At 68.7% G+C, this 57,671-nt stretch carries 54 protein-coding genes (1 of these 54 running past the window's edge); 10 read left to right on the plus strand and 44 right to left on the minus strand.

What is annotated here, in order from left to right; all coding sequences use genetic code 11:
• The 20 genes from VKV57_14385 to topA all read right to left on the minus strand — a co-directional run.
• The coding region (locus VKV57_14385; GenBank protein ID HLW61090.1) for an AAA family ATPase at window positions 1-527 on the minus strand (527 nt) is incomplete at its 3' end.
• The gene (locus tag VKV57_14390) at window positions 524-2,089 is read right to left on the minus strand and encodes a hypothetical protein (protein HLW61091.1); all 1,566 of its coding nucleotides are present in this window, start codon (window positions 2,087-2,089) and stop codon (window positions 524-526) included. The genes VKV57_14390 and VKV57_14385, both read right to left, overlap by 4 nt.
• On the minus strand, window positions 2,086-2,778 hold the full coding sequence (locus VKV57_14395; GenBank protein HLW61092.1) for a hypothetical protein: 693 nt from the start codon (window positions 2,776-2,778) through the stop codon (window positions 2,086-2,088). Before VKV57_14395 ends, VKV57_14390 begins: the two co-directional genes overlap by 4 nt.
• A 25-nt stretch (window positions 2,779-2,803) precedes the next feature.
• Window positions 2,804-4,621: a hypothetical protein gene (locus tag VKV57_14400; GenBank protein HLW61093.1), complete on the minus strand. Its 1,818-nt coding sequence runs from the start codon at window positions 4,619-4,621 to the stop codon at window positions 2,804-2,806.
• Window positions 4,622-5,030: 409 nt separating this feature from the next.
• The gene (locus VKV57_14405; GenBank protein ID HLW61094.1) at window positions 5,031-5,573 is read right to left on the minus strand and encodes a GNAT family N-acetyltransferase; all 543 of its coding nucleotides are present in this window, start codon (window positions 5,571-5,573) and stop codon (window positions 5,031-5,033) included.
• 107 nt (window positions 5,574-5,680) lie between these two features.
• A complete protein-coding gene (locus VKV57_14410; GenBank protein HLW61095.1) occupies window positions 5,681-6,901 on the minus strand; it encodes a methionine adenosyltransferase in 1,221 nt (406 codons plus the stop codon).
• A 121-nt stretch (window positions 6,902-7,022) separates the two neighbouring features.
• Window positions 7,023-7,700 carry a rhomboid family intramembrane serine protease gene (locus VKV57_14415; protein ID HLW61096.1) on the minus strand — a complete coding sequence of 226 codons (678 nt, stop codon included), beginning with the start codon at window positions 7,698-7,700 and terminating at the stop codon, window positions 7,023-7,025.
• 89 nt (window positions 7,701-7,789) lie between these two features.
• On the minus strand, window positions 7,790-8,896 hold the full coding sequence (gene ispG, locus VKV57_14420) for a flavodoxin-dependent (E)-4-hydroxy-3-methylbut-2-enyl-diphosphate synthase (GenBank protein HLW61097.1): 1,107 nt from the start codon (window positions 8,894-8,896) through the stop codon (window positions 7,790-7,792).
• 33 nt (window positions 8,897-8,929) lie between these two features.
• Window positions 8,930-9,979, minus strand: a complete 1,050-nt coding sequence (locus VKV57_14425) for a M50 family metallopeptidase (protein ID HLW61098.1) — start codon at window positions 9,977-9,979, stop codon at window positions 8,930-8,932.
• Window positions 9,980-10,114: 135 nt separating this feature from the next.
• Window positions 10,115-11,281 (minus strand): 1-deoxy-D-xylulose-5-phosphate reductoisomerase, encoded by a 1,167-nt coding sequence (locus VKV57_14430; protein ID HLW61099.1) that lies wholly within the window; start codon window positions 11,279-11,281, stop codon window positions 10,115-10,117.
• Window positions 11,278-12,180 carry a phosphatidate cytidylyltransferase gene (locus VKV57_14435; GenBank protein ID HLW61100.1) on the minus strand — a complete coding sequence of 301 codons (903 nt, stop codon included), beginning with the start codon at window positions 12,178-12,180 and terminating at the stop codon, window positions 11,278-11,280. The genes VKV57_14430 and VKV57_14435 overlap by 4 nt, the downstream gene beginning before the upstream one ends.
• Entirely contained in the window at window positions 12,173-12,901 is a 729-nt protein-coding gene (locus VKV57_14440; GenBank protein HLW61101.1) for an isoprenyl transferase, read from the minus strand. Before VKV57_14440 ends, VKV57_14435 begins: the two co-directional genes overlap by 8 nt.
• Before the next feature lie 178 nt (window positions 12,902-13,079).
• Window positions 13,080-13,301 carry a hypothetical protein gene (locus VKV57_14445; protein HLW61102.1) on the minus strand — a complete coding sequence of 74 codons (222 nt, stop codon included), beginning with the start codon at window positions 13,299-13,301 and terminating at the stop codon, window positions 13,080-13,082.
• A complete protein-coding gene (gene frr / locus VKV57_14450) occupies window positions 13,301-13,858 on the minus strand; it encodes a ribosome recycling factor (protein ID HLW61103.1) in 558 nt (185 codons plus the stop codon). The genes VKV57_14445 and frr overlap by 1 nt, the downstream gene beginning before the upstream one ends.
• Window positions 13,830-14,600 (minus strand): UMP kinase, encoded by a 771-nt coding sequence (pyrH, locus tag VKV57_14455; protein HLW61104.1) that lies wholly within the window; start codon window positions 14,598-14,600, stop codon window positions 13,830-13,832. Before pyrH ends, frr begins: the two co-directional genes overlap by 29 nt.
• Complete coding sequence (tsf, locus tag VKV57_14460) at window positions 14,597-15,190, minus strand: translation elongation factor Ts (GenBank protein HLW61105.1); 594 nt, start codon at window positions 15,188-15,190, stop codon at window positions 14,597-14,599. The genes pyrH and tsf overlap by 4 nt, the downstream gene beginning before the upstream one ends.
• Before the next feature lie 17 nt (window positions 15,191-15,207).
• Window positions 15,208-16,026 carry a 30S ribosomal protein S2 gene (gene rpsB / locus VKV57_14465; GenBank protein HLW61106.1) on the minus strand — a complete coding sequence of 273 codons (819 nt, stop codon included), beginning with the start codon at window positions 16,024-16,026 and terminating at the stop codon, window positions 15,208-15,210.
• Between the two features lie 189 nt (window positions 16,027-16,215).
• Window positions 16,216-17,646 carry an ATP-dependent protease ATPase subunit HslU gene (gene hslU / locus VKV57_14470; protein ID HLW61107.1) on the minus strand — a complete coding sequence of 477 codons (1,431 nt, stop codon included), beginning with the start codon at window positions 17,644-17,646 and terminating at the stop codon, window positions 16,216-16,218.
• 3 nt (window positions 17,647-17,649) lie between these two features.
• Window positions 17,650-18,186 (minus strand): ATP-dependent protease subunit HslV, encoded by a 537-nt coding sequence (gene hslV / locus VKV57_14475; GenBank protein HLW61108.1) that lies wholly within the window; start codon window positions 18,184-18,186, stop codon window positions 17,650-17,652.
• A gap of 44 nt (window positions 18,187-18,230) precedes the next feature.
• Window positions 18,231-20,348: a type I DNA topoisomerase gene (gene topA / locus VKV57_14480; protein HLW61109.1), complete on the minus strand. Its 2,118-nt coding sequence runs from the start codon at window positions 20,346-20,348 to the stop codon at window positions 18,231-18,233.
• A gap of 941 nt (window positions 20,349-21,289) precedes the next feature.
• Between topA and VKV57_14485 the strand changes: the two genes are divergently transcribed.
• From VKV57_14485 to VKV57_14515, 7 genes are all read left to right on the plus strand, one after another.
• Entirely contained in the window at window positions 21,290-22,603 is a 1,314-nt protein-coding gene (locus VKV57_14485; GenBank protein HLW61110.1) for an SAF domain-containing protein, read from the plus strand.
• The gene (locus VKV57_14490; protein ID HLW61111.1) at window positions 22,600-23,583 is read left to right on the plus strand and encodes a sugar-binding transcriptional regulator; all 984 of its coding nucleotides are present in this window, start codon (window positions 22,600-22,602) and stop codon (window positions 23,581-23,583) included. The genes VKV57_14485 and VKV57_14490 overlap by 4 nt, the downstream gene beginning before the upstream one ends.
• Window positions 23,584-23,649: 66 nt before the next feature.
• On the plus strand, window positions 23,650-24,876 hold the full coding sequence (locus VKV57_14495) for a sugar phosphate isomerase/epimerase family protein (protein HLW61112.1): 1,227 nt from the start codon (window positions 23,650-23,652) through the stop codon (window positions 24,874-24,876).
• Between the two features lie 168 nt (window positions 24,877-25,044).
• Window positions 25,045-25,824 (plus strand): metallophosphoesterase, encoded by a 780-nt coding sequence (locus VKV57_14500; GenBank protein ID HLW61113.1) that lies wholly within the window; start codon window positions 25,045-25,047, stop codon window positions 25,822-25,824.
• 20 nt (window positions 25,825-25,844) lie between these two features.
• Complete coding sequence (locus VKV57_14505; protein ID HLW61114.1) at window positions 25,845-26,843, plus strand: ABC transporter substrate-binding protein; 999 nt, start codon at window positions 25,845-25,847, stop codon at window positions 26,841-26,843.
• A 4-nt stretch (window positions 26,844-26,847) separates the two neighbouring features.
• Entirely contained in the window at window positions 26,848-28,566 is a 1,719-nt protein-coding gene (locus VKV57_14510; GenBank protein ID HLW61115.1) for an iron ABC transporter permease, read from the plus strand.
• A 1-nt stretch (window position 28,567) separates the two neighbouring features.
• Complete coding sequence (locus VKV57_14515) at window positions 28,568-29,656, plus strand: ABC transporter ATP-binding protein (protein HLW61116.1); 1,089 nt, start codon at window positions 28,568-28,570, stop codon at window positions 29,654-29,656.
• Here VKV57_14515 and VKV57_14520 read toward each other — a convergent pair.
• The 5 genes from VKV57_14520 to VKV57_14540 all read right to left on the minus strand — a co-directional run bounded on the left by VKV57_14520 (window position 29,605) and on the right by VKV57_14540 (window position 34,888).
• Window positions 29,605-30,264, minus strand: a complete 660-nt coding sequence (locus VKV57_14520) for an HAD-IA family hydrolase (GenBank protein HLW61117.1) — start codon at window positions 30,262-30,264, stop codon at window positions 29,605-29,607. The two genes, VKV57_14515 and VKV57_14520, sit on opposite strands and share 52 nt — an antisense overlap.
• On the minus strand, window positions 30,264-31,133 hold the full coding sequence (locus tag VKV57_14525) for an ABC transporter permease (protein ID HLW61118.1): 870 nt from the start codon (window positions 31,131-31,133) through the stop codon (window positions 30,264-30,266). Before VKV57_14525 ends, VKV57_14520 begins: the two co-directional genes overlap by 1 nt.
• Window positions 31,126-32,043: an ABC transporter permease gene (locus tag VKV57_14530; protein HLW61119.1), complete on the minus strand. Its 918-nt coding sequence runs from the start codon at window positions 32,041-32,043 to the stop codon at window positions 31,126-31,128. Before VKV57_14530 ends, VKV57_14525 begins: the two co-directional genes overlap by 8 nt.
• Window positions 32,044-32,129: 86 nt before the next feature.
• Window positions 32,130-33,647, minus strand: a complete 1,518-nt coding sequence (locus tag VKV57_14535) for an ABC transporter substrate-binding protein (protein HLW61120.1) — start codon at window positions 33,645-33,647, stop codon at window positions 32,130-32,132.
• On the minus strand, window positions 33,644-34,888 hold the full coding sequence (locus tag VKV57_14540; GenBank protein HLW61121.1) for a Xaa-Pro peptidase family protein: 1,245 nt from the start codon (window positions 34,886-34,888) through the stop codon (window positions 33,644-33,646). Before VKV57_14540 ends, VKV57_14535 begins: the two co-directional genes overlap by 4 nt.
• A 141-nt stretch (window positions 34,889-35,029) precedes the next feature.
• Between VKV57_14540 and VKV57_14545 the strand changes: the two genes are divergently transcribed.
• Together VKV57_14545 and VKV57_14550 are read left to right on the plus strand one after the other, a co-directional pair.
• Window positions 35,030-35,551, plus strand: a complete 522-nt coding sequence (locus VKV57_14545; protein ID HLW61122.1) for a DinB family protein — start codon at window positions 35,030-35,032, stop codon at window positions 35,549-35,551.
• 8 nt (window positions 35,552-35,559) lie between these two features.
• Window positions 35,560-36,975, plus strand: a complete 1,416-nt coding sequence (locus VKV57_14550) for an amidase (protein ID HLW61123.1) — start codon at window positions 35,560-35,562, stop codon at window positions 36,973-36,975.
• A gap of 69 nt (window positions 36,976-37,044) precedes the next feature.
• Here VKV57_14550 and VKV57_14555 read toward each other — a convergent pair whose 3' ends face one another.
• A complete protein-coding gene (locus tag VKV57_14555) occupies window positions 37,045-37,335 on the minus strand; it encodes a hypothetical protein (GenBank protein HLW61124.1) in 291 nt (96 codons plus the stop codon).
• Between the two features lie 410 nt (window positions 37,336-37,745).
• On the opposite strand from VKV57_14555, the gene VKV57_14560 reads away from it, so the two are divergent.
• Entirely contained in the window at window positions 37,746-38,519 is a 774-nt protein-coding gene (locus VKV57_14560) for an enoyl-CoA hydratase (GenBank protein ID HLW61125.1), read from the plus strand.
• Window positions 38,520-40,194: 1,675 nt separating this feature from the next.
• Here the strand turns inward: VKV57_14560 and VKV57_14565 are convergent.
• The 18 genes from VKV57_14565 to VKV57_14650 all read right to left on the minus strand — a co-directional run.
• Window positions 40,195-41,757, minus strand: a complete 1,563-nt coding sequence (locus VKV57_14565; protein HLW61126.1) for an AMP-binding protein — start codon at window positions 41,755-41,757, stop codon at window positions 40,195-40,197.
• Window positions 41,758-41,987: 230 nt separating this feature from the next.
• The gene (locus VKV57_14570) at window positions 41,988-42,776 is read right to left on the minus strand and encodes a ribonuclease HII (protein ID HLW61127.1); all 789 of its coding nucleotides are present in this window, start codon (window positions 42,774-42,776) and stop codon (window positions 41,988-41,990) included.
• 78 nt (window positions 42,777-42,854) lie between these two features.
• A complete protein-coding gene (lepB, locus tag VKV57_14575) occupies window positions 42,855-43,463 on the minus strand; it encodes a signal peptidase I (GenBank protein ID HLW61128.1) in 609 nt (202 codons plus the stop codon).
• Between the two features lie 8 nt (window positions 43,464-43,471).
• Complete coding sequence (rplS, locus tag VKV57_14580) at window positions 43,472-43,813, minus strand: 50S ribosomal protein L19 (protein ID HLW61129.1); 342 nt, start codon at window positions 43,811-43,813, stop codon at window positions 43,472-43,474.
• A gap of 100 nt (window positions 43,814-43,913) precedes the next feature.
• The gene (gene trmD / locus VKV57_14585) at window positions 43,914-44,666 is read right to left on the minus strand and encodes a tRNA (guanosine(37)-N1)-methyltransferase TrmD (protein ID HLW61130.1); all 753 of its coding nucleotides are present in this window, start codon (window positions 44,664-44,666) and stop codon (window positions 43,914-43,916) included.
• Window positions 44,663-45,199, minus strand: coding sequence for a ribosome maturation factor RimM (rimM, locus tag VKV57_14590; protein HLW61131.1), 537 nt, complete (start codon window positions 45,197-45,199; stop codon window positions 44,663-44,665). The genes trmD and rimM overlap by 4 nt, the downstream gene beginning before the upstream one ends.
• Window positions 45,200-45,205: 6 nt before the next feature.
• Window positions 45,206-45,646 carry a YlqD family protein gene (locus VKV57_14595; GenBank protein ID HLW61132.1) on the minus strand — a complete coding sequence of 147 codons (441 nt, stop codon included), beginning with the start codon at window positions 45,644-45,646 and terminating at the stop codon, window positions 45,206-45,208.
• A gap of 123 nt (window positions 45,647-45,769) precedes the next feature.
• Window positions 45,770-46,003: a KH domain-containing protein gene (locus VKV57_14600; GenBank protein ID HLW61133.1), complete on the minus strand. Its 234-nt coding sequence runs from the start codon at window positions 46,001-46,003 to the stop codon at window positions 45,770-45,772.
• Window positions 46,000-46,278: a 30S ribosomal protein S16 gene (gene rpsP, locus VKV57_14605; protein ID HLW61134.1), complete on the minus strand. Its 279-nt coding sequence runs from the start codon at window positions 46,276-46,278 to the stop codon at window positions 46,000-46,002. Before rpsP ends, VKV57_14600 begins: the two co-directional genes overlap by 4 nt.
• A 43-nt stretch (window positions 46,279-46,321) precedes the next feature.
• Window positions 46,322-47,650 (minus strand): signal recognition particle protein, encoded by a 1,329-nt coding sequence (ffh, locus tag VKV57_14610; protein HLW61135.1) that lies wholly within the window; start codon window positions 47,648-47,650, stop codon window positions 46,322-46,324.
• Window positions 47,643-48,251 carry a methyltransferase gene (locus tag VKV57_14615; protein HLW61136.1) on the minus strand — a complete coding sequence of 203 codons (609 nt, stop codon included), beginning with the start codon at window positions 48,249-48,251 and terminating at the stop codon, window positions 47,643-47,645. Before VKV57_14615 ends, ffh begins: the two co-directional genes overlap by 8 nt.
• The gene (locus tag VKV57_14620) at window positions 48,248-48,664 is read right to left on the minus strand and encodes a sigma factor-like helix-turn-helix DNA-binding protein (protein ID HLW61137.1); all 417 of its coding nucleotides are present in this window, start codon (window positions 48,662-48,664) and stop codon (window positions 48,248-48,250) included. The genes VKV57_14615 and VKV57_14620 overlap by 4 nt, the downstream gene beginning before the upstream one ends.
• Window positions 48,665-48,772: 108 nt before the next feature.
• Window positions 48,773-49,714 carry a signal recognition particle-docking protein FtsY gene (ftsY, locus tag VKV57_14625; protein HLW61138.1) on the minus strand — a complete coding sequence of 314 codons (942 nt, stop codon included), beginning with the start codon at window positions 49,712-49,714 and terminating at the stop codon, window positions 48,773-48,775.
• Window positions 49,692-53,324 carry a chromosome segregation protein SMC gene (smc, locus tag VKV57_14630; GenBank protein HLW61139.1) on the minus strand — a complete coding sequence of 1,211 codons (3,633 nt, stop codon included), beginning with the start codon at window positions 53,322-53,324 and terminating at the stop codon, window positions 49,692-49,694. The genes ftsY and smc overlap by 23 nt, the downstream gene beginning before the upstream one ends.
• A gap of 84 nt (window positions 53,325-53,408) precedes the next feature.
• Window positions 53,409-54,569, minus strand: a complete 1,161-nt coding sequence (locus tag VKV57_14635) for a glycosyltransferase (GenBank protein HLW61140.1) — start codon at window positions 54,567-54,569, stop codon at window positions 53,409-53,411.
• Between the two features lie 230 nt (window positions 54,570-54,799).
• Window positions 54,800-55,705, minus strand: a complete 906-nt coding sequence (locus VKV57_14640; GenBank protein HLW61141.1) for a hydroxymethylglutaryl-CoA lyase — start codon at window positions 55,703-55,705, stop codon at window positions 54,800-54,802.
• The gene (locus tag VKV57_14645; GenBank protein HLW61142.1) at window positions 55,706-56,905 is read right to left on the minus strand and encodes a CoA transferase; all 1,200 of its coding nucleotides are present in this window, start codon (window positions 56,903-56,905) and stop codon (window positions 55,706-55,708) included. It abuts the gene before it with no gap.
• A gap of 5 nt (window positions 56,906-56,910) precedes the next feature.
• Window positions 56,911-57,671, minus strand: the 3' portion of a protein-coding gene (locus tag VKV57_14650) for a CoA transferase (protein ID HLW61143.1). It continues 466 nt past the right edge of the window; 761 of the gene's 1,227 nt are visible here — the last part of the coding sequence; the start codon falls outside the window, past its right edge — the gene reads right to left on this strand; its stop codon occupies window positions 56,911-56,913.

The following is a 57,671-nucleotide window of genomic DNA, read 5'->3' on the forward strand; positions in this document are numbered from 1 at the left end:
CGATCGAGCTGGGCCTCAGGAAGCGGATAGGTGCCTTCCATCTCGATCGGGTTTTGGGTCGCCATGACGAAAAACGGTTCCTCCAGCCGACGCGACTCTCCGGCGATCGTCACGGCGTGCTCCTGCATCGCCTCGAGCAGCGCCGACTGCGTCTTGGGGGTGGCGCGGTTGATCTCATCGGCCAGCACGATTTGGGCAAACACCGGCCCGGGCTGAAACTCGAACCGGCGCCGTCCGGTGTCGTCCTGGACGATGAGGTTGGTGCCGAGGATGTCGGCGGGCATCAGGTCCGGCGTGAACTGGATGCGGGCGTAGTTCAGCGCCAGGGCCTGGGCGAGGGTGCGCACGAGGAGCGTTTTGCCGAGCCCCGGCACCCCTTCCAGGAGCACGTGCCCGCCGGCCAGCAGGGCGATGGCGACGAACTCCAGCAACTCCTGTTGACCCACGATGACCCGGCGCAGCTCCGACAGGATCGCGTCGTAGACTGCGCGGAACGCCTCGGCTTCGCGGGACAGCGGATCACTCATCGCCCGCCCCCCAGGGTCTCGAAGTACCGGCGGATCACGGTCAGGTACTCGGGCGGAATCTGATCCTGCGCCACCGCCCGGTCGTTCTGGTGGGCGACGTCCGCCGGCACCGGCGCCGTGGGAAGCTGCGGAGAGCCGGCGCGCCCCGGGGCGACCAGATCCCGAGTGAGCGAACTGCCCTCCCCCTGCTTCCCCGTCAGGTGCTCTTCGGCCCGGGTGCCGCCGAGCCGCTGGGTGGGGGCGCCGAGCGCGGGTCCCTTCCCCTGACCGGGCCGGCTGCCCTGGTTGGGACCGGGGGGAGGCGGGGTGCCGGCTTCGTCGCCGGGCGCCACGGGGTTGGGCCCCGGGGCGGTCGGCGGCGGGGCCTTCTCGGTTTGGGCCTGCCCGGTGACCTGCGCGCGGCTGTTCCCCAGCGGCCCGCCCCGGGCGATCCGCTCCGCCGATCGCTGCACCTGGCGGTGAGCGTCCCCGAGTGCCTGCTCGTCGCCGAGCATCCGCTCCAACCCTGTGAGGTCCTGCAGGGCGTCCCCGAGCGCCGAGGCGGCGGCGGGGAGACGGTCGCGCTCCACCTCGCGGCGCGCCTTCGCAAGGTTCTGTCGGGCGGAGTTTGGCGCATTCATCTCGTCCAGAGAGTCGGAGAGGGCGCTCAACCGCTTGGACAAATCCTGGCGCGCGCTGGGATTCCGCTCGCCGCGCAGCTGTCCGGTGAGCGACTCCAGCTCGCGGATTGCTCCGTCCAGCCGAGGATCGGCGGGGGAGGTCGGCGCGAGGCGCGGGTCGCGCGCGCTCTGCGTGCCGCGCACCCCGGCGCCTCCGAGGCGTCGGGCGACACGATTCTCGGCCGCCTGCAGTTGCCGGCTCGCGTCCGCCAGCAACCCCAGCGCGGACTGCCGCGACACCCGCGGCCCGGAAAGCTGCCGCCCCAACGCCTGCAGATCAGGGGCGGCGCGGCGGGCTTCGGGAAGTCCCTGCGTGCGCGCCGCCGCTTCGAGCTGCCGGGCAATCGCGGTCAGCGCGCGACCTTCGCTTCGGATCACGACGGCGTTCCGCGCCGCGGGCCAGCCCGGGATCGACCATCCCTGCAGGAAGTGCGCCCACACGAGCAGAGCGCCGACGCACGCCGCCGCCGGCCACAGCCCTCGGGGAAATGGGACGGGCGCGGCCGTGCGGGGGATGACCCCGCCCGCGACCTCCACCGCGTCGGCGATCTGCAGGCGCGCCAACCCCACTCCCGGCGAAGGCCCTTCCAGCAGTTCGACCGCGGTGCTGAGCCGATCGGCCAGGCCGAGGCGGCGATCGGTCATACGGGCAGCCTGCAACAGCGGCGGCCGCATCAACCACGCCAGCAGGGGCAGGCTGAGGGCGAGCGCCCCCACCGAGATCACCGCCGCGGCGCGCAGAGGGAACGGGATCGGAACGATCATCGTCGCGAGCGCCCACACTAGAATCCCCGCGGACGCCGCCGCCGCCGCCCGGCCGAGGAAGGGGACCGCGGCCCCCAGGCCCAGCCGCCACCGCACCCGGCCGAGCACCTCGTGCAGGGCGATCGACTCGCGCGTCATCCCGCCGCCAGGCTGCGCAGCCGCTGACCGGTCCACAGCGCACAGCCCACACCGATCGTTGCGTAGGTCGCCATCGGGACAGCGGGGAGGAGCCCCCGCGCGGCATCGGTCACCGCGACGATTGGGTTCAGCCCGTGAAGCGGCAGTGGGAGTAGGGTCGTACCGACAAAGATCACCAACAGCGTCGCCCAGTGCACCACCGTCCGCAGGAACTCCGCGTCGAAGAACACGCCGTAGAGAAGACCGATCTGGGCGATCCCCCAGGCGGCCACCGCGATCACGCTCGCCGTCGGGAGCAGCGAGACCGTGGGGATCTGCCGGATCGCCGTGGTCAGGACCAGGAGGGGCGCGCCCAGCACCAGCCAGTAACCGATCGTCACGAGCGAGCTGACGCTCTTGCCGATCACAATCGTCGCGGGGGAAAACGGTGCGAAGATCAGATCGATCGCCGCCTTCTCTCCTTCCACGGCGATCTCCTGGATGAGACACGCCGAGGCGAAGTAGGCAACCATCACGATCTGCACCCAGAGCACGGCGACGTACAGGCTTGTCTCGTTTGACTCGGTGAATCGGCCGAGTTCGGGGGGTAGTCCGAGAAAGACCAGCGCGCCGAGCATGCCGAGGTAGACCGCCTGAAGAACCCAGATCTTGCGGCTTCCGCTCCGCGCCCGCAAGTCCCCGCGCAGCACCGGATTCTCCACGGCGTCCTCCCGCCTACCGGCGCTCCAGAGGTAGCAGCAGGATCGTGAGCCGCTGGCGCGGCGCCCCGGCGCCCCCGAGCGCGAACACCGGCGCCGGTCCCTCCAACTCACCTACCAGCACCGGTGTCGCGCCATTAAGTATAGCATCGCCGTTCGGCCCCTGAAAGATCCCGTCCAATACGCGGGCGGGGAGCTCGGGCAGCGATCGCCCATCTGCCGTGGCCGCGATCCACCCATCCGGGTGCAGCTCACGAACCGTGCGGCCGGCCGGAAGATCCCCCACCGAGTAGACGCGGTCGCGCCACCGGAGTTCGACACGCCGGGCGCGGAGGGGCCCCAGGTCGACGGAAAGCGTCCGCCCACCGTCCGCCAGCGACGCCGACGCGACGAGGCCCACGGCCCCCACCGCCTCAAATGGGCGGGGCGGCTCCCCGGGACGGAGGACGCCGGTGAGGACGGTGCCGCCCGAGGTCAGCTCCATCCGAAGATCGCCGGTGGGGGTCATCGGATCGGCGACCATATCCGGAGAGACCGTAACCTTGTACCGCCCGCCGTAGGGCACCGCCACGGCGGCGACGGCGACGGCCTTCGCTTCCCCCGACCCGATGACGGGTCCGAGCACCGTCGCCTGGACCAGCGTCGCGGATCGGTGGCGGGTGAGTTCCGCCAGGCTGGAAAATGCACCCAGCCCGGCCAGGGCGATCACCACCGCCGCCCCGGCACCCGCGATCGTCGGCTTCCACCGCAGCAACCCCAGGACCGCCGCGAGATAGAGGAGGATCGCGCCGCCCACCTGCGCGTGGACCCCCGGGTCGAGGGGTGTGCCCGTGGTCAATTGCTCGGCGACCGCCGCCGCGTCAATGCTCGACGCGGCCCCCCCGCCCAGCACCTCGTCCCACAGGCGGAGGCGCCCCTTCCATTCCAACACCGGAGACCGCCACGGATCGAATCCCCAGATCGTCACCTGACCCGCGCCCGCGTCGCGGGCGGCGATCAGGGGGCCCCCGCCGCCCAGGACCTCGCGGGCCCCGGCGCGAGGGATCAGCGTGGTCGCGGCCAGCGGGGCCGGCGGGAACGCGCCGCCGTACCGGGCCGCCAGCTCGACCGGTGGGGGAGCGACGCGGGGCCCCCCCACGTCCGCAGGAAGAATCGGGTCGAGAAACGCCAGCTGCCGGGTGCCGGGGCCGGCGATCAGCAGAAGGCGTCCGCCCAAACGCACCCATGTCAGCAGCGCCTGTTGCTGGGCGCTGTCCAGCAGGGCCGGATCGAGGCCGCGAATTACGAGGAGATCGACCGCGGCGTACTCTTCAAAGCTGTGGGGGAGCGCGTCCGCCGTGACGTACCCAACCGCAACCCGGCCGGGAAGGAGGCTGAGGGCGGCCAGGCCGACGCGGTCGTCGGATAACACGACCAGCACGCGGTCACCGACCTGTTCCGGCGCGATGGCCACCGCGGTCTGCAGGACCGGCTCCCCGTTGACGGCGACGCGGATCGTCACGGGGCGTCGGGGATCGCGGATCGTCACCGGGGCCCGGATCACCTGGCCTGCCCCGGCGACCGATTCGAAGGGGACGATGGTCGAGGTGATGACCCGCCCGATCTCGGGCCCGAGTGCGGGGGCGTCCACCTCGAGTTCGGCGTGGCCCGATCGCGCCAGCGGGGGCACCACGACCAGGATCGGCACCGTCACCCCGAGTTTAACGATCCCATCGAACCCCAGCCGGACCTCTAGGCCGCCGTCCGCCGCGGGGCTCGCGGCGGACGGCGGCGCGGGCGCGAGGCACCAGAGCGCGCAAAGCCCGACGAGGGCCGGGCCGGCGCACCGCGCCACCTCCCGCCAGGTGCGGCTATGTGGCTTTCTTGCCGTCACCCGAACTCGACTCGGCGGTCGAAGGCTTCGTCGAGGACGAAGAGGATCCGGCGTCCGATCCGCCCGCGGACACCTTGGTCGGCGCGGCGGTCTTGCTTTCCCCCTCGGCCGGGGCGGGGGATTTTCGGTTATCGGTGACATAGAATCCCGAACCTTTAAAAATGAGGGCGGGCGCGGAAAACACGCGGCGCACCGGCCCTTTGCAGCGCTCGCAGCGCTCGACAGTCTCACCTACTGCGTGGACAACCTCAAACTCGTGGTGACAGCGTGTACACCGATACTCATACGTTGGCACGATCTCACCTCTGCGGCTCAAACGCAGAAAACGGCCCCGCCCGCGACGGAAGCGGGGCCGGATGCGATGCTACGTTTATTGTGGCCCCGGATCCGCGTGGCTGTCAAGGTGACGGTACATGACGACCGTATCGGCGAGGGGGCCCGAGGCCGCTTGGGCATAGCCGGGAATGATGCCGACTCGAACGTAGCCGAGGCTCGCGTAGAGACGTTCGGCCGCGTCGCCGGGGCGGGTGTCGAGGACCAAGAGTGTCCGGCCGGCGCCGCGGGCGGCCCGCTCAACCGCCAGCATCAGGGCACGCCCGATGCCCCGGCGGCGGACCGCGCGGTGCACGAGCAGCTTCATCACCTCGGCGCGGTGGCGTGCGTTCGGCATGGCCGCGAGTGCGAGTTGGACGGTCCCCTGCACGACGCCGCCGACCACCGCTGCGAGGACGAGGTGCGTGCCGCCCGCCACCCCCGCCGCCACGCTCATCCAATAGGCGCGGGCATCGGCCTCCGCCAGCGGCGGCAGAAACCCTACCGACGCCCCGCTGTCAACCGCGTCCTGGAGGAGGGCGATGAACTGCGCGCCGTGCGCCCGGAGCTGCTGCGCGGAGAGGACCTGGATCTCATCCACGTGCCGCCGCCCTCGGGCGAAGCCCCCTGCCGGTCGAGGAGACCCGCACGATTCGTCGGGTGTCGGAGGAGCGGCGGTGTGCGACCGACGGGCCGAGGTGAAGCGCCTCAGCAGACGCTGTACTTCCCCTGGGCCAATTCGCGGCAGAAGACCTGGATCCCGGCCAACTCGCGGTCCACCACCTCGCCGACCCGACGCTCGACGGCGGCCTTGCGCGCGCCCTTGGCAAGGATGATCTGGGCGGCGGCGACCGGCTCATCGATCGGCTTGCCGATCTGGCTGACCATCCAGACGTACGCCTCGCGAACGCCCTCGACCTCCTCGAACACCTTCTGCGCCACCTGATGGGTGAAGATCGAGTAGATCTTTCCCACGTGGGAGACGGGGTTTTTGCCGGCGGCCGCCTCGGTGCCCATCGGTCGATTGATCGCGATGACGCCGTTGACCTTGTTGCCCCGTCCGATCTGACCGCTGTCGCCCGACTCGGCGGAGGTGCCGAGCACCGAGAGGTAGATTCCCCCCACCCCCCGCCCCGGTTCGTCGAGGGTGTTCAGGTCGAAGTGGATCTTATCCATCGTGGTGCGCCGGGCGAGAAAGGACGTGACGGCATCGTAGATCTGCTGCTTGCGACGGAAATAGTGATCCTCGTTTTCGATGAAACGATCGACGAAGGCCACGGCGGCCGTGAGGCGCAGCTCCCGCCCCTGCCGCACGCCCATCACTTTGACGTCCTCGCCCGCCTCCGGAAACTCTTCCTTGAAGGTGCGGGAGTTGATGAACTGCTCGGTTTCGCGCACCAGCCGCTCCGTCTCGGTCATCGGCCAATACCCCACCGCCGCCGACGTATCGTTGGCGCCCATGACGCTGCGGCTGAAGATGTCGACGAGTTCGGCCGACCCCGGCTTGATCTCCAGCTGGTAGGAAACGTGGGGACCGTCGAGGGTGTCCGGTCCGCCTGGATCGACGAACCGGAGGTTCTCGCGCAGCCAGTTCTTGGCGGTCCTGATGGCGAGCTCGCGAATCGGCACGACCCGGCCGTTGAGCCCCTCGGTCGCCCGATCGCCGAAGATGAGCTTCATCGGCTCGCGGATCGCTCCGCCTCCGAACTTGACCTCGGCATCTCCGGCAACCAGGAAGGCCTTGTCGATGTTGTGGTGAAGGATCCGGCCGAACTGGCTCAGGTACTCCCGGCTGAGCTCAACCGACACCCGATCCATGATCGCGTCACAGATCGAGTCGGGGTGGCCGATCCCCTTGCGCTCCACCATCTCGACCTGCAGGTCGCCCACCGGGACTCCCGGCAAAGTCTCTACCCGAATGGTCCGCATCCTGGTTGTCCTCCGATCGCCCGCTCCCGATCCATCCCGCACCGACGCGACCGGGAGGGCGTCACAGGCAGGCGTTCTTCGCGGCCCGCCGGTGATCTCCTGCGTCCGCTGCCATTCCGCGTTACCGGGTCGGGGCCTGTGCAAATATCCTGACCAGCACCATGCCGCAGGCAAACCCGCCGATGTGCGCCCACCACGCCACGCCGCCGGCCTGGGGCACGCCGAGCGACGCCAGGCCCGAGAACAGTTGGATGAAGATCCACAGCGGCAGGAACAAAACCGCGGGCACCCACACGAACCGCAGAAAGAGCAACAGCCAGATGACCAGCTGCACCCGCGCCGTCGGATACAGCACCAGATACGCGCCGAGGACACCGGCGATGGCCCCGCTGGCGCCGATCGTCGGCTCGGCCGACAGCGGGTTCGCGAGGATGTGCACAAGGTTGGCGACCACTCCGCAGATCAGGTAGAACACCAAAAAAGGGCCGTGCCCCATGGCGTCCTCGACGTTGTCGCCGAAGATCCATAGGAAGAGCATGTTGCCCAAGATGTGCCCCCAGCCGCCGTGCAGAAACAGACTGGCGACCAACCGCACCGGGAGCGGCGCGGGGGTGGGCGCGATCCGGCCGGTGACCGCCGCGGGGACGACGCCGTAGGCCATCAGCAGGCGCGCCGCGTCGTCCAGTGTCGGCAGCGTGAGGGTGTAGTAGAACGCCGCCCCGCACGCCGCCATCACCACGTACAGCATGATGGGAAAGGTGCGGGACGGAATGTCGTCCCGAAGGGGGAAGAAGATCACCGGCGCTGACTAGCGGGCCGGCGCCGAAGTGTGAGGGCGATTGTGCGGAAGGCGACGCGAACGGAGGCCAAGGCTGGCCCGCGGCCCGCTCACCCGGAGGTTCCGGCTTCCTGTGCCTCGCGCATCTCGGCCTCCTGCTTCTCACGGACCACGATCTCCACTTCTTTCATCAACCCCTCGAGAAGGTGTGCCTCGGGCAGGCTGGCGACGATCTTGCCCTTCTTGAAGATGAGCCCCATCCCCTTGCCGGCGGCGATCCCGAGATCCGCCATTCTCGCTTCCCCGGGGCCGTTGACCGCGCACCCCATCACCGCCACCTTCACCGGAACCGGGTACTGCTGCAGACGGCGCTCCACCTCCTCGGCCAGCGTGACGATGTCGACGTCGGCCCGGCCGCACGACGGACACGCCACCAGGATCGGTCCCTTCATCCGCAGGCCGAGCGATTTGAGGACCTCGAACCCGACCTTCACCTCCTCCACCGGATCGGCGGCGAGCGAGACCCGGATCGTGTCCCCGAGTCCGCGGGAGAGGATGGCCCCCAGGCCCACCGACGATTTCACCGTCCCGGCCCATGTCGTCCCGGCTTCGGTGATCCCGACGTGCAACGGATACGGAGCGGCCTCCGCGATGCGGACGTAGGCCGCGATCGCCATCTCCACGTCGCTGGCCTTGACCGAGATCACGATATCGTGGAAGTCGAGGTCCTGCAGGATCTTGATCTCGTCGAGAGCGCTCTCGACAAGCGCTTCGGCGCAGGGCTCGCCGTACTTGCGGAGCATCTCCTTCGAGAGCGAGCCGACGTTCGCCCCCACCCGAATCGGCACGCTCCGGCTCTTGGCCTCGCGTGCCACGGTCCGGACGCGCTCGGCGACCCCGATGTTTCCCGGGTTGAGCCGCAGCTTGTCGACCCCCGCCTCGAGGGCGGCGAGCGCCAGGCGATAGTCGAAGTGAATGTCCGCGACGAGCGGGATGGAGATGCGGGCCTTGATCTTCCCGAGCACGGCGGCGGCGGCTTTGTCCGGGACCGCGACGCGGACGATCTCGCACCCCGCGGTGACCAGGGCCTGGATCTGCGCAACCGTGGCGTCGACGTCCCGCGTATCCGTGGTGGTCATCGACTGCACCGACACGGGCGCCCCGCCCCCCACCGGGACCGGTCCGACTCTGACGCGCCGCGTCTGTGTGCGATCCATCCGGCCTATTCTAACATCAACGGCTTCGTCCCGCTACGGCAGCGGGATGTGCACGGGATGCAGGATGTCGCGGACGGTCAAGGCGATGATCAAGCAGAGCAGCAGCGCCAGCCCGACCAGGTGGATGTACCCCTCCCGGCGGGGATCGACCGGCCGCCGCCGCAGCCCCTCCGCCACCAGAAAGGCGGCCCGGCCGCCGTCCAGCGCCGGCAGCGGGAAGAGGTTGAACAGCCCGATGATGATGCTGAAGAACGCCGTGATGTACAGGAAGGTCTCCGCCCCGGAATGGGCCGCCTGGTCGAGGACGTTGACGGCGGTCACCGGGCCGCTCAGTTGGCTCAGCAGTTGCCCGGACCGGAACAGCCCTCCCAGCGCGCTGAGGTAGGCGACGATATCGCGACCAGTCGTCGTCACCCCCCACCACAGGGCCCGGGCGGGATCGAGGTGGGCGCGGATGACCGAGGGAGAGAACCCGGTCAACCAGACCCGCTGTCTCGGATCGTACCGGGTGGGGACATGGATCAGGGATTGCCCCCCCGTCCGGTCGATAAGGATCGCGAGCGTCCGCCCGTGGCTGGAATGAATCGTCTGGACGATCTCCTCGCCGTTCTTCATCGGGCGGCCATCGATCGCCAGGATGACGTCCCCGGGCCTCAGTCCGGCTTTGGCCGCGGGATACCCCGCGACCAACGACCCGACGCGGTTGCTGACGCCGACCGGGATCCCAAACGCCGCGGCGACCACCGCGAGGAGGAGGATGGCGAGAAAGAAGTTCATCACCGGCCCCGCGCACACCACGGCCAGGCGCGCCTCGACCGACTTCGTTCGGAACGACCGCTCCGGCGCCTCCTCGGGCTCGCGGCTGTCAAGATCCTCGCCGGCCATGTTGACGTAGCCGCCGACCGGCAACAGGTTCAGCGCATAGGTCGTCTCACCGCGGGTGACCGCGGCGAGGCGCGGCCCGAACCCAATGGCAAAGGTGTGCACCGTAATCCCCACCCGCTTGGCGACGATGAGATGCCCCAGTTCGTGGACCACGATCATTAACTCCAGGGCCAGGATGGCCAGGACAAGCGTAGGCACTCAGACTCCCTCCGCGGCGACTCGCGCATCGGTATTGACGATCAGCAGGCGCCCCCTAATCATATATCCTCTCTTCTTCCCCTTTTTCGCCTGGTCCGGCGGCGTGATGCCACGCCGCACCGCACGCGGCGCGGATCATGCCGCGCAGGCGGCCGCCTCGGCCCGCGCCCGCGCTTCTCGATCCGCACCGAGCACCACGTCGAGCGAGGTCACCGCAACCGGGCGGTGTCCGTCCAGCACCCGGCGCACCAGCCTGGCGATGTCGGGAAAGCGAATTCGGCGGTCGAGGAAGAGGCCGACCGCAACCTCGTTCGCCGCATTGAGCGCCGCGGGGCCCGTCCCTCCCAGCGCCAACGCCTGGCGCGCCAGGTCGAGGCAGGGGAAACGGATGAGGTCCGGGGCCTCGAAGGTCAGGGCTCCCACCGTCCGGAGGTCGAACCGGCTCAACGGACTCGGGTGCCGCGCGGGATACGTGAGCGCGTACTGCACAGGCAACCGCATATCGGTCGGCCCGAGTTGGGCCAGGAGGGATCCGTCCACGAACTCGACCAATGCGTGGATGGTGCTCTGGGGGTGCACGACGACCTCAATCGCCCCCGGGGCGACGCCGAACAACCAGTGCGCCTCGATAATCTCCAAACCCTTGTTCATGAGCGTCGCCGAATCAATCGACACTTTTCGCCCCATCGTCCAGGTTGGATGCCGGAGGGCCTCCGCCGGCCCGACCGTCTCCAGGGCCTCACCGGGAAAACGCAGGAACGGCCCTCCCGAAGCCGTGAGCCACAGCCGGGCGACCCCCCCGGCCCCCCCCTGCTCGAGACACTGAAAGATCGCAGAATGTTCGCTGTCCACGGGCAACACCCGTGCCCGCGAGCGCGCCGCCGCCGCCGTCACGAGGGCCCCCCCGGCGACCATGGCCTCCTTGGTGGCCAGCGCCACATCCTTTCCCGCGCCGAGCGCGGCGAGGGTCGGAGCGAGGCCCGCGGCGCCGACCACGGCCACCAACACCAGGTCGGCGCTCGTCTCCGCGGCCAGCGTGGAGAGGCCCTCCGGCCCGATGAGAACGTCGCCGCGCCATCCGGGGATCCCCCCGCGGATGCGGGCCGCGCCTTCCGCGGTTCCGACCACGACCGCCTCCGGCCGGTGTTCTGCCACCTGCTCAATCAACCGTGGGATGTTGTCGTTCGCGGCCAGGGCCACCACGTCCAGGCCGCCCGCATCCCCCCGCAGGTGGCGCACCACATCGAGCGCGGTGCGGCCGATCGACCCCGTCGAGCCCAGGATGGCCACGCGGCGCCTCATCCCCGCGGCCACCAGAGCATCGTGAAGTAACCCACGGCCATCGCGAACAACAGCCCGTCGAATCGGTCCAAGATCCCGCCGTGCCCCGGAAGGATCCGCCCGGCGTCCTTCACCCCGACCTCACGCTTGACCGCGGACTCCCACAGATCCCCGACGATGCTGGCCGCCGCGCACAGCCCGCCGACGGTCGCCGCGATCGGGAGCGGGATCCGAAACCAGATCCCGCACACCAATCCCCCGAGGATCCCGGCGACGATCCCCCCCACGGCGCCCTCGAGCGACTTGTTCGGGCTGACCTGGGGCAGCAGCTTGCGCCGCCCGGTCATCGCCCCTACGAAATACGCGGCACTGTCCGCCGCCCAAACAACGAGAATCACGAGCAAGGCCGGGGCCGGGTCGCTCAGATGCGTCGAGCCGAGGCCGAGAGCGCGCAGGCGGAGGACGTAGCTGAACAGATATCCCACGTACAGCGCGCCGAGGAGGGTGAGCCCGGTGTTGGCCAGCGCACGGTCCGGACGGCCGCGCCGCAGCTGCACCGCCACCGTCCACACCAGAAGCGCGGGCAGCCCGACCGACTGCCAGGGACTCGGCCAGGCCGCCTCGACCGCAAAGAGGACCCCGGCGGCCATCCCGGCCGCCCGCACCGGTCGGTACCCGGTGCGCTCGACCATCCGGTAAAATTCGTCGAGGCCGATCAAGATCACACCAACGACTCCCACAAACAACCACGGGCTCCCGAGGATCACCAGCGCGAGGGTCAGCGGCATCCCGATCGCGGCGGTGGCCAGCCGCGTTGCCAGCCGGTCTCCCCCCGGCCGCGGGCGCTCGATGCCGCCGCCGGCCGGCGGGCCCATCCCCTCGGCAGCGGGACGGTCGGCCGGGGAGGGAAGGCTATCCAAGATCCACTCCGCCGAAGCGTCGTTTGCGTGACTGGTAGCTGCGGATCGCCTCAAAGAGATCAAGCTTTCGGAAGTCGGGCCAGTGGATTTCCGTGAAGTAGAGCTCGGCGTAGGCGGCCTGCCACAGGAGGAAGTTGCTGAGCCGGTGCTCCCCCCCCGTCCGGATCAACAGGTCCGGATCCGGAAGATCGGGGGCAAACAGCCGCTGCTGCAGCGCCCGTTCGTCGATGTCCTGAAGTGCCATCCGGCCCTCCACCGCCTCCCGCGCCAGCTGCCTGGCCGCCTCGGTGATCTCGCTGCGGCCGCCGTAGTTGACCGCCAGATTGAGGGTGATTTGGGTGTTGTGCTCGGTGAGCGCCATCACCTGCGCAATCGCTGCCTGCACCCCCGCCGGCATGGCGTCGAGCAGCCCCGACGCGCGGAAGCGCACGCCGTTCTTCTGAAGGTCGAGCGCCTCCTCACGCGCGGTCTCGACCATCAAGGTCATCAACGCCTCCACCTCATCTTGTGGGCGCCGCCAGTTCTCCGTGCTGAACGCGTAGAGGGTCAGAACCTCCACCCCGCACTCGCGCGCCCCCTCCAGCGTGCGGCGCAGAGCCTGGCGCCCCACGCGGTGCCCCTCGACCCGAGGGAGCCCCCGCACCTCCGCCCAGCGGCCGTTGCCATCCATGATGATCGCGATGTGCCGGGGCATGCGGGAAGGATCCAGGGAGGCCCGCACCGTCTCCTCCCGCCACCCTAGGTTCGCCACCGTCCGACCGCGGGCTCTGCTCACCCGCCACTCCCCTCTCCACCGCGCGCCACCCCGGCCCCCGCCCGATGCACCAAGGCCCCCTCGAGCCGAGGGGGCCCCCCATCTCCCCTATGGTGACCCGGGCCGAACGTCGGGGCAACGCCACCTATACGCGTGCGTCGTCCGACCGCTCTCCGCACGCCACAAGCATCAGGCGCCCATCCGTGTCCACGCGCTCCCGTACCACCCGTCGGGGATCCCGGAGGGTCCCGCGCGGCGGGCGGGTCTCCAGGACCGACTCGACCGTCCATCCCGCGGCGGCGACGATCCGCGTCGCCTCATCCAGGGTGAACCCGACCACGTCCGGCGGCCCGCCGACCGGGGGCATCAGACTTCCATGATCTCCTTCTCTTTGGTCCCGAGCAGCGCGTCGATCTCCTTGACGAAGCGATCCGTCATCTTCTGCAGGTCGTCGATCGCCCTCCGGCTGTCGTCCTCGGAGATCTTGTGCCCGGTCTCAAGCTGCTCAAGCTTGTCCTTGTGATCCCGCCGAATGTTCCGGACCGCTACCCGCCCCTCTTCGGCGTGCTTGCGGACGACCTTCACGAGTTCCCGGCGGCGCTCCTCCGTCAGCGTCGGGATCGGAAGCCGGATCACCGTCCCATCGGTCGACGGCATCAGCCCGAGCTCGCTCTTCAAGATCGCCCGCTCCACTTCTTTCACCAAGGTCTTGTCCCAGGGTTGCACGACCAGAAGGCGGGGATCGGGGACCGACACGCTGGCCACCTGGGTGACGGGGGTTTGAACGCCGTAGTAGTCGACGGTGACACGCTCGAGCAGCGCGGGAGTCGCCCGGCCCGTGCGGACCGTGCCAAACTCCCGTTTGGTCGCATCCACGGCCTTCTGCATGTGGACTTTAGCGTCGCTGATCACGTCGTTGATCACCCACGCTGCCTCCCACCAAGGTACCGATTTCCTCTCCGCGCACCGCCCGCTTCAAATTGCCGGCGTGGGCGATGTCGAAGACGACGATCGGCATGTCGTTGTCCATGCAGAGCGAGGTCGCGGTGGCGTCCATCACCTTGAGCCCGCGGTTCAGCACGTCCATGTACGCCAGGGTGTCGAACCGAACCGCATCCGTGCTCCCCCGCGGATCCTTGTCGTAGACCCCGTCGACTCCCTTCTTGGCCATGAGGATGGCGTCGGCTTCGATTTCGACCGCCCGCAGGGCGGCGGCGGTATCCGTGGTAAAGTACGGGCTGCCGGTGCCGCCGGCGAAGATGACCACCCTCCCCTTTTCCAGATGCCGGATCGCCCGTCGGCGGATGTACGGCTCGGCAACCTGCCGCATCTCGATCGCGGTCTGCACACGGGTCTCGAGCCCCTCGCGTTCCATCGCGTCCATCAGCGCCAGGGCGTTGATCACCGTGGCAAGCAGCCCCATGTAATCGGCGGTCGCCCGGTTGAGGCCGGTGTGCTCCGCGAACTGCACCCCCCGGACGATGTTGCCCCCGCCGACGACGATCGCCACGTCCACGCCGATGTCGCGGACGGACTTCACCTCCTGGGCCACAAGCCGAAGGACCTCCGGATCGAGGTCCCCCAGTCCACCGCCCCCTGCCAACGCCTCCCCGCTCAGCTTGAGGAGAATGCGGCGGTAGGCGGGCCGCCCGCCCCCGGTCGTCATTCGCCCAGCCGAAATCGGGCGAAGCGTCGGATTTGAATGTTCTCGCCCGTCCGGGCGACCACTTCCTTCACCACGTCTCCCACCGTCCGCCCCTGGTCGCGGATGAACGGTTGCTGCAGCAGGCATACGCTTTGGAAGAACTTTTCAAGCTGCTCATCGGCGGCCGCCGCCGCCGCCGCACCGGCCTTGCTTTCGGTTTGAGCCTTGGCCAGGTAGGCGGCGCGCTCCCCGGCGACGACATCCTCGGGCACATCCTCCCGGGTGACATACCGTGGATCACTCGCCGCGACCTGCATCGCAACGTCTCGGGCCAGGGTCCGAAAATCTTGGGTCCGGGCGACGAAGTCCGTCTCGCAGTTGATCTCCACCAGCACGCCCAACCGTCCCTCGCCGTGAATGTAGGAGGTGACCATGCCTTCCTTGGCGACCCGCCCGCTCTTGCGGGCCGCCGCCGCCAATCCTTTGGCGCGCAACAGCTGCTGGGCTATCTCCAGGTCTCCCCGCGCCTCGGTCAGCGCGTTGCGGCAGTCCATCACCCCCGCGCCCGTCCTGGCGCGCAGTTCTTTCACTTGACCGGCGCTGATCTCCAACGCTTCTGTCCTCCGCTCTAGGCCTGAACTTCCTCTCCTTCCGGCGGCGCCTCGACGCCCTCACCCTCCCCGGGCAGCGGCGCCATCGGCGCGGGCTCGACCGCCTCCTCCGCGGCGTGGGCGGCTTCCTCTTCGATCATTTCCGCCTTGCGCCGCTCCTCGTACCCCTCCTGCGCGGCGTTGGCCACGCGGTTCGTGATCAGCCGGACCGCCCGAATCGCGTCGTCGTTGCCCGGGATGGGGTAGTCGGCCTCGTCCGGATCGCAGTTCGTGTCGATGATCGCGACGATGGGAATCCGGAGCTTGCGCGCCTCGGCGATCGCGATGTGCTCCTTGCGGGTGTCGACGACGTACATCGCCGACGGGAGGGTCTTCATCGCGGCGATCCCGCTGAGGTACTTTTCCAACCGGGCCAGCTCATCCATCAAGTGGGACTGCTCCCGTTTGGGCAGGATGTCCAGCGTCCCGTTCTCGCGGATTTCCACGAGCTCCTTGAGGCGGTCGATCCGTCCCTTGATGGTGTTGAAGTTGGTGAGCATTCCACCCAGCCAGCGTTGGTTCACGAAGAACTGATGGGCGCGGGTCGATTCCTCTCGGATCGCATCCTGAGCCTGCTTCTTGGTCCCGACGAAGAGCACAGATCCGCCGGCCGCGACCGTTTCGCGGACAAACTTATAGGCCCCCTCGATCAGGGGGACCGATTTCTGGAGATCGATGATGTGGATCCCGTTTCGCTGCGTAAAAATAAACGAGCCCATCTTGGGGTTCCACCGGCGGGTTTGATGCCCAAAGTGGACCCCGGCCTCGAGGAGCTGCTTCATCGTCACAACAGGCACTGCATTCCATCCCCTTTCGGTTTCGCCTCCGCTCCCCTCATCCCGCGCCGGAACCCGAGCTCGGGCACCGCCGGACGCAGTCCAGGAGCGTGCTGAAAGTCTTGCCGTAGTATAACATAGGCCCTTCGATGAGACAAATAGCGCCGCACGGGCCCGCGCGCGCGCTGCGGCCGGGCCTTGCGGACCGAGCTAGAGGATGTAGCGGCTCAGGTCGCGGTCGGTGAGGATCCCGGCCAGGTGCTCGCGCACGTACGCGGCATCGATCACCACCTCCGGCGCCCCCTCCGGAGCGGCAAATGAGATCTCTTCGGTGACCCGTTCGAGAATGGTGTGGAGACGCCGCGCCCCGATGTCCTCTGTCTGGTCGTTGACCTGGCGACCGATCCGGGCCATCTCGCGGACACCATCCGGGGTGAACTCCACCCGGATGCCCTCCGTGGCCAGCAGGGCGGCGTACTGTTTCGTCAGCGCGTTCTCGGGCTCGACCATGATCCGGACGAAGTCCTCCTCCGTCAGCGGTTGGAGCTCGACCCTGATCGGCAGCCGTCCCTGGAGCTCGGGGATCAGGTCCGACGGCTTCACGACGTGAAACGCCCCGGCGGCGATGAAGAGAATATGGTCGGTGCGGACGGGGCCGTGCTTCGTGGTGACCGTCGAACCCTCCAGGATCGGGAGGATATCGCGCTGCACGCCCTCGCGCGAGACATCTGGACCGACGTCCCTTCCTCCTCCGGCGATCTTGTCCAACTCATCGATGAAGATGATGCCGGCTTCTTCGGCTCGGCGGATGCCTTCGCGGATCACCTCGTCGCCGTCGATGAGCTTCTGCGCCTCTTCATGCGTCAGAACGCGGAGCGCATCGGAGGCGGTCATCCGGCGTTGCTTGCGCCGCCTGGGGAGAACGGTCCCGAAAAGGTCCTGGAGGTTGATCCCCATCTCCTCCGCCCCCTGGCCGGAGAACACTTCGATCGTCGGGGACGCCGCCTGTTCGACCTCGATCTCCACCATCTCCTCGTCGAGGTCGCCCCGGGCGAGCCGGTCGCGAAGCGCGGCGCGCCGACCGGCGAGCTCCGCCGCGTCGTCCTCGGGAGGGGGGGTCTCCGCCGCCGGCGTCCGGGTGCCGCCAAAGAGCGCCTCCAGCGGGCTGGCGTACGGTCCCTCACGGCGCGACGCCGGAGCCAGAATCTCCACGAGCCGTTCCCGAGCCTGGGCCGCGGCCCGCACCTCGACGACGGCCATCCTCTCGCTCCGGACCATCTGCACCGACGCCTCGGTGAGGTCGCGCACCATCGAGTCCACGTCCCGGCCCACGTAACCGACCTCGGTAAACTTTGTGGCCTCCACTTTCATAAACGGGGCCGCGGTCAGCCGGGCGAGCCGGCGGGCGATCTCGGTCTTGCCGACGCCGGTGGGGCCGATCATGAGGATATTCTTGGGGATCACCTCGTCCCGGAGTTCAGGGCCGAGGCGGCTGCGACGGTACCGGTTGCGCAGGGCGATGGCGACCGAACGCTTCGCGGCGGTTTGACCGACGATGTATTTGTCGAGCTCTGCAACGATCCGGCGCGGCGTCAGGTCCACCATCGCCAGTGGAGGATCGGCGCGGCGGCGGCCCTCCATCGGCTAGCGCAGGACCTCTACGGTTACCCGGTCATTGGTGAACACGCAGATCTCGGCGGCGAGGCGCAACGCCTCCCGCGCGGTCTCCTCCGCGGAGAGGCGTGAGTGCTGCAACAGCGCCCGGGCGGCGGCGAGGGCGTACGGGCCCCCCGAACCGATCGCGGCCACCCCGTCGTCGGGCTCGACGATGTCCCCGCCCCCGGAGAGCACGAAGATGTGCTCTCGATCCGCCACGACCATCAGGGCCTCCAACCGGCGGAGGATTCGATCGGTCCGCCACTCCTTGGCCAGTTCGACCGCCGCGCGCGGGAGGTTGCCGTGGAACTCCGTCAGCTTCTGCTCAAGCTTCTCAAAGAGGGTAAGCCCGTCGGCCGCCGAGCCGGCAAACCCCAACAGCACGCCATCGGCCAAGCGCCGGACCTTCTTCGCTCCGTGCTTCAGCACGGTGGTGCCGGCGCTCACCTGCCCGTCCCCCCCCACGGCGACGACCCCGTCTCGCCGCACCGCAATGATAGTGGTCGAGCGCCACGCCCTCCCGATCGTGCCCGGACGCCGGTGAGATCGTCTGCGCCCGACCGACCGGCTCAGGACGGCGCCCCGACCTGCTCGACCTCTCGCGGTTTCGGCAGTTCCTTGTACTGGCAGCCCTTGTTGCTGCACACGACGGGCGCCGGCGTCCCCCGCCGGGCGCGCTTCGCCACCAGCATTTGCCCGCACTCGGGGCAGACCCGCCCGGTTGGGCGGTCCCACGAGGTGAACGTGCAGGCCGGGTAGTTGGCGCATCCGAAGAACATCCGCCCCTTCCTGGTGCGCCGTTCCACCACTTCCCCCGCGTCAAGCGGACACTTGACCCCGATCCCGACGGGGCGTGTATACGAACACTCCGGATACCCCGAGCAGGCGATGAACTGCCCGTAGCGCCCGCGCCGCTTGACGAGCGGCTTGGTGCAGCGGGGGCACGGTTCCCCGATTTCCTCGGGCGCCATCTCCACCTCTTCGATGTTCTGCTCGGCCTTGTGCAGCACTTCTGCGAATGGCCCATAGAATCCGTGGAGCAGGCGGATCCAGTCCTCCTGCCCCTCCTCGACCCGGTCGAGGTCCTCCTCCATGTGGGCCGTGAACCCGACGTTCACCACGGTGGGGAAGTGCTCGACCAGAAGGGAGTTGACGAGCGTGCCGAGCTCGGTCGGGTACATCCGCCGGTCCTCGAGCTCCACGTACCCGCGATGCTTGATCGTCTCGATGATCGGCGCGTAGGTGCTCGGCCGGCCGATCCCCCGCTCTTCGAGCGCGCGCACGAGCGTCGCCTCGGTATAGCGGGGAGGCGGCTGGGTAAAGTGTTGCGCGGGATCGAGGCTCACCAGCCGCAGGCGCTCCCCCTGCTGAACGTCCGGCAGCCAGCCTTCGGGAGTGTCCTCCTCCCCGTTGTCGCGCCCCTCGAGGTATACGCGGAGAAACCCCGGGAATTTCACGCGCGATCCGGTGGCCCGGAACAGGTAGGGGCCGACGGTGATGTCGACGGCCAGCGTATCGAGCACCGCGGACGCCATCTGGCTGGCGAGGAATCGCTCCCAGATGAGTTTGTACACCTTGTATTGATCCGCCTTGAGGAACGGCTTCACGATTTCCGGAGTGCGCAGCACGGAGGTCGGCCGGATGGCTTCGTGGGCCCCCTGGGCGTTCCGGCGAGATGGGTACTGTCGGGGTTGGCCGGGGACGTAGGGCGCACCGAACACCTGCCCGATGTACTCACGGGCCTGCTGCTGCGCCTCCTCCGCGACCCGAACGGCGTCGGTGCGCATGTAAGTGATCAACCCGACGGTTCCTTCCGTCCCCACGTCGAGACCTTCGTAGAGCTGCTGCGCCACAACCATGGTGCGCGCCGCCGAGTACCCGAGTTTCCGGTTCGCCTCCTGCTGGAGCGTGCTCGTGGTGAACGGCGCCGAGGGATGCCGCTGTTGATCTTTACGGCGGATCTCGGTGACCGTGAACGGCAGCCGTTCCACTTCCTGCACGATCGCTTGCGCGGTGGCTCCGTTCGGGACGTCGATCTTCTCGTCGTTCTTGCTGACCAGACGCGCGACAAATGCGGCCTCTTCGGTCTCCCGCGCCAAACGGGCAGCGATCGACCAGTACTCCTGAGGGACAAAGGCGTCGATCTCCTGTTCCCGCTCACAGATCAGACGGACCGCCACGGATTGCACGCGGCCGGCGCTCAGCCCGCCGCGAATCTTTCGCCAGAGCAGCGGGCTGATCTTGTACCCGACCAGGCGGTCCAGGATCCGGCGGGCCTGCTGGGCGTTCACGAGGCTGATGTCAATGTCCCGGGGCGCGAGCAGCGCCTTGCGCACGGCCTCTTTGGTCACCTCGTGAAACTCGATCCGCTTGATCTTCGGGTTCACCTTGGAAAGGATCGACGCAAGATGCCAGGAGATCGCTTCGCCCTCGCGATCGGGGTCGGTGGCCAGGTAGACGGCGGACGCCTTCTTGGCCGCCGCCTTCAGCTCTTTGATGACCGGCCCTTTCCCCTTGGGCACAACATATTTCGGCGTGAATTCGTGTTCGACGTCGACCCCCAGCTGGCTGCGTGGAAGATCCTTGACGTGTCCCATCGAGGCGATGACTTCGTACTTCCGGTCCAAGAGCTTCTTCACGGTCCTCGCCTTGGTGGGCGATTCTACAACGACGAGTGATTTGGTCACGAATCGCCTCCTGGCTGATGCAACCAGCTGTCCCTCCTGTTAACCGACCGGGGGGCACACGGCTTCCCCGACGGCTGCCGAACCATCCCGCCCCGATCGCGGGCGACCAGCGCGGCCGACACCGTTTCCTCCCAGGCCAAGCCCCCGACGGCCCGACCGGCATCCGTCATGGACCCACCGGGGAAAAGCCCGCCCCCGCTGCGTGGGGAGCGGCCGTCCCGCGATCCGCCGGCGGCTGGAACCGGGGAAAGTGGCGCCCCGGGTGTCATTGGGGCCGGCTTCTCACTCCCCCCTCGGTCGCGGCGGCGACCCGTGCCGGGGCGCCGATCTGCGAGGGCACCGAGATCGTCGACGGAGCCCGGGCGGTGCGCCGTGGGCGCCTTAGAGGCCCTTCCCCCGTCCGTCAATGTCGCTTCCATTAAAGTACGGTTAAAGTACGGTGCCCGTACGGTGCTCGGCCCGATACGCCGAATCTGGGCCGCACCCCAGCACCGCCTCCCTCCCACATCGGCCGGGACGCCGCATCGGGCTGCCGCCCTCGGAGTCCTTCGGTCGCCTCCGACCTCAGCCTCCCGGATGGTGATCCTCACGCAAGGCTCCGATCGACACGGGACCGACGACGCCGCCGGACGGCGCGCAATTACACACCGACGCGCGCGGATCGTCCTTACCTCTATACCCGTATCCCGGCGATTTTATACCTCTCCTCCGACGATTGTCAAATGCGAGACCCTAATGCCTATCGATCGGCGCTCCACGGCAGCGCTCCGCCGGCCCCGATCGATCGCACGCCATCTCCTCCTCGAACCACGTTGTCCCCGCCGAACCGGGGCCGATCCCAGCCACGACGCCGCCGAACGATCGCCGCTTCCGCTGGCAGGAAGCCCCGCGCCCCCCGATGAAGGGGAAGGCACATTGGGAACCGCCGTGAACATCCGTTCATGAGGCTGCTCGACCGCCTTTCCCAACTCGACCGGGAGCGGCACCCCATCCGGGTGGCCGTGATCGGCGCCGGCCAGATGGGCAGCGGTCTGGTGCATCAACTGGCTCGCCTGCCCGGCATGCGGGTCGCCGGCGTCTGCGACCTGGCGGTGGAGCGGGCGCTGGCGGCGGTGGAGGGGGCCGGGATCTCGGCGGACGTGGCGGGAGGTCGAGGGGAAACCGACCGGCTTCTGGCCGAGGGGCGCACGTGCATCGTCTCCCAAGCCGGTTGGCTGGTCGACGCCCCCTCCGTGGACGCGGTGCTGGATGCCACGGGAGACCCGGAGACCGGCGCCCGTCTGGCGTTCGCGTCACTCACCATTCGCAAACCGTTCATCACCATGAACGTCGAAGCCGACGTGACGGTAGGACCCATCCTGGCGTGGCTGGCCCGTCGGTCCCACACCGTGTACACCGTCGCCGGCGGCGATGAGCCTTCGGTCCTCTGTGAGATGGTGGATTTTGCTCGGGCGGTCGGCCTCGAGGTGGTGTGCGCCGGGAAGGGGAAGAACAACCGGCTGGACCGAACCGCCACGGCGGAGGCGGTGCGCACCGAGGCCACCGCCAGGGGCATGAGTCCCCGGATGCTCGCGGCGTTTGTCGACGGCACCAAGACGATGGCCGAGATGGCATCTTTGGCCAACGCGACCGGGCTCGTCCCCGATCTCCCCGGCATGCACGGCCCTCAGGCCAACCTCGCCGATCTCCTCCGCACCTTCGTCCCCGAGGCCGACGGCGGCATCCTCCGCCGCGGGGGGGTGGTAGAGTACGCGATCGGCGACGTCGCCCCGGGAGTGTTTCTCGTCGTCACCTCCGCCAGCGGCTCCATCCGGCGGGATCTCGCCTACCTGAAGATGGGTGAGGGACCCTACTACCTCCTCTACCGTCCGTACCATCTGGCGAGCCTGGAGGCTCCGCTCTCGGTGGCGCGCGCCATGCTCTCCGGGGAAACCACCATGGCCGCCGCCGGCGCGGCGCGGGCCGAGTGTGTGGCGGTGGCGAAGTGCGACCTACGACCCGGAGAAATCTTGGATGGGATCGGCGGCCGGATGATCTACGGGCTGGTGGAGCCCTCCGCCCAGGCGTCGGCCGGCCGCGCCGTACCGATCGGCGTCACCCAGGGGGCCCGGGTCCTCCGCCATATCAGCGCGGGGTCGGCCTTGAGCGACGGTGACGTCGCGCTGGATGAGGCGCTCACCATCGTCCACCTGCGCCGCCTGCAGGAGGCCCTCACATCTCAAGGTCGCCTCGACGCGGAGGGGAGGGGGGCATGAGCGCCGATCGAGCGCTGATCACCAAGGTCGCCGACCTGTACTATCTTCGGCATCTTACCCAGCAGGCGATCGCCGAACGCCTCGGCGTGTCCCGCCCCACGGTGTCGCGACTCCTCCGCCGGTCACGCGCGGAGGGTATCGTCAAGATCGAGGTGACCTACCCCGACGGTCACCAACACGAACTCGAGCGGACCCTCGAAGACCGTTTTCGTCTCCGCGAAGCGATCGTCATCCGCGGGCGGCCCGAATCCCCCTCGCTCACCCGCCGGGCGCTTGGCGAAGCCGCCGCCGCCCATCTCGACCGGATGCTCTCCGGCGCGGAGCGGATCGGCATCTCCTGGGGAACGACCCTCGCCTCGCTGGTCGACCACGTGCGCCCCCGCAGGCTACGGTCGGCGGTGGTCCCGCTTGTCGGCGGGCTGGGACAAGCGGCACCGGAGATCCACGCCAACGATCTGGCCCGGCGGCTCGCGGAAGCGCACCAGGGAACGGCGCACCTCCTCCACGCCCCCGCCATCGTCGCCACCGGCAGCGTACGGACGGCCCTCCTCACCGACCCCGGCATTCGCCGGGTGCTCGATCTGGCGTGCCGGGTCGACATCGCACTGGTCGGCATCGGCGCACTCGTTCCCTCGTCGACCCTGATCCACAGCGGGTATCTCAACGCCCGTGAACTGACGACCCTGCGCCGGAACGGTGCCGTGGGAGATATCTGCACCCGGTCGTTCTCCGCGGAGGGGGCGGGCATCGGCGGCGCCCTCGATGCCCGCACCATGGCGGTGGATCTCGATGATCTCAGGCGGATCCGGACGGTGATCGCCGTGGCGGGAGGCTTGGAAAAGGCCGAGGCGATTCTCGGGGCCCTGCGCGGGGGGCTGGTCACCGTCCTGGTCACCGACCACCTCGCCGCCCGAGCGGTCCTGCGGGCGGGGCCGACCCAACCGGAGCGCCCTCGGGTCGAGCAGGAGGCCCGGGGGTGATGCGCCCCCCTCTCGCCCCCGGCCCGGCCGCGGGTCGGCAGCCGTCACCGGGAGGAGGATCCACCCATGCCGACGCGTCATGAACGGTACGAAATCGAACTCCACTGCGGCCGCTGCCGCCGCTCGACGTCGCACCTGGTCGCGGTCGGCGAGCGTTCCCTCTCGCGCGTTCTGTGCATCGCCTGCGGTCGGGTGGTGGTCGTGGATACCCTCAGGTTCATGGAGCAGTACGTTGACAGCGTCATGCGCCGACTCGTGGCTAAGCCGTTTGAGATCACAACCGAGTTCACGCGCAGCCCGCGCGCCTTCTTCACGTCGCTACCCAGCCGCATGCTGACCAAGCCGTTTCGGGTGGCGGCCGAGCTCCGAACGACCATGGACATCGTCCGCCTGCGGCGGCGGAGGCCGACGCCCTCCATGCCCCCGCCGCCCCTCCCGAGCGCTCCCGGAGAACTCCCCTCCGTGGAGCGGCGGTGTCGGGTCCTCCTGAGTGCCCCCTTGATGTGGGCGCACCCCGCGGAGGAGGTGATCGCCAGCGCGCACGACCTCGGGTACGACGGCGTGGAGCTGTGGGCCTATCAGCTCGCGGAGGACGGCACCGACCCCGCGGCGATTAGGGCGCAGGCCCAATCGCTTGGCCTTCTGCTCACCCTCCACGCGCACAGCTGGGACCTCAACCTCTCCTCGCACCTCGACCCGATCCGGGCGGCCTCCTTGGACACCGTCCACCGATCGGTGGCGCTCGCCGGTCAACTCGGGGCGCAGATCATCGTCGTCCATCCGGGGCGGATCACGGTGCCCTTCGAAGAAGCCGAGACCTACTGGCCTCGGCTGGTTGCCAGCCTGAGGGACATCGCCGACGACGCGGCCGCCCGCAACGTCCGGGTGGGCGTCGAGCACATGGAACCGCGCCAGGGCGAGTTCATCGTCACCCCCGAGCAGGCCAACCGGCTCGTGGCCGAGGTGGACCGCCGGAACGTCGGGACGGTCCTCGACATCGCACACATTCCCTGGGGAGCGGACGAGTCCGCGTTCATCGCCGCCCTCACCCACGTCATCCACGTCCACCTGAGCGACGCGGATGAGTCGAGACTGCATCTTCCACTCGGCCAGGGCGCGCGAAACCTGGCCCGCCTTCTCGCCGCCCTGCGCGACTTCCGGGGGGCGATGGCGCTCGAGGGGTACTCGATCGAGGCCGGGACCGACTTGGCGCGCTGGAACAAGGCGCGCTTCGAGGAACTCTGGCGGGAAGCGGCGGCGCTGAGCGGAGAGGTCGTGCCCGGGCCTCCGTAGCCTCAGTAGTCCCCGGCGCGCCGCGGTCCTGCGCGTTTCACCTGCGCTTCACGCCTGAGAGCAGGAGGCCGCGGCGACGATGCCAAAGGCTCTGTCCATCCGGGATGGAACGGTCGGCAATCCACGCAGGAACCCGGCCGAAGCGCCCGGTGGGGGAGCCCCGCGAGGGTGAAACTCGGAATCGTTAGCGACATCCACTGCGGGCCGGACGCCGACACGCGGCTGGGGAGCCAGTCGCCGGCGCTGCTGGAAGGGTTTGGCGAAGCGATGCAGGCATTCCGGCCCGACTGCATCATCGACCTCGGCGACCGGATCAACGACGTTGCCGGCGCGCAGGACCGCCAGCGGACGGCGTGGGTGCGCAAAACGCTTGCCGCGCTCGGCGTGCCCGTTTATCATGTCCTGGGCAACCACGACGTCGCCAACCTGTCGAAGGCCGACCTCGCCGACCTCTTGGACAAACGGGGGGCGTACGAGGCGGTGAACCAAAACGGGCTGCGGCTCGTCTTGCTGGACAGCCAGGACCCTCCGTTTGAGCGGATCGGGGGGACCGTCGGATCCCGCCAGCGGGAGTGGCTGGAGACGGTGCTGGCGGAGTCGCGCGAGCCCTGTCTCGTATTCGGCCACCACCCGCTCGACGAACAGCGACTCGATGGCCACTGGTACTTCGCCGCCCACCCCGCCCATGCCCACACACGCGGCCGGGAGGCGGTGCGGTGGGCCATCGAACGATCGGGACGCGTCCTGGCGGTGTTTACAGGGCACATCCACTGGACGCGCGTGACCACGATCGCTGGGATCCCGTATGTGACGCTGGGTTCGCTCGTCGACGGGGGGTTCACGCAGGGCCGGCCGTGCGGCACGTTTGCCGCGGTGACGGTGCGGCCGCGGGAGATCGACGTCGAGGTCGCGGGGCTGCTGCCGGACCGGTTTCAGTTGAGCCGATGAATGGGAGAAGGGAGCGTCGCATGCGAATCGCCGCGCTGAGCATCATCGTCCTGCTGGCCGCCGCGGTCACGGGCTACCCCAGGGTCCAGGCCGCCCCGTCCGCGGGGACCATCACCCTGTACACCTCCGAGTCGGAGGATGACGTCAACCTCTTGGTGCAGGACTTCATGCACCGGACCCCCGGGATCACGGTCAAGATCTTCCGCGCCGGCTCCGGGCCGGTGGAGGCCAAGATCGAAGCCGAGTCGCAGGCCGGCGCGATCCAGGCCGACGTCATCTGGTTCGCCGACATCACCTTCTTCCAAAACCTCGCCCGCAAAGATCTGCTCCTCCCCTACCGCCCCCCTGCCGCGGGGCGGGTTTCGCCCGAGTTCCACTACGACCGAGACCGCTACCACGAGGTGCGGCTGATCTTCAATGTGGTGGCGTTCAACACCCAGCAGGTGAAGTTTCGCCCCACGAGCTGGTGGGATCTCACCCTCCCCCGCTACCGCGGACGCGTGGGAATGCCGAGCCCGTTCATCTCCGGGGCCGCCTTCGCCCACGTCGGGACCTTCGCGGCGATGCCGGAGTTCGGGTGGGGGTTCTACCAAAAACTGGCGGAAAACCACGCGCTTGTATTTCGCAGCAACGGAGACGTGATTCAAAAACTCGCCTCGGGAGAGATCGCGATCGGCCAAGTGGTGGACTTCTTCGTGCGGGCACTCCGGGCGCAAGGCTCGCCCGTGGACTACATCGTGCCGAAGGAAGGCGCGGTGCTGGTGCCAACCCCGGTCGGGATCATCAAGGGCACGGCCAACCGCCCCACGGCCGAGGCGTTCATCAATTACCTGTACACGCCCGAGGCCCAGCGGCTGTTCGCCTCGCGCGCATACATCCCGGTCGTGCCGGGCATCGCCGTCCCGCCGGGGACGCCAGAGGCCGCCCAGATGAAAATCATTCAGCCAAATTTGAGTTACATCGACCAGCACCGGGAAGAGATCAAGACGCGGTTCACCGCCCTGTTCGGCACGCAGTAACCTCGTGGCGACCTTCCCCAGCGCGGGCGCGAGGCAGCCCAGCTTACTGCGCCGCGCTCTGCTGCTGATCGGCTGCGTGGCGATTGGGACGCTGGCGCTCCTGATCGTCTATCCGACTGCGACGCTGGTGCTGCAGTCGCTCCTCGTCAACGGACGGTTCTCGCTCCACCATTACGCCCGGGTCGCCGCCGACGGCTCGACCTACACCGCGCTCGCGAACAGCTTGGTGGTGTCCCTCTGGGCCACGGCGGGGGCGACCGGGCTGGGCGTCGTGTTGGCCTGGCTGGTGTCCCGCACCGATCTCCCGCATCGGATGTTTTGGCGGACGGCGCTGATGGTTCCGTACATGATTCCGCCGTTCATCGGCGCGATCGCGTGGGTCGACCTCCTGAACCCGGCCGGGTACCTGAACCAAATCTGGATGGCGTCTACCGGATCGCCCGACCCTCTGGCCGTCATCTACGGGCGAAATGGGGTCGTCTTTGTGATGATCCTCTACGAATATCCCATCGCCTATCTCGCCGCCCTCGGCGTGCTCCAACGGATGAGCCCCGCTCTGGAGGAGGCCGCCCGGATGGCGCGGGCGGGACCCTGGCGCGTGCTGCGGGACGTCACCGTCCCCCTGGCCCTCCCCGGGATTCTGGCCGGGGCGCTGCTCGTGTTCATGGCGTCTCTCGGGAACTTCGGCATCCCGGCCATCATTGGGTTCCCGGCGCGATACGTCGTGTTGACGACGAAGATCTACAGCCTGATCCTCAACTTCGACCAGCCGGATCATCTCCAGGCCGCCGCGGCCCTCTCCATGTGGTTGGTCGGGCTCGCCGCCATCGTGCTCTACGCGGAGCGTGCGGCGCTACGGCGGGGGCGCTTTGCCACGATCGGCGAGGGGGCGTCCTCCGCCGCCTCGCTCGTTGCCCTGGGGGGATGGCGCCGTCCGGCCACGCTGGCCCTCACCGGCCTGCTCGCGGTCGGGGTCGCCCTCCCGGTGGCGGCGATTCTCCTCACCTCGTTGGTGCGCGCCTACGGCCTTCCTCCGGTGCCGGCGAATCTGACGCTCCAGCATTATGCAACGGTGCTGTCCGGGGTGCCCAAAGTGCGGCGGGCCCTCATCAACAGCATGGGGTTGGCGGCGGGCTCGGCCACCCTGATCGTCCTCCTCTCGGTGGCGATCGCCTACCTGGTGGGCCGGAAGCGGGTCGGCGCGGCGGGGCTGATCGACCTGCTCATCACCATCCCCTACGCGGTACCGGGGACGATCGTGGCGCTGGCGATGATCCTGGCCTGGCTGCGCCCCCTCCCCGTGATCGGCGTGCGCCTCTACGATACGTTCTGGCTCATCCTGCTCGCCTATGTCGCCAGATTTCTCGTCTTCGGGGTCCGCACCGCGCTGGCCGGAATGCGGCAGATCCACGGATCGCTGGACGAGGCCGCGCGCATCAGCGGCGCCGGGCCCCTCGAGGCCTTTCGGGACGTTGTGCTTCCCCTGATCCGCCCCAGCCTGGTCTCCGGGTGGTCGCTGGCCTTCATTCCGGCCGTGGCCGAACTGACGCTGTCCATCCTGCTTTTCTCGGTCGGCAACGAAACTCTCGGCGTCGTGATCTTCGGACTCCACGACGAGGGCAAAATTGCCCTCTCCGCCGCGCTGGCGGTCCTGGTGACGGGCCTGCTGATCGGGGTCAACCTGCTCACCCGGGTGCCCCTCGCGGACCGGCTGAGGGTGTGACGTGGCCGAACTCGCCCTCGACGGGCTGGGGAAAGCGTTCGGTGCAGTCTGGGCGGTGCGCGATCTGTCCCTCGTCGTCCGAGACGGGGAGTTCGTGACCTTGCTTGGCCCATCGGGGTGCGGAAAGACCACGACCCTCCGGATGATCGCCGGGTTCGTCGCCCCCACCACGGGGCGGATCGCGCTCGGCGGGCGTGTGCTCTCGTCCGCATCGACGGGCGCCGCGGTTCCCCCGGAACGTCGGGAAATGGGCATGGTCTTTCAGAGCTACGCCGTGTGGCCGCACATGACCGCGGAGGCGAACGTCGCCTACCCGCTCCACCGCTCCCGCCTCCCGCGTGCAGAAGTGGAAGCCAGAACCCGCCGCGCCATGAGCCTCGTCCGCCTCGACGCGCTGGGCGCCCGTCACCCCCAAGAACTCTCCGGCGGCCAGCAGCAGCGGGTCGCCCTGGCGCGGGCCCTGGTGATGGAGCCCTCGGTCCTCCTCCTCGACGAGCCGCTCAGCAACCTGGACGCGAAGCTCCGCGAGGAGATGCGCATCGAGATCAAAGACCTCCAGGAGCGGCTGGGGATCACGGTGGTCTACGTCACCCACGACCAGGCCGAGGCGATGGCGCTCTCCGGCCGGATTGCGGTGTTGCGGGAGGGACGGATCATCCAGACCGGGACCCCGCGGGATCTCTACGAGCGGCCGGCCGACCCGTTTGTGGCCGCCTTCATCGGTGCGGCGAACTTCGTCCCCGGGACCGTCGCGGGGGGGAGCGCGGGATCGCTTCACGTGCGGTTCGCGGACGGTCAGGTCATCGTCGTGCCCGGGGCGGCCGAGACGGACCGGGTCCTCGTCTGCATCCGCCCGGAGGATTTGGAGTTCGACCTCCAGGGAGTCCTGCGCGGCACCATCGTGCGCGCCACCTACCTCGGCAACCGCGTGGATTACGCCGTCCGCATCGGCGACGTGACCGTGCGGGTGGAGGGACGGCCCGGCGCGGGCCCCTCGGCCGGGGAGGTGGTGAGGCTCAAGATCCGGCGGGCGGTGGCCTACCCTGCGCCGACGAGCGGAACGACCCGGGCGGGGGTCGCCACGACGTAATCCGGTCCCGCCGCGAGCAGCGCCGGCCCTTCGCGCGTTCCCCACATCGCCGCCGCGCTCCGGGCGCCGGCCGCGCGGGCGGCCTGGATGTCGAAAACGCCATCGCCGACAACGAGCGCATCGCGCGGCGGCGTCCCCAGCCGCCGCGCCGCTTCCACAATGGGGTCGGGAGCGGGCTTCGGCGCGGGGGTGTCTTCCGCGCTGACGGCCACCCGAACCCACCGCTCCAGCTCGAAGGCCCGAAGCGCCAGGGCGGTGGACCGCCGCCGCTTGGAGGTGACGACCCCGATGGGCGCGCGGCCGTCGAGCCCGGCCAGCATCTCCACGACGCCCGGGAACAGCACACAGAGGCGATCGTGGTGTGCATCGTAGTAGTCGGTGTAGGCCGCGACCAGCGCCGGGACCCGGGCGGGGGCGAGGTGGGCGAAGCGTGCCGGGAGGGGCTCCCCCCAGTGCGCCGTGACCTCGTCGTCCGCCAAATCCCGGGCGAGCACGGTGCGGGCGGCGTGGCGGAAGGACGAGGCAATCAACGCGTACGAGTCGATGAGCGTGCCGTCGAGATCGAAGAGAACCGCGCGGACCGGCCGATCCGGCTCCCTGGGCGCCATCAGGTGCGGAGACGCGGATCGAGCGTATCCCGCAGCCAATCCCCCGTCAGGTTCACGCCGAGCGCGGTCAGCGCCAGCGCCGCCCCCGGAAACGCCGCGAGCCACCAGGCGAAGAAGATGTAGTTTCGTCCATCGCTCACCATCGTCCCCCACGCCGCCGCGGGGGGTTGGATCCCGAATCCCAGAAAGCTGATCGTCGCCTCGGCGATGATGAACTGGGAGACCTGCAGCGTGCTGATGACGATGATCGGGGTCATCACGTTCGGAAGGATGTGCCGGACGATGATCCGCCCCACCGGCGCTCCGGTCGCCACCGCGGCCAGAACGTACTCCCGGCCGCGCAGGGCCAGCACCTCGCCTCGGACGACCCGGACGTAGAGCGGCCACCCCGCGATGATGAGACTGAGAACGATATTCCGCAGCCCCGCGCCGATGATCGCGTTGATGGTCAGGGCCAGCAGGATAAAGGGAAAGCTGAGCTGGATGTCGGCGATCCGCATGATCACCGCGTCGCCCCACCCGCCGAAGTACCCGGAGAGAAGCCCCAAGGTACAACCCACCCACCCCGCCACGATCACGGTGGCGATCCCCACGAGGAGCGCGATCCGCGCGCCGAAGATCACCCGGGACAGGACATCCCGTCCCAACTGGTCGGTCCCGAACGGGTGCGCGTGGCCCGGGGGCCGGAGCACGACCGCGAACGAGGCGGCGGTGGGGTTATACGGGGCCAGGGACGGCGCGAGCAGGGCGCACGCCACCGCCGCCGCCACGATCGTTAGCCCCACCAGGCCGGTGCGGCTCTGCCGGAGCCAGCGCCGGCGAAGGCGGACCCCCCCGCCCCGCGCCGGCGGCGCCGCGGTTCTATCCATAGCGCACCTGCGGATTCAGCCAGAGATAGGACAGGTCGACGAGAAAGTTCATCGTCACGTAGAGGAACGACGTGATGAACACGCCGACCATCACGACGGGAAAATCCCGGCCCAACAGGGCGTCCAAGATGTACCGGCCCAGTCCCGGCCAGGCGAAGATCGTCTCGGTAACGACCGCCCCCCCCAACAGCTGGCCGGCGTTCAATCCGAACACGGTGACGATGGGGATCGCCGCGTTTTTCAGCACGTGGCGGATGAGCACAGCCGGCTCGCCGATCCCCTTGGCCCGTGCCGTCCGAACGTAGTCCTGCCCCAGCGCGTCCAAGACCGCGGACCGTGTGACGCGCGCGATCTGGGCGGCATAAAAAGCGGCCAGCGTCACCGCGGGGAGCACGAAGTGGGTCCAGTCGCCGTACCCACTCACCGGAAACCAGCGCAGCCACACGCCGAAGATCCAGATCAGCATCAACCCCAGCCAGAACCCCGGGATCGCCTGGCCCAGGGCGGTCGCCGCGATCCCGAGCGTGTCCACGAGGGTCCCCCGCCGTGCCGCGGAGACGATGCCGATCGGAACGGCCAGCCCGGCGACGAGCGCGAGCGAGACGACCGCCAGCTCAAGCGTCGCCGGGAAGTGCTGGAGCACCAGCGGGAGCGCCGGGGCGCGATAGCGGAGCGAGGCCCCGAAATCCCCTCGCCCCACCCGGCCGAGGAAGTCGAGGTACTGGACCCACACCGGCCGGTCGAACCCGAGGAGGTGTCGGAACGCGGCGATATCTTTTGGCTGGACGTCCAGGGGGAGGAACAGGATCACCGGATCGCCGGTGATGTGGACGAGAAAGAACACGGCGGTGAGCGCGAAGAACACCGCGATCGCCGCCTGCACCACGCGGGCCGCCAGGTAGGTCGCCATGCGCGGCTCAGCTCACCGCCCCGGCCGCGAGTCCGCCGGAGCGTGACGCGGCGCCGCCCGGGCGCGGGGAACCGGTCGCGGCGAGCCTACTTCGCTCCCGCCTCCCACATCCAGACTTTCTCATCCGGCCGCGGCTGCCAGACGATCCAGTTGGCGACCCCGTAGAGGTCGTGCTGCTGCCACAGCGGCACCCAGGGCGCCATGTCGTGCAGCGTCTCCTGCACCCGCCGGAACGCCGCGTTGCTCTGGTCGGGGTTGACGATGATCTCGGCTTTGTGGATCATGTCTTCGATCTTCGGGTCGCCGAAGCTGCTGTAGGTCAGGTTGCCGACGAACAGCTGCCCCACCGTCCCGATCGGCTCCAGGTCCGGCCCCCACCCGAGGAAAAACATGTCGCCGACCTTCCGGTTGATGATCTTGTCCAGGTGGCTCCGCCACTCATTCACCTGGACGTGGACCGTGATCCCGATCCGGCCGAGCTGCGCGGCAATGGCCTCGGACACTTCTTTGTCCAGCGGGTACCGCCCGGTGGGGGTGTCGAGCTGGAGGGTGAGCTTGGCGGGGTCGAACCCTGCCTCCACCAGCAGCTGCTTGGCCTTGTCCGGGTTGTACCCGTAGCAGTTCAGCGCCGAATCGTACGCGGAGTCGTAGCGGCTGACGTAGCCGCAGATCTTGCTGGACTGGCCGGCGAGCACGGTCTTGATCAACTCGTCCACGTTGATCGCGTAGTTCATCGCCTGGCGGACCTTGACGTTCTGCATCGGGCCGGGGTGGAGCGTCTCGAGCGCCAGGTAGTTGATGCGCGAGCTCACCGTGGACCGAACCGTCGCCCGCCCGCTGCGGTTCACGGTATCGACCGCCTGGGCCGGGACGTCCTTCATGATGTCGATCTCGCCGGCGAGCAGCGCCGCCAGGCGGGCGCTGAATTCGGGGATCACCCGGAAGACCACGGTGTCGATCTTCACCGGACCGGCCCAGTAGTTCGGGTTCCTGACGAGAACGAGCTGTTCGCCCCGCACCCAATCCTTGAACTTGTACGGGCCGGTCCCGATCGGGTGGGTCGATGCGTAATCGATCCCGACCTTCGAGACGTAGACCGGGGCCAGGATGAACGGCCCGGGCAGCGAGAGGTAGCTGAGCAGCACGGGGAACGGCTCCGAGGTGTGCACCCGCACCGTGTAGTCGTTGACCACATCCACGCTGGTGATCGGCTTGAAGCGCGGCAGGTAGTGGGTTTTATTTTTCGGGTCGAGGATGTACTCGAACGTGAACTTCACGGCGTCGGCGGTAAAGCGTTCGCCGTCGTGGAACCGCACATCGTGGCGGAGCGTGAACTCCCACGTGCGGTCGTCGATAACTTTGTATCCCGTCGCCAGCCACGGGATGATCTTCTCGGTCTTGGGGTCGCGGTTGAAGAGGAGGTCGTAGATGTTCTCGAGCTGGGCGTTGGTGGTCCAATCGACCACGGTTGATCCCATCAGCGTCAGCGGCTCGGCGCCGATGCCGATCGTCACCTGGGTCGGCTTCGCTTGCGCGAGGAGCCCCGGCGGGAGGAGCAGCGCCCCCAACCCAAGCAGCAGGATGATGATGGCGAACCGTCTCATCGGGTACCGCCTCCTTTGACCGAGACCGTCTGCGACTCCAAATCCCGGGGAAACTTGGTGGTGATCTCGGCGCTTCCCTTTTTCACGATCACCGTGTCGTCGTGCCGGAACCCCCCGATTCCGTACAAGTAGATCCCCGGCTCGCAGCTGAACACCTCGTGATCCAGAAGCGGCCGATAGTTGAAGGCGATGTCGTCGGGATACTCATGGCCGGCGAGCCCGATCCCGTGCCCGGTCCGATGGATGATGTGCTCCCCGAACCCTCGCTGCTCGAAGACCCGTTGGGCCGCGGCGTCCACGTCGGCCATCGTCGCCCCGACCACCAGCGCCGCGGCCGCGGCCGCCTGCGCCTCCGCCGCGGCTTCAAAGGCCGCGGCCTGCTGCTTGCTCGGCGATCCGACGAAGAACGTCCGTTCGTTCTCGCAGACGTATCCGTTCAGGCGGGGGATGACGATATTGACGATGCCGTGCCCTTCCCGCACCACCTGACCGTAGTCTCCGCTGATCCCGTGTGGGCACGCGGAGTTGGGCCCGGTCAGCCCTGAGACCCTCAGCTCCACCTTGTAGTCCGGGAAGCGGCGTGCCGCCTCCCCCGCCATCTCGTGGAGGACGAGGGTGTCGATCTCGGCAAGCGGGCGCCCAGGCTCCAGGTGCTCCCGGTAGCGGGCCTGGCCCCAGTCGCTCAGCTCGGCCCCCTGGCGAATCAGCGCCAGCTCCTCCTCGACCTTCACCATGCGCATCTCCTGCAGGATCCGGCCGGCGTTCGCCAGCTGCAGCCCGGGCAGCAGATCGGGAACCGCGGCGATCGGTCCGGCGGTGCTGTCCACCCCCACCCGTCCCCTGGCCAGCCCTTTGCGCCGGAGGAGATCCGCCACCATCTGCGGCCACTGCGGGGTCATCCACGTCCGGTGCTGCATCCGGTAGTGTTCGGTGTAGAAATGCACCTCGGGGATCCACATCGAGGCGTGTTCGGCGGCGTACCGCACGTGATTCGAGGACAACTCGTGCATCACCAGAAACGGGGCGTCGTCGCGCGGGACGACGGCGGCGACCGGCCGCTCCCAGGGCGCCACGTCGAGGTAATACCCCGAGACGTACAGAAAGTTCTCCGGGGTCAGCACCACCAGCGCGGCCAGGTCTGCCGCCTCGAGCGCCCGGCGAATCCCCGCAAGACGATCCTGGAAGACGTTCCGGCTGAGGTACCCCACCCCCACACCACCCCGGCGATCGCGCGAGACCATCTCGCCCGCTGCCCGGCGAGAATCGGGCCGGCGAGGCGCGCCCGTACAGGTTCCCTCAGATTCCAGACAAGTCCTCTCTGGGAGGCCGGTCGACGCCGGTCCGGGGAGGGAGACCGGGCTCGAGGATGGAATATCGCGGACATGAGCGCAGCCACCATGAACTTCGCACATTTCTTCGACTACCTCCTCACCGCGCGCGGTCGTCTCACGGACTGGATCCGCGGCCAGCCCTCGGGAGTCTACACCAAGGCCTTTCCGATCGGGCTGGGATCGATTCGCGCCACCCTCGTGCACACCGCAGCGGCGGAATGGGCGTACGTCCGGCGGCTGGGGGGCGAGGGCGTCTCGCCGGCGGACAGCCCGTTCACCCTCGAGCGTCAGCCGGAGTTCGATCCGTTCGCGGCGGCATGGGCGCGCGAAGCGCCGACGACCCGCGCGGCCCTGGCCGCCATCGGCGACCCCGGGCGTCCCGTCGAGTTCACCACCAGGATGGGGCCCAAGCCGATGCGCGTACGCGCCACCGCCGGAGGGATCGCCGGGCAGTTGCTGTTCCACGAGGTCCACCACCGCGCCCAGGTGATGGCGATGCTGCGGCAGAGCGGGGTCGCCGCGGAGAACCTGGACTACTCGGTCCTGATCTGGGAGCGCACCCCGATCGGCTGACCGGCCGCATGCCCGACGACCTCTGCGATCTACCGGCAACAGCGCTCGCGGCCGCGATCCGGGCAAAGCGGATCTCGCCCCGCGAGGTCACCGAGGCGGTGCTGGATCGAATCGAGCAGGTCAATCCGATCGTGAACGCCTTCGTCACGATCGCCGCCGATCAGGCCCGCGAGGCGGCCCGGGAGGCGGAGGCCGCCGTGATGCGCGCCGACCCGCTCCCCCCCCTGCACGGGATCCCGGTCTCGATCAAGGACCTGACACCGACCAAGGGCATCCGCACCACCTACGGTTCCAAGGCGTTCGCGGATCACGTCCCGGCCGAAGACGCCCTCGTCGTGGAGCGCCTGCGCGGCGCGGGGGCGATCATCCTCGGCAAGACGAACACCCCGGAGCTGGGCGCGGGCGCCAACACCAAGAACGCGCTGTTCGGACCCACCCGCAATCCGTGGCGGCTGACCCACACCTGCGGCGGCTCAAGCGGAGGCTCGGCGGTGGCCCTGGCGACCGGGATGGGACCGCTGGCTCACGGCACCGACACCGGCGGATCGTTGAGGATCCCGGCGAGCTTCTGCGGCGTGATCGGCTTCCGGACCTCACCCGGAGTCGTGCCGGCGTACCCCGACCCCCTGTTGTACGATCCACTCTCGATCACGGGGCCGATGGCGCGCACGGTGGCGGACACGGCGTTGATGCTTGCTGCCGTGGCGGGTCCCGACGATCGCGCCCCCATCTCGATCCCGGTCGATCCGTCGGAGTGGTTGAAGGCCGCCCGCACCCCCGACGTGCGGGGAGCGCGGATCGCCTGGAGCGCCGACCTTGGCGTCACTCCGGTCGACCCCGAGGTCGCGCGCATCGCCGAAGCGGCGGCGAGGACCTATCAGGACATGGGATGTACGGTGGCGGACGCGCACCCGGACTTTCGCGGCCTTCGCCAGATCATCCACACCACCCGCGCGGCGAGGATGGCCGCGGTGCACGGGGGCCTGCTGGCCGCATGGCGGGACCAGATGTTCCCGCCACTCGTGTGGAACATCGAGCACGGACTCACCCTCAGCGCGGAGGAGTGGGGTCGGGCGGAGATGGAGCGGACCGCATTGTGGCACCGGGTCCGCACGTTCTTTCAGGGCTACGACCTGCTGCTCACGCCGACCGTCGCCGTCCCCCCGTTCCCGCTGGAGTGGGATTACCCCCCCGAGATCAACGGGCGGAAGGCGGAGACGTACATTGACTGGTTCCTGCTGACCTATGCGATCACGCTCACCGGGTTGCCGGCCATCTCGGTGCCCGCGGGATGGACAGCGGACGGCCTCCCGGTGGGGCTCCAAATCGTCGGACGTCGCTGGGGCGAGGTAGCGGTCCTGCGCGCAGCGGCGGCGCTAGAGGCGGCGCGGCCGTGGGCCGGCCGGCGTCCCCCGCTCACCTGATCGAGCGCCCGCGAGAACCGTCGGGCCGGGCAAGCGTCCACCGTCTCGCCGCCTCGCGGCAGCAGAGGATCAGCGCGCCAGGTGCTGCGCCTCCTGCTCCATCCACTCTTCCACCGCCGCCCTGACGATTTCGTACGTCGATCCGCGGCCTTCCCCCACGATCGGACCGGCCATGGACCGTCGGGCGATCCATAGCCACCCGCCGCCGCGGACCCGCGCATAGGCGACAAGGACGCGAACGGTCCCCAACGGCGTTTCTCGTCTGATCAGCTCGTCCCGCATGGCCCGGCGAGGGAGCCTATCCGACTCGCCGGAGACGCCGGAGGTCACCCGCCCCCACCGCGGGATCAACCTCGGCACCCATACACCTTAAGAACCCGACGACCTCGCGGACGAACGCGGGATCCCCGGGGATATGCGGAAGTGAGACATGACGAATCCGCCCTGCCTCAGCGTCCTGGATGGCGTGCACGAGGGAGATGGCGCCGAAAGCGTAGAGTCTGCTGACGATCTCGTCGCGGCTCATGCGTCCTCCGTTTCTGCGTCTCCTAGTTCGATGCGCGGGTGCGATGCAGGTCAACCGTCCACGTTCAGGTGGGGCCGCTCGGGACGTATGGTTCTCGCTCCCCCTAAAAACTCCTGCTCGCCTCAGGGCCGCGGGGATCACGTGCCCGCGAGAGGAGCGCCCCCCGAGGGGACCGAATGAGCACCGGACGGCGGTGCGCGGCATCCGACGCGACCCGTCGCCCCGCCGTCTCAGGAGGATCACCATGGGCGCATCGCCTGTGCTCTATGAGGTCGTCGATGACGTGGCTGTGCTCACGCTCAACCATCCCGAGAGGCGCAATGCGCTCTCTCGAGAGGTGCTGGAAGCGCTAAAGGGGCATCTCGATCGCATCGCCGCCCGGCGCGAGGTGCGGGCCGTGATCATCAGGGCCGTCGGCCCGGCGTTCAGCGCCGGGCACGACCTCCGGGAACTGGTCGACGGCCACGAGGAAGACTACACCTCGCTCTTTGCCCTCTGCACCGACGTGATGGAATCCATCCGCCGGCTGCCCAAACCGGTGATCGCACAGGTGCACGCGATCGCGACCGCCGCGGGCTGCCAGCTGGCCGCGACCTGCGATCTGGTGGTGGCGTCCGAGGAGGCGAGCTTTGCCACCCCCGGGGTCAAGATCGGGCTGTTCTGCACCACCCCGGGCGTCGCGCTCTCGCGCGCCGTGGGTCCGAAGAAGGCGATGGAGATGCTCCTGACGGGGACGGCAATCAGCGCCCGCGAGGCCGAACAGGCGGGGCTGGTCAACCGTGTCGTCCGGGCCGATCGGCTGGCCGAGGAGACGATGGCCCTGGCCAAACAGATCACCGGCGCGAGCGCGTACACGCTGGGGCTGGGAAAACAGGCGTTCTACCGGCAGTTACCCCTCGACCGCCCGCAGGCGTACGAGATCGCGCAGGAGGTGATGGTCGAGAACACGCTCGCTCCCGACGCCCAGGAAGGCATGCGGGCGTTCCTGGAGAAGCGGCCACCCAGGTGGCAGAATTGATTGTCAGCGGAGATTTTCGTTCCAGGGCCGAACGAAAACAAACGCGCCATCGCTCGGAGCTTTGTGAAGAAAGTCGAAGTCGATCCGGACACCGGATGCGTGTCAATGCACGTGCCCACCCGGCCTCCTGCCCTTCCGAACCCCAAGAACTCGCTTGGGGACCCCGCCTCTTCGCGGAGTCCCAATCGAGTTGGTAGCAGGGGCTGGATTTCCGAGTTACCGACACGACGAGTGTTGTCGGCTTAAATTATGGCCTCCCCTCTTCGGAAGGAACGGGAAACCATTCCCATAGCCTCTCCGGGCCGCGAACCGCCCGGGGGGAGTTCGAACGGTCTGTAAACAGCGCCACTTCCTGGCCGTTTTCTGGGAGTGCAGCCGATTTGCACCAAATGCCTGGCCGGGCCTCGTCATATAGGTGTTGGCCTACGGACTGTGTAACTTCACGGGAAACTCCGGTCGGATACTGGACTGGGAGTCCGAGGCCAACTACACCTTCAGAAGACACAATGTCTATAAGGCCATCTTGCTCGATGTCTAGCTGATAGAGGTCGGCCTGTTTCTCTTCAGAGAGCTCCCAAGGCTGAATAGACTCACCGCTATGCCTATACCAGAGGTTCTCGATAGCCACTTCCCGAGAGCAAGACGTGTAAAGCACTGGGAAGGAATCTGGTGCATTCCATCGTCCACCATACTGTATTGAATACCGCCCGTCCACCGGATCCCAACCGGCATGTGGGATATAGCGAAAGACTGTCCCAGTAAACGGGCCTCGAGCGCGGGGAGACCAACTAGGCTGTCGCGCCATAGTTCGTTAGGCACTCAAAGTAGTCGATAACAGCGGCACCCTTTCCCTTAAGAATAAGTGCGAGCGGAGTTTTGCCCCTAAGTCCCTTTCCCGGTCGCCTGACCACCGACAGCAGAAGTCCGGGGCGAACATAGCTCTCAAGTCGTACGAGCAACACCAGGTTTGCGTCGATGCGAGCCCGCACTTCGGGTGAGATACCGCCACCCGCCAGCCACTTTTGAACCGATGTTCTACTCACGCCCAACAAGATCCTCAAATCCTCTGTGGTCAATCCAAGCCCATTTTGAAGACGCTGTAATTTGGCAATGTACTCATCATGGAGCGGTTCGGTAGCGAGATCTTCAAGAACTATTCCCTCAAGAAAGGTCAGAACGTGCCTCGAGAAGGTCGACAGGTTTTCCCGAGGTGTCTCTTCCCGTCTACGAGAGCCTAGCCTAAGGGGATGCAATGAAGGAGGTCGAAAGAGCCAAGGGACCGAGCGGCAACGTTGTGCAATCTCCAGGGCTACAGTCGCCCGCGCATCGTCCACTATGGCCAGCCATGGTGAAACTGGAGCAGCCGAAACCGCGTCATGCAGATACTTAATCAAGTAGAATCGATCTGCATCAGTAGGCTGGACAATAATTCCTGCTGCCAGTAACTCCGCAACGGCCTGATGTACCACCCTTAAGGCAACTTCTGCAAAGGCCCGTGCCTCGCGAGGGCTTCTTCCCGCCAGAACCCCTCGGCAAGAAACACCATGGTCTGCCTGCCGCCGACCCCAGGCCTCAACTTCCTCGACACCGCCGCGGAGGAGCACGCTCACAACTCAATGATAACCAGATTACAACCTAATGTCAACCGGTACTCCGAACTCTACGGACCGAAAGTTCAGTTGATCCGCTTCTCCCGGTGCTTCCACTCGCGCTCGCGCAACAGGTACTTCTGAATCTTCCCCGTTGAGGTCTTGGGAAGATCCCCGAACTCCACGAGCTTCGGACACTTGAAATGGGCGATGCGCTCCCGGCAGTGGGCGATGATCTCTTCGGCGGTCGCCGCTCTGCCCGGCTTGAACACGACGAAGGCCTTGGGGACCTCTCCCCACTTGTCGTCGGGGACCGCGATCACCGCGCACTCCATCACCGCCGGGTGGCTCACCACGGCCTGCTCGACCTCGATCGTGCTGATGTTCTCGCCGCCGGAGATGATGATGTCCTTCTTTCGGTCCCGCAACTCGATCTGCCCGTCCGGGTGCATCACCGCGACGTCCCCGGTGTGGAACCAACCACCCCGGAACGCCTGTGCGGTCGCCTCCGGCTGCTGGAAGTACTCCTTCATCACGACATTGCCGCGATAGACGACCTCCCCCATCGTCTGGCCGTCCCTCGGCACATCGCGCATCTCCTCATCGACGACCCGTTGCTGCCCGCCGGTGATGTGGGCGACCCCCTGCCGGGCCTTCAGCCGGACCCGGGCCTCGACGCTTAACGACTCGCCCTCGGACGGGGCAACGTTGATCGTGAACGGTCCGTAGGACTCGGTGAGGCCGTAGGCGTGCTCGATCTCGAAGTGGAGGCTGGACATCTGGTCGATGATCGTGGGCGACGGCGGAGCGCCCGCGGTCATGATGCGGATCGGCTGTGTCAACCGGCGGGCCGCCGGGTGATTGGCGAGGGCGATCAGCACCGTCGGGGCCGCGCAGAAGTGCGTGATCCCCTTGTCCCCGAACAGCCCCCAGACCTGAGCCGGGTCGATTCGCGGAATGCACACGCTGCGCGCGCCCACCGCCGGCAGCCCCCAGGTGAAGGTCCAGCCGTTGCAGTGGAACATCGGCAGCGTCCAGAGATAGCCGGCGTCGCGGGTCAGCCGGTGCTCGATCACCATGGCCAGGGCGTTCAGGTACGCCCCACGGTGCGTGTAGACGACGCCCTTGGGGCGGCCGGTGGTGCCGGAGGTGTAGTCGATGGCGATCGGCTCCTCTTCGTCCTCCAACCAGGGCTCGACCTCGCGATCGCTCCCCGACGCCAGCAGCCCTTCGAACTCCGTGCCGAGATCGGTTCGCCGCACGCTGGACGGGATCCGTTCCAGTTGCCCTTCGAGTTCGGGGGTAAAGAAAACCCGCCGCGCCCCGGAGTGCTCGACGATGTACGCGACCTCCTCCGCGTTCAGCCGGGTGTTGATCGCCACGACCACGCCACCCGCTTGCGGGACCCCGAAGTGAGCGAGCAGGAGCGGCTCAGAGTTAAGCGCGAGAAACGCCACGCGATCGTGCCGCTGCAAGCCCTCCCGTCGGAGCGCCGAGGCCAAACGGCGCGCCCGGGCGCGCCACTGCCCGTAGTCGAACCGGCGGTCTCCATCCTCGACCGCGGTCCGGGTGGCGTAGACGTCGCCCGACCGCTCCAGAAAGTTCACCGGGGACATTTCCTCGCGGTAGACCTTGACCTTGGTCAGCATGCCGCATCCCTCTTCCGTCGACCCTCACGGTCGGTACTCGGCCGCCGCGCCCGGACGTCGGCCCGGCGGCGAAGATCGAGGCGGGCTTCGGCGATGCGCGAACGCCCTCCTGCCCAACGCCACGATCCCCTCACGCAGGCGTCCGCCGCTCCCGCGGCTGGCCACAACGACGATCGGCGGGAGCGGCGAGAGCGTTCCCGCGCGGGGACCCGATCCGTTGCCGCGGCGCCTCAGAGCAGCGGGAACAACGTCGTCTGGGAAACGGGGAGGAACGCGCTGCGGTGCGCGGGGCACGGACCGTGGCAGGCGAGCGCGGCCAAGTGTTCCGCCGTCCCGTAGCCTTTGTGGCGGGCGAACCCATACCCGGGGATCGCTCGATCGAGGTCTTGCATCAGCCGGTCCCGGATGACCTTGGCGACGATCGACGCGGCGGCGATGCAGGCGTGCGAGGCGTCTCCGTCCACCACCGCGGCCTGTGCCAAGCCGAGCGGGAGGCGATCACGGCCGTCGACGAGGATAAAGTCCGGCGGGGGGATGAGAGCCTCCACCGCCCGGCGCATCGCCAGCCAGGACGCGCGCAGGATGTTCAGCCGGTCGATCTCCTCGACCGACGCCGTGCCGATGGCCACGCCCACGGCGCGAGTGCGTATCGCCATGGCCAGCCGCTCACGCGCTTCGGGAGCGAGCCGCTTGCTGTCGTCAAGCCCGATGATCGCCGGTTGCTCCGGGAGGATCACGGCCGCCGCGACCACCGGCCCCGCCAGCGATCCCCGACCGACTTCATCGACCCCCGCCACAATCTGCCCGGCCCGGCGCCGCCCGCGCTCCTCACGATACAACCGGGCGACGCGGCGCCGCTCCAGCCGGTCGGCGGCCCGCGCGCGCTCGTACCGAGCGGCGAGGCGGCGCACCGCCTGACGGTCGTCAGCGGCCAGCAGATGCAATACCCTCTCCGGCAAACGTCGGAGGCGGGCCAGGTGCGCTTGGATTTCAGCCACCGTCAGGTGGCGCGGGTCCATCGGGCCTATCCTCCCGAGCCGGCGATTGGGCCCGGTCGTTCTAGATCATGTCGCGACCGCTGAGCGGAGGGCCCCCGGTCAGTGGACGAAGCCGATTCGCGACATGGGCCAGTAGATGAAGACCGCCTTCCCGATGACGTTCGGACGAGGAACATAGCCGAAGAAGCGGCTATCTTCGCTGTTGTTGCGGTTGTCGCCGAGCACAAACAGCTGGCGCGCCGGGACCGTGACCGGACCGTAGTTCCCAAAGTCGGGCTTGATCGTGTAGCTCTTCTCCGACAGCACCTTGTCGTCGATGTGGACGATGCCGTCCCGAAGCTGCACGCGGTCGCCGGGCAGGCCGATCACGCGCTTGACGAAATCGCGCTGGGGGTTGAGCGGATACCGGAACACGATCACGTCTCCACGGTGCACCGGCTGGAATCGATAGATGAACTTCGCCACCAGGATCCGGTCGTCGACCATCAACGTCGGTTCCATCGAGCCGGAAGGAATGTAGAAGGCCTGGACGACAAACGTGATGATGACAAGACTGAGCAGCGCCGCGAACAGGCACGCGTCGAGGGTCTCGACGATGGCCTGGCGCGTCACCTGAGGGATCTGCCCGGTGCGCTTGATGATGATCCGTGAGGCGAGGAGAACCGCGGACACGCTGAGGATGACCGTCGGGATGCTGAGCGCGCTCAACGGCCGGCCTACCGTTTCTCCTTGATGCGGGTTTCTTTGCCCACCTTCTCGCGGAGATAGTAGAGCTTCGCCCGGCGCACCCGCCCGCTTCGCAGGATCTCGATCTTCTCCACCCGAGGCGAGTGAACCGGGAACGTGCGCTCCACCCCGACCCCGTGGGCGATGCGCCGCACGATAAAGTTCTCGCGGATCCCCCCGCCCTTGCGCCCGATCACGACTCCCTCGAACGCCTGGAGCCGATCGCGCCCGCCTTCGGCGACCTTGATGTGGACCCGCACGGTATCCCCCGGCCGAAACGGCGGGACACCGGTTTTCACCTGCTGGCGCTCGACGGCGGTCAGACGCTCCATCGCTATGCCCCCTTCATGCAATCACAATTGCCCATTATAGCACGGCGCGCCCGCAACCGGCGCCTGCTCCAACGCATCGTCCCACTTCGCGCGCCGCCGATCACCGCTCACGACATCCGCCCGGGCCTCGTAGCTCGTGCAGAATCGCCCGGGCCTCGTCGTCGAGCCTGGCCTCATCGATCAGGTCCGGGCGGCGCAGCAGGGTTCGGTGGAGCGCCTCCCGTGCCCGCCACCGGCGGACCGCGTCGTGGTGTCCGCTCAGCAGAACCTCCGGGACCTTCCGCCCGCGGAACTCCGCGGGACGCGTGTAGTGGGGATGATCCAGGAGGCCCTGGGAGAACGAGTCGTGCGCCACCGAATCGGCGTCCCCAACGGCGCCGGGCAAAAATCGGCCCACCGCCTCGACGATCACCAGCGCCGCGAGTTCTCCCCCCGAGAGCACATAATCCCCGATGCTGATCTCCTGTGCCCCCACCAACTCGGCGACCCGCTCGTCGACCCCCTCGTACCGCCCGCACAGCACGACCAGGTGCGCCCCCGCCGCAAGGTCCCGGACCCAGGCCTGGGTGAGCAGGCGTCCCTGGGGGCTGGTCAGCAGCACCGTCGGCGCTCCCTCCGGCCGAGCGGCGCGGATCGCCTCTACGGCGCGCACGAACGGCTCCGCCTTCATCACCATCCCCGCGCCCCCACCGTACGGCAGCGCGTCCACGGTGCGATGCCGGTCCGCGGTGAACTCTCGGAGGTCCCACACCGCGAGCTCCAGCAGCCCCCGCGCCCGCGCCCGCCCCAGGACCCCGGCCTCCAGCGGGCCGGGAAACACCTCCGGGAATATGGTGACGACGTCGACCCTCACGAGGTCCACTGCGGCGGCCGCGCCACGAGCCGGCCGGCGTCGAGGTCGATCTCTTCGATGACGCTGTCCACGGCGGGCAGGAGGATCTCGGCCCCCGCCGGCGGGCGGACGACGTACACATCGTTGCTGCCGGTGCGGATGATGTCGACCACGCGCCCGATCGGGGTCCCCTCCGGCGTCCGAACCTCAAGCCCGATCACCTGAAACGTGTAGAAATGCCCCGGGGGCAGCGGGACGGCTTCGCGCGCGGGGATCTGCACCGTCGCCCCGCGAAGCCGCTCCGCCTCCTCCGGCGTATCGATCCCGGCGAACTTCATCAGCACAAAGCGTCCCGCGGCCTCCGACTGCTGCACATTCACCGGCCGGACCATCGCCCCTGAGACCAGGACGGCCCGATCCAGAGCCAACAGGTGCTCGGGGAAATCGGTCACCGGAAACACCCGCACCGCCCCCCGCACGCCGTGCGCGCGCGTGACCTCGCCCACGATGATGAGGTCACGGGGCGCCTCGGACGCCCCGCGCCGCGCCGCCATCCCCCGCTACCGGCCGGCGGGGGTGATGATCGGGGAGGTGGCGGCCTCTCGGATCTCGAGCACGATCCCGTCCTTCACCACAATCTCGGTCTGCGAGATCTTGTCGAAGAGGTTGTCCCCCACGGAGACCTCCACCGTGCCCTCGATCGTCCCCTGGGTGAACTCGGTGTTGAGCTCGAGCGCCTGCGCCTCGCGCAGGCGAGCCTGCAGCTCCAAACGCGTCGCCTCCTGCCGGCTCCGTTCGACCTCGAGTTGTTGGCGCACCGCCCGCGCCTGCGGGGAGACCTGGCGCTCCAACTCGAATCGGCGGGCCTGAACGTCGATCTGCTGGACCAGCGCATCGACCCGCTTGATCGCGTCCTCAAGATCCGAGACGTACAGGCGCTTGAACGCCTCGGTCACAATCGCCTTGATCACCACGGGTCGTTGCAAGGTAATGGCCGCCATCGGTCCCCTCCCATCTCGCCCCCGCCACGACAGCAGCCGCTCCCCCGACTCCGGGAAGGCGTGCCGTATGGTGGAGGGCCTGTTCTCTCTCTGCGTGGCCCCGGCCGGCGATCCGCCGGGGTGCTACGGCCGGATGATCTCTACCGTGACGCGCTTGCCGCTGCGAGTCGCGCCGGCCCGGGCAAGGGTGCGGATCGCTTTGATCACCCGCCCCCCGCGCCCGATCACTTTGCCCAAATCGTCGGGGGACACCTGGAGTTCCAGCACGGTGGCCTGTGGGCCATCGATTTCGCGGACCTCCACGGCGTCCGGATGGTCCACCAGGGAACGGGCCGCCAACTCGACGAAGGCCTTCATCGCGGCGCCTTGGCCCGGGACTCCTCCCATCGTTGGAGCACCCCGGTCTTCGCGAGCACCACTCGGGCGGCGTCCGAGGGGCGCGCGCCCTTCCGCAGCCACGCCAGGACCTTTTCCTCGTTCACCTTCATCGTCGAAGGCTCGGTCCGAGGATTGTAGAAGCCGATCGCTTCGATGTACTTGCCGCTGCGGGGACTCCGGACATCCGCCACCACCAGCCGGTAGAACGGCTGCCCCTTGGCTCCCCGGCGCATCAACCGGATCTTGACGCTCATGCACGCTCCCTCCTTAACCTGTGGTCCCTTCGCGAGGACCGCCTCACGAGGGCGGAAATGGCATCGGCAACTTGCCCTTGCGGCCGCGCGACTCCAGTTGCCGCATCATCTTCTTGACCTCGTCGAACTGACGGAGGAGCCGGTTCACCTCCTGAACGGACGTCCCGCTCCCCCGGGCGATCCGGCGGCGGCGGCTGCCGTCGATGATCTGCGGGCGCCGCCGCTCATCCGGGGTCATCGAACCGATCACCGCCTCAACCCGACCCAGCGCCCGCTCGTCAACCTCCGCCCCTTTCATCCGCTGGCCCAGCCCCGGGATCATGCCGAGCAGTTGGTCCAGCGGGCCCATGGCGCGGACCTGCCGGAGCTGCTTGGTAAAATCCTCCAACGTGAACTCCGCGCGGCGGATCTTGCGCTCGACCTCGCGCGCCTGCTCGACGGTGACCTCCGCCTGCGCCCGTTCGATCAGCGTCAGGACGTCGCCCATCCCCAGGATGCGCGAGGCGACCCGATCGGGGTGGAACGGTTCCAGCGCCTCCAACCGCTCGCCGGTCCCCACAAAGAAAATCGGCCGCTCCAGCGCGGCGACGACGGAGAGCGCGGCGCCGCCCCGAGCGTCCCCGTCGAGCTTCGTCAAGATCAACCCATCGATCGGGACGGCGCGATGAAACCCTTCCGCCATCCGCACCGCGTCCTGACCGGCCATGGCGTCGAGCACCAGCAAGGTGGTGTGCGGCGCCGTCGCCTCGCGCATCCGGGTCAGCTCGCCGAGCAGCTCAGCGTCAATGTGCAGCCGCCCGGCGCTGTCGATGATCAGCACATCCGCGGCGGTTTGGCGGGCCCGCTCCAACGCCTGCCGGGCCACCTCCACGGGGTCGGTACCGGTCCCCAGGGCAAACACCGGAACCCCTGCGGTCTTGCCGACCACCTGGAGTTGGGTGATCGCGGCCGGCCGGTAGACATCGGCGGCGGCCAGCAGTGGGCTCCGCCCCTGCTTCTTGAGGTGCAGCGCCAGCTTCCCCGCGGTCGTCGTCTTCCCCGTGCCGTGCAGCCCCACCAGGAGGAGCACGGTCGGCGGGGTCGGCGAGAGCCGCAACGGGTGGTGGGCCGTCCCGAGCAATCGGGTCAACTCCGCGAACACGAGCTGCACGACCTGCTGGCCCGGCGACAGGCTCTTCCAGATCTCCTGCCCGACCGCAGCCTCCCGCACTCGGGCGATGAAGTCCCGCGTGACCTGAAAGTTGACATCGGCCTCGAGCAGGGCCAGCCGCACCTCTCGCAGCGCGGCGTCCACATCCTCGGGTGAGAGCGTCCCCCGACCCCGGAGGCGCGTGAAGATCTCGCCCAGCCGACCCTGCAGCTGCTCAAACATCGCACGCCTCGAACACCCGGTATCCCCCACCCCGGGCGACCTCGATCACCCGCGCGTATCGGTCCTGCATCAGGCGGCCGAGCGTCCGGGCCCCCTGCTTGGTCCGGGCGACCAAGTAGAACCGCCCGCGAGGGGCGAGGCATCCACGCGCCTCGTCGAGCAACCGCACGACGACGGCCCGCCCCGCCCGGATCGGCGGGTTGCACAGGATGAGATCGAACCGATCGCCCGCCACGGGCGCGCACCCGTCCCCACAACGCGCCTCGGCATTGGCCACCCGGTTGAGCCGGATGTTCTCCGCGGCCAGGGCCACCGCGCGGGGGTTGATATCCACCAGCAGCACCCGGCTCCGGGGAAGGCGGGCTGCCACCACGACCCCCAGGACGCCGTAGCCGCATCCCAGGTCCAGGATGCGCTCGGCGCCGCCCGGGTCCACCGAATCCAGCAGCAGCCGGCTGCCGGCATCCACCGCCCTCCGGGCGAACACGCCGGATGCGGTGCGAAACCGAAAGACTCGGTCGCCGTCGCGGAAGGTGACGGCGCGGGCCCCCTCAGAGGACGGCGCGGCGGGAGAGAAATAGTGCGAGGTCTCGGAGATCACAGCGCGTCTCGGAGTGCCCGTAAGGCGCCCCGCAGGTCGGCCAGGGCCTCGCCGTCATCCCGTTCCAAGTGCTCCACCAGGCGCTCGACGTCCACGAGGCGCTCCTCCAACGCCGTGCGCGCGCGGGCCTGCCGGTCCAACACCCCCAGCAACCCGACGCGCCCCTCGAGCGACCGCAGTTCGGACACGGACCGCCGGAGGCTGTCGAACACCGCCTGGCGCGTCACGCCGAAGCGGTCGGCGATCTCCCCCAGCGACAGGTCGTCGTGATAGTACAGGCGCATCATCGCCTGCTGGTGCGCCGTGAGGAGCGGGGCGTAGGCGTCGAGGAGCCACGCCACCGCCGTCCGCCCGTCGAGGGCACGGGGCAGCCCGGAGCCCGGCGAGGAGTGGGAAATACGCTGTAAAGGCATTGCACTTAACATCTTATCACGTCGGACGGCCGCTGGGAACCCCTCGGGGTGAACGGACGGAGCGCGGCGCCGGGGGCAGTTCCCCTCGGCGGCGGGTCGGTCTCGACGTCACCCTCCGCGCTCGGCGGGCCCGAAGAGCGCCTCGGCGAAGGCGTGAGGATCAAACGGTTGCAGATCGTCCACCCCCTCGCCGAACCCGATCAGCTTCACCGGCAGGCCGAGTTCCTCGGCAATGGCGACCACAATCCCCCCCCGCGCGGTCCCGTCCAGTTTGGTCAGAACGATCCCGGTCAGCGGGAGCGCGGCTTTGAACTGCTTCGCCTGAACCACACCATTCTGCCCGGTCGTGGCATCGAGCACGAGGAGGGCCTCCACGGGGGCACCCGGCAGCTCCCGACGCAGGACGCGGTCAACCTTCTTGAGCTCTTCCATCAGGTTGGCCTTCGTGTGCAGCCGCCCGGCGGTGTCCACGATCAGCACGTCCGCGTGGCGGGCACGGGTGGCCTGGGCCGCGTCGTAGACAACGGCGGCGGGATCGGCCCCCGCCTGATGGCGGATCAGGTCCACGCCGACTCGCCCCGCCCAGACCTCGAGCTGATCGATCGCGGCGGCGCGAAAGGTGTCTCCCGCGGCGAGGAGCACCTTACGCCCCTCTCCCTTCAGCCGGGCCGCCAGTTTGCCGATCGTCGTGGTCTTGCCGGCTCCGTTCGTCCCCAGGATGATCACCCCGACGGGGGAGGGAGACAGGACGAGCGGCGCCGGGGCTCCCAACGCGGCGGTGAGGATCTCCACCAGGACCGACCGGAGCGCTTCGGGCGAGCGGGCGTCGAGGCGGGCCCGCTCCCGAAGCCGGCCGATGACGGCGGCGGTGGTGCGGACCCCGAGGTCGGCCTGGATCAGCGTCTCTTCCAGCACCTCGTAAAACTCCTCGCCGATGCCGCGGCCGAGCAGATCGTCGATGCGGACGGTAAGGGCCTGACGGGTCCTGGCCAGCCCTGCGCGAAGGCGGCCCAGCCAACCCGACGGGTTAGCCAACGGGCTGCGGTTCACCCAGTGGGTCGGACTCCACCAGACGGACAGAGACCATATGCGACACCCCGGGCTCCTCCATGGTCACCCCGAAGAGCGCGTCGCTGGCCTCCATCGTCGCCTTGTTGTGGGTGATGATGATGATCTGGGAACGCGCGGCGAGCTCGCGGAGCACCTCGCTGACCTTGCGGGTGTTGGCCTCGTCGAGCGCGGCCTCGACCTCGTCGAAGACGCAGAACGGACTCGGGCGCACCCTGAGCATCGCGAAGACGAGGGCCAGGGCGACCATCACCCGCTCCCCGCCGGAGAGGGCGCCGAGACTGCGCAGTTTCTTGCCCGGCGGCTGAGCGATGATGTCGATCCCCGGCTCCGCGCCGTCGGCTCCCGGCACCAGTTCGAGCCCGGCCCGGCCGCCGCCGAAGAGCCGGGCGAAGATGGCGCCGAACTCCTCGTTGACCGCATGATAGGTCTTGTCGAACTGGCCGCGGATCACTCCCTCCAACTGTACGATCAAGGTGCGCAACGCGGCGATCGCGGCCTGGACGTCTTCCATCTGATGGCGGAGCGCCTGAGCGCGCTCCGCCACCTGTCGGTGCTCCTCGATCGCCAGAAGATTCACCGGACCCATCGCGGCAATCAGACCCCGCAGCGCCTCGATCCGCCCCGCCGTTTCGTCCCGGTTGACGCTCTCCGGAACGGACTCCACCGCCCGTTCGAACGAGATCCCAAACTCCTCCTCCATCCGCCGGCGTGCGCTCCCGAGTTCGGCTTCCACCTGGGCCTGCCGCACCTCGACCTTGTGCACTTCTTCGGCCAGCGCGGCGGCGCGATCCAGCGCCTCCCGATGCTGGCCTTCCGCTTCCGCCCGCCGCGCGGCGAGCTGCGCGCGAACGTCGTCGAGGGCGGCCTGCGCGGCCCCGAGGCGGGCCCCTTCCGCGTCAAGCGCCTCGCAGCGCGCCCGCCCCGCCGCCTGTTCGGACGCGAGGTCGGCCGCTTCGCCGTCGAGCTGCCCGCCCTCGGCGGCCAACTCTTCGTCCCGGGCGGCAAGGAGGGCGAGCCCTCGATCAACCTCCTGCATCCGAGTCCGCAGCCCCTCGCGCCGGCCGGTCGCCTCGGTGAGCGCCACCCTCAGCTCGGTCACCTGCGCCGCGCCGGCGCGGCGCGCGCCGGAATGCTCGCGCAGTTTGACGACGAGGGCGGCAATCTGCGCTTCCCGTTCAGCCAGCTGCACCCCCAGGGCATCCGCATCTCGGTCCGCGCGCGCCCGTATCTCGGACGCCGCCGCTACCTCCTGATCGACGGCAGCCTGCTCCGCGCTGACCTGCGCAATTTCTTCCACCAGCCGTCCGGACTCCGCCTCGACCAGGGTCAGCCGCCGACGGGACTCCACCACCCGCTCGGACTGGCGGGCGGCGAGCGCCTCCGCCGCCGCCATCGCCCCTTCCAGCTCATGGATCCGCGCCCCGATCGCTTCTCGGCGCTCGGTCAGCGTGCCCAGCGAGGCGTCCATACGCGCACAGGCCTCACGGACTTCGGTCACCTCCTCGCTCCGCCCCAGGATCCCCCCCTGATCGGAGGAGCGACGGCCGACGATCAGCGTCCCCTCCGCGGTGAGCACCTCCCCGGCGAGCGACACCGCACGTCCCCGATATCCGGCGCCGCGCAGCCTCAACGCCGCGTCCACATCCCCGACGATCAGGACATCGACGAGCAACGTGCGGACCGCCTCGGCGTGCCTCCCACTGATCTGGATGAGGTCGATCGCCCGCCCCAGAATCGCGGGATCCGAGCCGACGGGGGGCGGCACCGCCCGGGCTCCTTCCGCGGACATCGTGGCCGCCGGGACAAACGTGATCGCCCCACGTTCTTCCCCTCCCAGGAGCGCGAGCGCCCCGGCGACATCGTCCATGGAGGAGACGACCAAGGCGGAGAGGGCCGGGCCGAGCGCCGCCTCGACCGCCCACCGCAGATTCTTCGGCACGCTGAGGAAGTCGGCCACCGCGCCGGCCAAGCCGGGCGCCCGGGAGGGATCGTTCTGCCACGCGAGCAGGATCTCCCGCGCACCGCCGTCATAGCCGCGGTACTGCGCCCGGGCCTCCTCGAGATACCGAAGGCGAGAAGCGAGCCGCTCCCGCTCAATCTCGAGCCGGCGCTCCTCTCCCACCAACGACTCGCGGTCGGCGCAGGAGGCCTCGTGCTCGGCCCGCAGCGCCGCCAACCGACCGCGCGCACCGTCCAGCTCGGCCTCGCCCATCTCGGACTCGCCGACGCGCACGGCGGCGTCTCCCCGTGCCGTGTCCAGCTGCTGCCGGAGGTGCGCCACCCGCGCTCCCAACCCCGCGCTCCGGTCCCGGTGCGCCGCTTCCCGAGCCTCGGCCGCGGCCATCTCGCTCCACGCGCGAAGCCGGACTTCGGCCGCCGCGCGGACCTCGGCGCGCCAGGCTTCGAGCTGCTCCTCCCCCTGCGTCGCGGCCGCCTCCATCTCGAGCAACTGCGCCGCTGCCGCCTCGGCGTCCTGGCGTATGCGGTCTTGGCGGGCGAGCAGATCGCGATCGGCACCGGCGAGCGCGGCTCGCTCCGCTCCCAGCGCTTCCGCATCGCCGCGGCACCGGGCGCGTTCGCGGTCGAGCCGCTGGCGTCGCGCATCCACCCCGCGGAGGCGCTCGCCGATCAACTCCACCGCGGCCTGCGCGGCGGCCCGGCGCTCGGTCAGATCGACCTGGGTGCGCTGGATCTGCTCCCACTCTTGACCCGCATCGACGGCCTGCCGATCCAAGGTCTGTCGCTGCTCCGCGAGCGCCCGCACCGCGTCTTCCGTCTCCCGGCGGCGGGCGGCAATCTCTTCCAGGTGCTCGCGGACGCGGCGCTGCGCCCGGAGGGAACGGCGAACCTCGTCGACCTGCAGCGAGAGTTCGAGGGTCCGCAGTTCGCGGGTCAGCGCCTGATACCGCTCCGCGGTCTCGGCCTGAGCGGCGAGCTGCTCCGTCTGCACGTCGAGCTCCGCGAGCACGTCGGTGACGCGCAGCAGGGTCGACTCCGCCGCGCCCATCCGGCGCTCGGCGTCGTGGCGCCGGCGCTTGTATTTGGCCAGTCCGGCCGCCTCTTCGAGGATCATCCGTCGTTCCTCTGGCGTGGCGTCCAGCGTCCGGTCGACTTCGCCCTGAGTGATCAACGCGTAGGTGTGGCCGCCGAGGCCCGTCCCGAGAAACATCGACTGGATATCGCGCAGCCGGCAGGGCAGCCCGTTGATGAAGTACTCGCTCTCCGCGTTGCGCATCGCACGGCGGGTCACCGTCACCTCGGCGAAGGCGAGCGGGGTGGGAGGGACATTCCCGCCGTCCGGCCCGGGCGGCAGCGCGAGACTCCCGTCCTCGTTGTCGAGGGTCAGGGTGACCTCGGTCATCCCCAGCGGCCGCCGGCGCTCGGTACCGGCAAAAATGATGTCCTCGGTCCGCACGCTGCGGAGGGCCCGCAGGCTACCCTCGCCCAGCGCCCACCGGACCGCGTCGAAGATGTTGCTCTTGCCGCTCCCGTTGGGGCCGACGATCCCGGTGATCTGGGAGGCGAACTCGATGACGGTCCGCTCGGCGAAGGTCTTGAACCCGCTCAGCTCTAGGCGCTTTAGGCGCACACCGGGCCCTCCCCTACAAAGACGCTAGAAACTCGGAGCACATTGGATACGATCGCTTCGTTTGGCGTCGACCGTGATCCACGGCTAGGCGGTGGGATGGGCGACCACGCCTCGGCCGGCGAGCATCGCCGCGTAGACCCCGACCAGTTGATCGACAATCCGGTCCTGACTGTATACGGCCGCGGCAGCCTGCCCGCGGGCTCCCCAGGCCCGACGCCGTTCGGGTGCCGCCAGCAGATCGGCGACCGCCCGGCGGATCGCTTCCGGATCCGGCGGCACCACGCGTCCGGTCTCGCCGTCCCGGACAATTTCCTTGGTGGCCCCGCCCTCCACCGCCACCACAGCCCGCCCCGCCGCCATCGCCTCCACGACCGCAAGCCCCAGCGTCTCGGTCTGCGACGGGGAGACGAAGAGATCGCAGGCGAACATGGTATCCACCACGTGCCGGTGGTCCTGGGCACCGGCGAAGACCACCCGTTCCCCCACCCCCAAGCGGTGCGCCTCCGCCTGGAGCTCGGGCCGCTCCGGCCCGTCGCCCACGAGAAGGAGCCACACGTCCTTGGGCAGGCCCGCCGTGGCCTCGAGCAGGAGCGCCACCCCCTTCTCCCGCGCGAGACGCCCCACAAACAGCAGGAGCGGAACGTCCGGTGGAATATGGAACCGCGCCCGCACCCCCTGTGCATCGGGGGCGGCAAATTCCGTCAGGTCGATCCCCGCGCCGGGGAGAACATCGATTTGCGTCCGTACCCCGTAGTGCCGGAGCAGCGTCGTCATGGACGGCACGGAGACGAGCACGCGGTCGCATCGGTTGCAGTACGCGGTCGTGTAGGCGATGATGAACGGTCGGGTCAGCTCGCCGACGAGGGGTGCGTAGTGCGCGTACTCGCCGTAGAGCGTATGGTACGTGAAGACCAGTGGCAGCTTGAAGGCATGGGCAACCCAGGCGCCGAGGCCCCCCAGCAGGAACGGCGAGTGACTGTGAACGAGATCCAGGTGGAGGCTGCGGAGCGTGCGCAGGTGAGCCGCGGAGTACGGGACCGCGAGGGGAAAATCCGGGTGCCCGGGCGGCGCGACCGAAGGGAACCGATACACTTCGGGGTCGGCATCGGTGAATCCGGGATAGGTGGGCGCGAAGATGGCCACGCGGTGCCCCCGCGCCCGCAGCGAGCGGGCGGCGGCTTCCACGGCCCGGACGACCCCGCTCCGGCGCGGCAGGTAGGAATCGGTGAAGAGCCCGATATTCACACCGCACCCCGTTCGGTCGATCGCTGGGCCAGAGAGGGGGACCGGCGGAACGCCCGCGGCTGGCGCGGCCGAGTATCACCAAAGCGCTGCGGCAACATCTGCACCGATGTCCTGCTCCGATGGGCGCTGCGTCGAATTTGCGTCAACGATTCCTTCTCAGGTTCGCGCACGCCCCGAAAAATCCTGCCCGCCCAACCGGCGTCCGCGGCGAGACGGCATCGGCGCGGGCCTCACCCCGTCCCGAGGTGGACGCGGAGCGCGTGGCTGGGTAGATCGGGGGTGATCGCCTCGCGCACCAGGCGCCCGCACTCGAGGAGCGCCTGCTGGTCGATGCCGGTTGCGACGCCCATCGCCTGGAGCATATGGTTGACGTCGTCGGTGGCGATGTTCCCCGTGGCCCCCGGCGCAAACGGACACCCCCCCAACCCACCCACGGCCCCGTCGAACCTGGTCACCCCCGCATCACATCCCGCAAGGACGTTGGCGAGCCCCATCCCACGCGTATCGTGCAGATGCAGCGCGAGGGTGAGGTCGGGATGTTTCTCCGTAAGGCAGGCCACGGTCGAGGCCACCTGGGTTGGGGTCGCCACGCCGATGGTATCCCCCAGGCTGATCGCGCGGAGCTCGAGGGTCCGCGCGTGCTCGACGATCCGGGCGACCGCGTCGAACGGCACGGCGCCGGTGTACGGACAGCCGAAGGCGACGGCGATCCCTACTTCGAGGCTCGCCCCGGGCAGGACGTCGACCCCCTTGGCGATAGCCTCGACATGGGCCAGCGACTCCGCCACGGGCATCCGGACGTTCCGCTCATTGAAGCGATCGGTGGCACCGATCACCACGGTGTAGTGTCGGACCCCGGCGTCCCGCGCCCGCTCGAACCCGCGGAAGTTCGGGATGAGCGCGGAGACCTGGAGGTGAGGAAGCGCGAGGGCGGCGCGGGCGATCGCCTCCGCATCGCCGAACTGCGGGACCGCCCTGGGGGAAACAAAAGACGTGACTTCCATCGCCCGGATCCCCGAGGCGTGCAGCGCGTGGAGCAGACGGACCTTCACGTCCGTCGGCACGACGGCGCCGACGAGCTGGAGGCCGTCGCGCAACCCCACCTCCTTGATCGCGACCTGATGGGGAACGCGCACTCAGATCACCCCGCGCCGGTGAAGCGCGTCGATCTCCGTCCGGGAGAGCCCCAACAGTTCCCCGTAGATCTCTGCGTTGTGCGCGCCCATCGCCGGCCCTGCCCACGCCAGCCTCCCCGGTGTGCGGCTGAACCGAGGAACGACTCCGGGGAGGGCGAGCGGGCCGACGTCCGGATCGTCGACCTCGACGATCATCCCGCGATCGCGGACCTGCGGGTCGCGGCAGATCCCGGCGATGTCGTACGCGGGTCCCGCCGGGACCCCCGCCTCCGCCAAGCGTGCGGTTAACTCGTCCAGCGGAAACTGCTCCGTCCAGGCCGCGACCGCCGCGTCCAGCTCCGCCTGCCGTTCTCCCCTCCCCCGATCGTCGGTGAGCCCGGGATCCTCCGCCCAGTCCGACCGGCCCATCAGCGCGGCGAGCCGGCGGAACACGTTGTCATTGTTCGCTCCGATCACCACGTACTGGCCGTCTTGAGTCGGGTAGATGCCGCTGGGGGCGACCCCGGGAAGCCCGGTGCCGTGGCGCTGCCCGATGATTCCGAGCTTCTGGTACGCCGGCAGGAGGTCGTCGAGCAGGCTGAACGTCGCCTCGGTGAGCGCCACGTCGATCTCCTGCCCGTGCCCGCTCCGGCGGCGTTCCTCAACGGCGGCGAGAGCGGCGACCGCCCCATAGAGCCCGGCGACCGAATCGGCAAGAGCAAATCCGACTCGCGTTGGCGGTCGATCGGGGTACCCGGTGAGGAAGCGCACCCCGGCCATCGCCTCCGCCACCCCGCCGAACCCGGCCCGCTCTCGATAGGGCCCGGTTTGTCCATAGCCGCTGATCCGCACCATGATCAGTCGGGGGCACGCATCCGCCACCTGGGCGTACGCCAACCCCCACCGCTCCAGCACCCCAGGCCGAAAATTCTCCACGACGATGTCGGCCAGACCGTAGAGCCGGCGGGCGAGTTGCTGACCTTCCTCGCGATGCAGATCAAGGGTGATCGCGCGCTTGTTGCGGGAGAGGAGCTTCCAGAGCAGCGAATGCCCCTCTACCTGCGTCCGCCACCCGCGGATGGGATCGCCCCGGCCCGGCTGCTCGACCTTGATCACATCCGCCCCGTAGTCGCCGAGGATCCGGGCGCAGCACGGCCCGGCGATCATGTTTCCGAGATCGAGCACCCGCAGCCCGACGAGCGGACCGGCGCTCTCGAGCACGGCCGTCAGGCCTTCCGCACGTCCCGCGACGAGCGCTGCGGGGGACGCCCGATGACGTGGGCAGCGCGCAGTTCCTCGATGCGCTGATCGGTATACCCGACCTCGCGCAGCACCTCTTCCGTGTGTTCCCCCAACAGCGGCGGGGGCAGCCGGAACGCCCCCGGGGTCTCGGACAATTTCACTGGCATCCCGAGCAGTTTCACCTTGCCGTGAATCGGGTGCGGCATCTCCACCAGCATCTGCTGATCGAGGATCTGGGGGTCGCGAAAGACCTCCGCCAGGTTGTAGATCGGGCCGCAGGCAATACCCCGCTCGTTGAGGAAGGCGACCCACTCCGCCTTGGTTCGCGCCTGAAACGCCGCGTTCAAAATCGGATTCAGTTCCTCCCGGTGCGCGACGCGATCGTTGTTCGTGCGAAACCGGGGATCCTCCAGCAGTTCGGGGTGTCCCAAGGCGTCGCACAACCGCTTCCACATCACCTCGTTGCCGGAGCACAGGTTGAAGGGACCGTCCTGCGCCTGATAGACGCCGAACGGTGACGACAGCGGATGATGGTTTCCGGCCACCCCGGGCGGGGTGTCCGTTTCAAAGTACATCCCGGCGCTCCAGGTGAGCAACGCGACCATGGCGTTGACGATCGCGACCTGGACCTCCTGCCCCTGTCCGGTGCGCTCGCGGGCCAACAACGCAAGCAGGATGCCCCGGCAGGCCGTGGTGGCGCAGGTCAAATCCGCCAGCGCGATGCCGGCGCGGGTCGGACCCGTCG

The organism is bacterium, from assembly GCA_035307765.1.
Taxonomy (GTDB): domain Bacteria; phylum Sysuimicrobiota; class Sysuimicrobiia; order Sysuimicrobiales; family Segetimicrobiaceae; genus Segetimicrobium.

Bases quoted from the DNA above. Each gene is read 5' to 3' on its own strand.
- VKV57_14430 (HLW61099.1), bottom strand. From the start codon at position 11,281: ATGAGGCGCCGCGTGGCCATCCTGGGCTCGACGGGGTCGATCGGCCGC.
- VKV57_14505 (HLW61114.1), top strand. From the start codon at position 25,845: ATGCGAATCGCCGCGCTGAGCATCATCGTCCTGCTGGCCGCCGCGGTC.
- VKV57_14545 (HLW61122.1), top strand. From the start codon at position 35,030: ATGAGCGCAGCCACCATGAACTTCGCACATTTCTTCGACTACCTCCTC.
- VKV57_14560 (HLW61125.1), top strand. From the start codon at position 37,746: ATGGGCGCATCGCCTGTGCTCTATGAGGTCGTCGATGACGTGGCTGTG.
- VKV57_14410 (HLW61095.1), bottom strand. From the start codon at position 6,901: ATGCGGACCATTCGGGTAGAGACTTTGCCGGGAGTCCCGGTGGGCGAC.
- pyrH (HLW61104.1), bottom strand. From the start codon at position 14,600: ATGACGACCGGGGGCGGGCGGCCCGCCTACCGCCGCATTCTCCTCAAG.
- VKV57_14485 (HLW61110.1), top strand. From the start codon at position 21,290: ATGAGGCTGCTCGACCGCCTTTCCCAACTCGACCGGGAGCGGCACCCC.
- VKV57_14390 (HLW61091.1), bottom strand. From the start codon at position 2,089: ATGACGCGCGAGTCGATCGCCCTGCACGAGGTGCTCGGCCGGGTGCGG.
- rpsP (HLW61134.1), bottom strand. From the start codon at position 46,278: ATGAGCGTCAAGATCCGGTTGATGCGCCGGGGAGCCAAGGGGCAGCCG.
- VKV57_14520 (HLW61117.1), bottom strand. From the start codon at position 30,264: ATGGCGCCCAGGGAGCCGGATCGGCCGGTCCGCGCGGTTCTCTTCGAT.
- VKV57_14445 (HLW61102.1), bottom strand. From the start codon at position 13,301: ATGCCCCCGGTCGGCGGGCCGCCGGACGTGGTCGGGTTCACCCTGGAT.
- VKV57_14570 (HLW61127.1), bottom strand. From the start codon at position 42,776: ATGGACCCGCGCCACCTGACGGTGGCTGAAATCCAAGCGCACCTGGCC.
- rimM (HLW61131.1), bottom strand. From the start codon at position 45,199: ATGGCGGCGCGGCGCGGGGCGTCCGAGGCGCCCCGTGACCTCATCATC.
- VKV57_14595 (HLW61132.1), bottom strand. From the start codon at position 45,646: ATGGCGGCCATTACCTTGCAACGACCCGTGGTGATCAAGGCGATTGTG.
- VKV57_14490 (HLW61111.1), top strand. From the start codon at position 22,600: ATGAGCGCCGATCGAGCGCTGATCACCAAGGTCGCCGACCTGTACTAT.
- VKV57_14550 (HLW61123.1), top strand. From the start codon at position 35,560: ATGCCCGACGACCTCTGCGATCTACCGGCAACAGCGCTCGCGGCCGCG.
- VKV57_14530 (HLW61119.1), bottom strand. From the start codon at position 32,043: ATGGCGACCTACCTGGCGGCCCGCGTGGTGCAGGCGGCGATCGCGGTG.
- VKV57_14565 (HLW61126.1), bottom strand. From the start codon at position 41,757: ATGCTGACCAAGGTCAAGGTCTACCGCGAGGAAATGTCCCCGGTGAAC.
- ispG (HLW61097.1), bottom strand. From the start codon at position 8,896: ATGGATCGCACACAGACGCGGCGCGTCAGAGTCGGACCGGTCCCGGTG.
- rplS (HLW61129.1), bottom strand. From the start codon at position 43,813: ATGGAGCGTCTGACCGCCGTCGAGCGCCAGCAGGTGAAAACCGGTGTC.
- VKV57_14535 (HLW61120.1), bottom strand. From the start codon at position 33,647: ATGAGACGGTTCGCCATCATCATCCTGCTGCTTGGGTTGGGGGCGCTG.
- VKV57_14540 (HLW61121.1), bottom strand. From the start codon at position 34,888: ATGGTCTCGCGCGATCGCCGGGGTGGTGTGGGGGTGGGGTACCTCAGC.
- VKV57_14600 (HLW61133.1), bottom strand. From the start codon at position 46,003: ATGAAGGCCTTCGTCGAGTTGGCGGCCCGTTCCCTGGTGGACCATCCG.
- ffh (HLW61135.1), bottom strand. From the start codon at position 47,650: ATGTTTGAGCAGCTGCAGGGTCGGCTGGGCGAGATCTTCACGCGCCTC.
- hslU (HLW61107.1), bottom strand. From the start codon at position 17,646: ATGGAGGGCCGCCGCCGCGCCGATCCTCCACTGGCGATGGTGGACCTG.
- VKV57_14620 (HLW61137.1), bottom strand. From the start codon at position 48,664: ATGCCTTTACAGCGTATTTCCCACTCCTCGCCGGGCTCCGGGCTGCCC.
- VKV57_14495 (HLW61112.1), top strand. From the start codon at position 23,650: ATGCCGACGCGTCATGAACGGTACGAAATCGAACTCCACTGCGGCCGC.
- VKV57_14525 (HLW61118.1), bottom strand. From the start codon at position 31,133: ATGGATAGAACCGCGGCGCCGCCGGCGCGGGGCGGGGGGGTCCGCCTT.